Consider the following 55,285-nt stretch of genomic DNA (forward strand, 5'->3'; position numbering starts at 1 on the left):
CCCGGACCGGAGGGACGCATGATCGGCCGCCTCAACCATATCGCCATCGCCGTGCCCGACCTCGCCGCCGCCGCTGCCCGCTATGCCGGGCCGCTCGGGGCCCGGGTCGGCGTGCCGCAGGACCTGCCGGAGCACGGCGTCACCGTGATCTTCGTCGATCTGCCGAACACCAGGGTCGAGCTGCTGCACCCCCTGGGCGCGGGCTCCCCGATCGCCGGTTTCCTGCAGAGGAACCCCAACGGCGGGATCCACCATGTCTGCTACGAGGTGGACGACATCCATGCCGCGCGCGACCGTCTCGCGGGGGAGGGGGCGCGGATCCTCGGCGACGGAACCCCCCGGATCGGGGCCCATGGCAAGCCGGTGCTGTTCCTCCACCCCGGGGATTTCGACGGCACCCTCATCGAACTGGAGCAGGCATGACCATCACCGCCGCCGCCGTCCTCTACGCCGTGTGCTGGTGGATGACCTTCCTCGTCGTGCTGCCCCTGCGGCTCGAGACGCAGGGCGACCGGGGCGAGATCGTCCCCGGCACCCACGCCTCGGCGCCCGAGAACGCGAATATCGGCCGCAAGGCGAAGGTGACGACGCTCTGGGCCACGGGGATCTGGGTCGTGCTGGCCGGGATCATCCTGTCGGGCTGGATCGGGGTGCGCGACATCGACTGGTTCGGCATCATGGACCCGCCCCGGGCGGAGCTCGCTCCGGCGGGCTAGCGGCCCGCCACCCGGTGGTAGAGATGGGTGAAGGTCGCCGCGCCCAGCACCGGCACCAGCAGGTTGACCAGCGGGATCGACAGCGGCACGCACATCAGGATGCCGGCCGCCCAGATCCGTCCCATATGCCGCCGCCGCAGGGCCGCGGCGCCGTCCCGTCCCTCGCGGCGCATCGCGGCGACCTGGAAGTATTCCCGCCCCAGCAGGAACCCGTTCAGCCCGTAGAAGATCGGCAAGGCGGCGATGGGGAAGAACAGGTACAGCGCCAGCGCCACGATGTTCGCCACGATCAGCAGGCCGAGGAAGCTGAGCGTGTCCTGCAGCCCCTGTACGAAGCCCACGCGCGGCGGGACCGGCAGATGCGGGTAATGCACGTCCTCCACCGCCTGCGCCACGTCGTCGAGGAACAGCGAGGTGATGGCCGAGGCGACGGGCACCATCAGGAACATCGACAGGACCAGCATCAGGAAGAGCGATCCCCAGGAGAGCAGGTCGCCCAGCCAGGTGACCTGCCCGACGCCCGGCAGCTCCACCCCCTCGGGGTCGAGCCAGTCGATCAGCCAGAGCAGGCCCGCATAGGCCCCGACGAGCAGCGCAACCGACAGGCCGATCCCGATCCACAGGACCCGGCGGAAGCGCGGATCCCCGATCTGGGCCAGCGCCCGCGCGAAATCGACAAGGATCACGCCAGCCACGTCACCTTGTCGGACAGGTCGGGGCGCGGCCGGTCCGGCGGGGCGGAGGATTCCGTGCCGATATGGATCACGCCCGCGACGCGCTCGCCGGGGCCGCAGCCCAGATGCTCCGCCGCGAAATCCGCGTCGTGGACCGCCCAGCCGGTCAGCCATTGAGCGCCCCAGCCCGCGGCGAGCGCGGCGTTGACGAGGCTCAGGCAGACCGCGCCCGCCGAATAGAGCTGCTCGTCCAGCGGCACGTCGGGCGACTCGACCGGGGCGGCGATCACGGCCACGGCGAGGGGCGAATCGGCGTATTGGCTCTGCACCTTCTCGACTTTGCCCTGCTCGATCCCCAGCGCCGCGCCCCGCTCGCCCGCGCCGGAGGCGAGCCGGGCCCGCGCCTCGGGGCCGAGGACGACCAGCCGCCACGGCTCCAGCTTCTTGTGGTCGGGCACGCGCAGGCCGGCGGTCAGGATAGTCTCGAGCGCCGCCCGGTCCGGAACCGGGGCCGAGAGGATCTTGGACGGGCGCGAGCGCCGGGTCAGCAGGAAGTCGAGGGCGGCATCGTTGCGGGGCATGGGGCGTCCTTCGCTCTGGTCGGCCCCGTCATAGGAGAGCGGGACGCCGCTGCCAATGTGCGCCTGCGCAGGGCGGGCCGGCTTGACCCCGGCGCGGGGCGGTCCCATCTGGCCGGGCAGAGGGGACGACCTCTCGCGACCGCATCCCGCCGGGACGACCCGGCCAAGACGCAAGCGAGGCATGCCCCATGCGTTCCTTCACCGACCGACTGCGCCACGCGCTCCTCTTCGAGGCGATCGCCCTCGTCCTCGTCGTCCCGGCCTCGTCGCTGCTGTTCCATCAGCCCGTCCATTCGATGGGCGTGATCGTCGTCGTCAGCGCCGCCGTCGCGGCCTTGTGGAACATGGTCTACAACTGGCTCTTCGACCGGGCGACGCTGCGCCTGCGCGGCCGCACGGCCAAGACGCTGCCGCTGCGCGTGCTGCACGCGGTGCTGTTCGAGGGCGGCCTGCTGGTGCTGCTCCTGCCGTTCATCGCCTGGTACCTGGGCGTGACGCTCTGGCAGGCGCTGGCGATGGATGTCGCGCTGGCGCTGTTCTACGTGGTCTACGCCTTCGTCTACAACTGGGTCTACGACCGGGTCTTCCCGGTGCCGGACGTCCCCGCGCGGGCGGGCTGAGGCCCCCGGCACCGTCCTGCGGCGGGCCCGGGGGAAGCCGGCGTCAGACGGACCCTTCCGGCCTGGCCCGCACGATGCCGTAGCCGAGGGGTCGGATCGCCGCGCGGATCTCGTCGAGGATGGCGGGATCGTCGATCGTGGCGGGGATCCTCACCTCGCCCCCCTCGGCCACCTCGATCATCGTGCGCCGCAGGATCTTGCCCGATCGGGTCTTGGGCAGCCGCTCGACCACCGCGGCGAGCCGGAAGGCCGCGACGGGGCCGATCCGGTCGCGGACCCGGGCGATCACCTCCGAGACGATCTCGGGCGCGGGGCGCGTGCAGCCCCGGTTGAGACAGAGGAACCCCATCGGCAGCTGGCCCTTCAGCTCGTCCGCGACCCCGATCACGGCACATTCGGCCACGTCGGGATGCCCGGCCAGCACCTCCTCCATCAGCCCCGTCGACAGCCGGTGGCCGGCGACGTTGATGACGTCGTCCGTGCGCGCCATGATCCAGAGGTAGCCGTCCTCGTCCTTCATCCCGGCATCCCCGCTCTCGTACCAGCCGGGAAATCGCGACAGGTAGGACGAAGCGAACCGCTCCTCGGCGTTCCACAGCGTCGGCAGCGTGCCGGGCGGCAGCGGCAGGCGGATCGCGATCGCGCCGAGCTGGCCGGGCGGCAGGGGCGCGCCGTCCTCGCCCAGGATCTGCACGTCGTAGCCGGGCATCGGCACGGAGGGAGAGCCGATCCGGACCGGCAGCGCCTCCATCCCCGCGGGATTGGCGACCATCGGCCAACCGCTCTCGGTCTGCCACCAATGGTCGTAGACCGGCTTGCCGGTGACGCGCTGGAGCCATTCGATCGTGTCGGGATCGGCCCGTTCGCCCGCAAGATAGATCGCGCGAAGCCGGGACAGGTCGTATCCGGCGAGCAGCTTTCCCTCCGGATCCTCGCGCTTCACCGCGCGGAAGGCGGTCGGCGCGGTGAAGAAGCTGCGGACCCCGTGATCCTGGATCACCCGCCAGAAGGTGCCGGCATCGGGGGTGCCGACGGGCTTGCCCTCGAAGACGACGCTGGTGTTGCCGTGGATCAGCGGCGCGTAGCAGATGTAGCTGTGGCCCACGACCCAGCCCACATCCGAGGCGGCCCAGAAGACCTCGCCCGGGTCGACGCCGTAGACCAGCTTCATGCTCAGGTTCAGCGCGACGAGATGACCGCCCGTGGGGCGCACCACGCCCTTGGGCTTGCCCGTCGTCCCCGAGGTGTAGAGGATGTAGGCCGGGTGGCTGCCTTCGACCGGAACGCAGTCCGCCGGCTCCGCCCCCTTCTGGAAGGCGTGCCAGTCGTGGTCGCGGCCCGGCTGCAGCGCCGCGAGCTGCTGCGGGCGCTGAAGGATCACGCAGAAGTCCGGCGCGTGCGCCGCCTCGTCCAGCGCGGCGTCCAGCAGCGGCTTGTAGGCGACGACGCGTGTCGGCTCGATCCCGCAGGAGCCGGCGATGACCGCCTTCGGCCGCGCGTCGTCGATGCGGACCGCCAGCTCGTGCGCGGCGAAGCCGCCGAAGACCACAGAGTGGATCGCCCCGATCCGTGCGCAGGCGAGCATCGCGACGACGGCCTCGGGCACCATCGGCATGTAGACGACGACGCGGTCGCCCTTGGTCACGCCGCGCGCCGCCAGCGCCCCGGCGAGGCGGGCCACCTGCTGCTGCAGTTCGGCATAGGTCAGGCGGGACAGGGTGCCGGTCACGGGGCTGTCGTGGATCAGCGCGTCCTGATCGCCGCGCCCGGCCGCGACATGGCGGTCGACCGCGTTCCAGCAGGTGTTCACCAGTCCGTCCGAGAACCATTCGTAGAGCGGCGCCCGCTGGTCGAAGAGCGCCTTCGAGGGAAAGCGCTCCCACGCGATCCGCCGCGCCGCCTCCATCCAGAATCCCTCGGGATCGCTCAGCGACCCGGCGTGATAGGCGGCATATGACATCGCGAACCTCCCTCTCTCCTCCACCTGCCAGCTAGAAGGAGAGCGGACGTGGCGGCAAGTCCGGTCGAGAGAACGGGGGTGCGACCGATCGCGGCGCACCCCCCGCGGCCGATGCCGTTGACCGCCGCGGTCGGGTCGTCTTGAAGGGGGAAAACGACCCGGACCGACCATGCCAGACCCGACGCCGAGAGCCCTCTGCATCAACCTCGCCCGCCGGGACGACCGCCGGACCCGGATGCTGCGCGTCGCGGCGGGGGCGGGGCTCGCCCTCGACTGGATCGACGCGCTCGACGCGACCGATCCCGCCGCCGCGCCGGCCCTCGCCGCGCTGCCCCCGGACGGGCCGACCGGGCGGCTGGGGGATGGCGCGCGGGCCTGCACGCTGTCGCATGCGCGGGCCTGGCGCGCGGCGGCCGAGAGCGGGGCGGACTGGACGATCGTGCTTGAGGACGACGTGATCCTCGCCCCCGACAGCGGGGCGGTGCTCGCCGCGCTGCTGCGCGATCCGCCGCAGGCGGTCGACATCGTGAAGCTCGAGGCCGGGGGGACGGTCCCGCTCGGGATCGTGGTCGGGGCCGAGCTGGCCCGCCCGGGCGGGCGGGCGATCCGGCGCTGCCACCAGCTCGCCACCGACTCGGCCGCCTACGCGATCTCGGCCGCCGGGGCGCGGCAGGCGCTGGCCCGCGTGTCGGCCTGCAATACCGGGGTCGATCACTTCCTGTTCTATCCCCGCCCGCGCCGCGGCGGGGCGGGGCTGCGGCAGGCCCTGATGGTGCCGCCGCTCGCGGTGCAGGACCGGGCCCTCGCATCCGACATCAAGGGGCGCCGCTATGGCGCGCGGGACCGCCTGCAGCGCCTGCGCCGCGGCCTCTACGAGGGGGCGCAGGCCGGCGGCCTCCTGCGGGCCCTCGCCTCCGGCGCGCGGGTGGTGAAGGCGCCCTACGCGGCCGATCCTCGGGCGCAAGCGCCCATCGGCCCCGATCAGCCGTAATGGGTGACGGGCGTGCCGGCGAGCGCGCTCATGTTCAGCAGGCCGCGCGCGGTGATCGAGGGCGTCACGATATGCGCCTTGTTGCCCATCCCCATCAGGATCGGCCCGACCTCCAGCCCGCCGCCCCGCGCCTTGAGGATGTTGCGCACGCCCGAGGCGGCGTCGGTATTGGCGAAGATCAGCGTGTTCGCCGCCCCCGCGAGGCGGCTGCCGGGAAAGATCCGCTCGCGCAGTTCGGCGTCGAAGGCGGCGTCCACATGCATCTCGCCCTCGTAGGTGAAGTCGCGCGGCACGCTGTCGAGGATCTCGAGCGCGCCCCGCATCCGCCGGCCGGTCGCGATGTCGAGATTGCCGAACTGCGAATGCGAGCAGAGCGCGATGTTCGGCTCCAGCCCGAAGCGGCGGACGTGCCGCGCGGCCCCGATCGTCGCCTCGGCGATCTGCTCGGGCGTCGGCTCGGGGTGGACCTGGGTGTCGGCGACGAAGATCGGTCCCGCCTCCTGGATGATCAGCGACAGCGCCCCGACCGGGTGCAGGCTGCCATGACCGAGGATGTCCGTGACGTAGCGCAGGTGCCACAGATACTGGCCGAAGGCGCCGCAGATCATCGAATCGGCCTCGTCCCGGTGGACCATGACCGCGGCGATGGCGGTCGTGTTGGTCCGCATCACGGCGCGGGCGATGTCGGGGCTGACGCCCTTGCGCGCCATGATCTGGTGGTAGGTCCCCCAGTAGTCGCGGTAGCGCGGATCGTCCTCGGGGTTCACCACCTCGAAATCCCGCACCGGCCGGATGTCGAGGCCGGCACGCTCGCAGCGCCGCTCGATCACCTCGGGGCGGCCGATCAGGATCGGGGTGTCGGTCGTCTCCTCCATGATCGCCTGCGCGGCGCGCAGCACCCGCTCGTCCTCGCCCTCGGCGAAGGCGATGCGCCGGTTCGCGCCGCGCGCCGCCTCGAAGACCGGCCGCATGATGAAGGCCGAGCGGAAGACCGAGCTGTCGAGCCGCTGCTTGTAGGCCGCGACGTCCTCGATCGGGCGCCGGGCGACGCCCGTCTCGACCGCCGCGCGGGCCACCGCGCTCGCCACCACGCCCATCAGGCGGGGGTCGAAGGGCTTGGGGATGAGGTAGTCGGCCCCGAAGGTCAGCTGCTCGCCCGCATAGGCCGCCGCCGCCTCGGCGCTGGTCGTCGCGCGGGCGAGGGCGGCGATCCCCTCGACGCAGGCGATCTTCATCTCGTCGTTGATCGTCGTCGCGCCCACGTCCAGCGCGCCGCGGAAGATGAAGGGGAAGCACAGGACGTTGTTGACCTGGTTGGGGTAGTCGCTGCGCCCCGTCGCGATGATCGCGCCCGGCGCGGCGGCCCGGGCGTCGTCGGGCATGATCTCGGGATTGGGATTGGCGAGGGCGAAGATGATCGGCCGCGGCGCCATCCGGCCCACCATGTCCGCATTCAGCACGCCGGGTCCGGACAGGCCGAGGAAGAGATCCGCCCCGTCGATCACGTCGCCAAGCGTCCGCGGCCCGCCCGGCTGGGCATAGGCCGCCTTCTGCGGCGTCATCTGCTCCTCCCGCCCCTCGTGGACGAGGCCGGCGAGGTCGCAGAGCCAGACGTTCTCGCGCCGGACCCCCAGCTTCAGCAGCATGTCGAGGCAGGCGATCCCCGCCGCGCCCCCGCCGGTGGAGACGACCTTGATGTCGGCCCAGTCCTTGCCCGCGACCCTCAGCGCATTGGTCGCGGCGGCGCCGACGACGATGGCGGTCCCGTGCTGGTCGTCGTGGAAGACGGGGATGTTCATCCGCTCGCGGCAGAGCCTCTCGACCACGAAACAGTCGGGCGCCTTGATGTCCTCGAGGTTGATCGCCCCGAAGGTCGGCTCCAGCGCGCAGACGATGTCAGCCAGCCGCTCGGGGTCCGCCTCGTCCAGCTCGATATCGAAGCAGTCGATGCCGGCGAACTTCTTGAAGAGGACCGCCTTGCCCTCCATCACCGGCTTGGAGGCGAGCGCGCCGATATTGCCGAGGCCCAGCACCGCCGTGCCGTTGCTGACGACGGCCACCAGATTGCCGCGCGCCGTGTAGTCGCGGGCCGTGTCGGGGTCGGCCCTGATCTCGAGACAGGCCTCGGCCACGCCGGGCGAATAGGCCCGCGACAGGTCGCGGCCATTGGCCAGCGGCTTGGTCGGAACGACCTCCAGCTTCCCGGGCCTGGGCAGCCGGTGATAGTCGAGCGCCGCCTGCCGCGCCGCCTCGCGCCCGGTCTCCGCGCCCGGCTTCTCGCTCTCGGCCATGCCGTCCTCCCCGTTTCGGTCGGAGGCTTATCGCGTGGCGGGGGCGGCGAGAGCAAGGCCGGCGGCCGGACCCCGTGGCCGCCGGCCGGCTCAGGGGAGGGACGGTCCGTGGAGGCGGGGCGGCGGGGCGTCCACGCCCCAGCCGCCCGTCGGCGTGCCGAAGAAGCCGGCGAGGGCGCTCGTCGCGATGAGCAGGAGCGCGATGGTCAGGATCGGGCGCATGGGCGTCTCCATGGTGGCGATGCGCCCAGTCTCGCGCGTATCGCCGGGCCCGTCATACCCCGAACGGGGGAACGGGCCCGGGCGATGCGGCGGGGCCGGCAGGCGAGACGGCCCCGCCGGCCCTCTCCCCCCGGGCCCCTCCCTTCGGTCCCCGTTCAGGTCCCCCGGCCGGTCTTGCCCTGCAGCGCGTCGATCCGGGTCGATGCCTCGGCCTTGGTCAGGTCCGGATCGAACGCCTCTCCCGCCTCCTGGCAGAGCGTCTTGAGATAGGAGGCCTGCGCCCCGGTCATCGGCTCGTCGCCGGTCGTCCAGTCCTCGACCGGCTTGTCGGCATTGCCTGGGGCGTCGGTCTTGGGATGTTCGGTGATCTTGTCGGCCATGATTGCTCTCCTGCGAAAGGCTCGTTCGCAGAATGTTCCGCGCGCCGTCCCGGTTCCCGCCCCTGCCGGGCCCGTGATCGCGCCATCCTTCGCGCCTCGCGGACCTGCCCGGCATCCGACCCGGGATCCGGTCGCAGCCATCACGATGCGCGAGGACCCGGCCTCCGTCGGCGGGGCGCCCGGGTTGCGGCCGGACCTGGTTCCCACCGCCGATGGTCGGGCGCTGCCGATCCGTTCCGGTCCCGACCGGCGGGTCCCGGCTGGGCCCGGGCGCCCGGGGCATGGCCCCGCAATCGGACGGGCGCCTGCCCCGCCGCGTCCGAGGCGGTGCCGGCGATACGCTGCCCGCCGGCCGAGACGCCCCCGCCGGTCCGGCATCCCGTGGGGCGGGCCGGTCGCCGCGGTATTTCGGAACCCTGCGAAGGGGAAAGCGCGGCGCCCCCGCCCGGCCGGCGGCCTCGCGGCGGGGCGATTAACCCGCCGTTAAGGTTAATGCGCGAGAACGGGCCTCGCGGTACAGGCTGCGGAGCCGATGACCGCACCCTGCGAAGCCCCGGCCGGTCGTGCAGCGCTTCCGGGCGGCGCCGCCCGCGACAGAACACTCGGCCGGCCGGGGTGGAGCGCCGCGCTCCCTCCTTCGCAGGGTCTTCAAATACCGCGGCCGCCGGTTGACGCCCGCGCCCCGCCGGCTCATGGGACGGGCCTGTCAGCCGCGAGGATCCCATGACCAGCTGGACCGCCACCACCACCCTGACCGGCCTCGCCGCGGCAGAGGCGCTCGTCGCGGCGATCGAGGAGCGGCTCGCCCCGTTCGGCGTCGGCTATTTCGAGATCGAGGACGGCTCCGGCCTGTTCGAGGTCGGCGTCCACGACGAGGAGCGGCCCGACGCGCTCGCGCTCGACCTGCTGGCCGCGTCCCACGGGGCAAAGCCCTTCGTCGTCTCCGAAGTGCCGGAGACCGACTGGGTCGCCCATGTCCGGCGCGAGCTGGCCCCGGTCGAGGCGGGGCGGTTCTTCGTCTACGGCGCGCATGACGCGCAGAAGGTGCCGGAGGGGCGGATCGCCCTGCTGATCGAGGCGTCGATGGCCTTCGGCACCGGCCATCACGGCACGACGCTGGGCTGCCTGCGCGCGCTCGACCGCCTGGCGGAGGGCGGGGCGGCGCCCGGGCGGATCGCGGATGTCGGCGCCGGGACCGCGGTTCTGGCCATGGCCGCCGCGCGGGCCTTCGCGCCCGAACGGGCGGTGCTCGCCGGGGATATCGACGAGGTCGCCGTCGAGGTGGGGCGCACCAACGTCGCCGCCAACGGTCTGGAGGGCCGGGTCCATTGCGAGGAAGCGGCTGGCTTCGACGGGCCGCGCCTCGGCGCGGAAGGCCCCTACGATCTCGTGCTCGCCAACATCCTCAAGGGTCCGCTGATCGACCTCGCCCCCGCGATGGGGGCGAACACCGCTCCGGGCGGCCACGTGATTCTCTCCGGCCTGCTCAACGAGCAGGCGGGCGAGATCGTGGCGCACTATCTCCGGAACGGGTTCGATCACCTCTCGAGCGAGGAGATTGGTGAGTGGACGACCCTGGTTCTGCGTCGAATTGCGGTCTGATTGCGCGATTTCTGCGCCGGAACGGCGGCATGCCCAAGTTCTGCCATAATCTCCGCGGAAAACGGCCGATGTGAGGTGGGGGCCTCGCGATACGGAGCTGCCATGAGCCCGTCCATCACGTTCGATGCCCGGCTGAAGCGTATCGGCCGCAAGCACGACCGCATCCGTCGCAACGGCTATGTCGGCCGGCTCGACAAGAACGGCCTGCTGACCATGCAGCCGCGCCGCAAGGGACCGGCATTGCCCGCCCGCGGCTTCGCCATCGTCCTGCTCACCGCGCTGGCCTTCAAGGCCGTGCTGCTGGCGGTGCTCGGTCCCGCGCAATACGACGAGCGTCTCGCCACGCTGGCGTCCGGATCGCCGGTCGAGCGGGCCGGTGCCTTCGTGATGCTGCCCGACCCGGCGACCCGTCTCGTGGCCGATCTGGTCGCCCCGCTGCTCTGACCTAGCTCTCTCTCATCGTTTCACTCCGGCGCTCTCTCACCCGCCCAGACGCGATCGGCCGCCCCGGGATCCCGGGGCGGCCGATCGTCGTTCTGGCGGGTCGATGCGCCCGGATGCCGCGCGTCGACGCGGCGGCGGGGCGGGATCGGGCTAACCCGGGATCAGAAGCGGCGGCCGCCCCGGCGGACCACGGCCTCGATGTCGCCGCGGCTGAGGCCGAGATCGTCGAGCTGCGAATCGGTCAGGCCGTGCAGCGCGCGGCTGGTGCGGCGCGCCTCGGTCCAGGCAGTGACGGTCTCGAGCACGTCGTAGGCGCGGCGCACGAGACGCCCGTAGAAGATGGCGGAATCGAGGGAGCGGGCGGTATCGATATGGGACATGGCGGTCATCCGTGGTCTGCCCGCAAATCGGGCGTCAATGGGTCATGGGCGCCGCTTAACCGGGCGGATCGAGGACGAGAAGAATGTTCTGGGCATGGGTGTCATGCCGGGCGGGCATAACTCCCTCCGCGGGACGGAACCCGGGGGCCGGAGCTGCGGGCTTGGCCCCTGTTCGCGCTTTGTGCTAGCCTTGCCCCAAGAGCGGCCGCGACGCCGCCGGCGAGGAAAGGGCAGGCGATGCGCGTCATCGGGATCGACCCGGGGCTTCGATGCCTCGGCTGGGGGGTGATCGACGTGGAGGGGTCGCGGATCGTCCATGTCGCCAACGGAACCTGCACCTCGGAGGGAAGCGCGCCGCTGGCCGAGCGGCTGCTCTCGCTCTACCGCCAGCTGACGCAGGTCGTCGCGGCCCACGCGCCCGATGCCGCCGCGGTCGAGCAGACCTTCGTCAACAAGGACGCGGTCGGCACGCTCAAGCTCGGGCAGGCGCGGGGGATCGCGATGCTGGTCCCGGCCGAGGCGGGCCTGCCGATCGGGGAATACCTGCCGAACGCGGTCAAGAAGGCGGTGGTCGGGGTCGGCCATGCCGACAAGCGGCAGATCCAGCACATGGTGAAACTGCAGATGCCGGGCGTGCAGCTTGCCGGGCCGGACGCGGCCGACGCGCTGGCCATCGCGCTGTGCCACGCCCATCACCTGCAATCGGCCAACCGCCTGACCGACGCGCTGGCCCGGGCGGGCGGGCGATGATCGGGCGGCTCTCCGGCCGGCTGGACTGGCGCGCCGCCGACCATGTCGGCATCGACGTGCGCGGCGTGTCCTACGTCGTCTTCGTCTCGGAGCGGACCCTCGCGTCCCTTCCGGGCGAGGGCGAGGCGGTGAGCCTCTGGACCGAGCTGATGGTGCGCGAGGACCTGCTGCAGCTCTTCGGCTTCGTCACCCTGGTCGAGAAGGAATGGCACCGGCTGCTGCTGGGCGTGCAGGGGATCGGGGCCAAGGCCTCGCTCGCCATCCTGGGGGCGCTGGGTCCCGAGGGCGTGGGGCGCGCGATCGCGATCGGCGACTGGTCCGCCATCGCCAAGGCGAAGGGGGTCGGGCCGAAGACGGCGCAGCGCGTCGTGAACGAGCTGAAGGACAAGGCGCCGGCCGTCATGGCGATGGGCGCCCGCGCCCCCGCATCGGCCGGGCCGCCGGTCGAGGAGGAGGGCGCGCCCGCCCGCCGCCCCGCGGCGCCTGTCCCGGCCCGCGGCGCCGGGGGCAGCGGCGCGGCGCAGGCCGAGGCGCTGTCGGCGCTGGGCAATCTCGGCTACGCCCCGGGAGAGGCGGCCGGCGCGGTGGCGCAGGCGGCCGGAGAGTCGCCGGAGGCGGACACGCCCGCCCTGATCCGCGCCGCGCTCAAGCTGCTGGCGCCGAAAGGGTAGGACATGTCGACGGATCCCAATCCCGACCTGCGCGGCGAGGCGCGGCCCGAGGACGGCGACCGCGCGCTGCGCCCCCAGGTGCTGGGCGAGTTCATCGGCCAGGCGGAGGCGCGGGCGAACCTCTCGGTCTTCATCGAGAGCGCGCGCCGCCGGGGCGAGGCGATGGACCATACGCTGTTCTTCGGGCCCCCCGGTCTCGGCAAGACGACGCTGGCGCAGATCGTCGCGCGCGAGCTGGGCGTGAACTTCCGGATGACGTCCGGTCCGGTCCTGGCCAAAGCGGGCGATCTCGCCGCGATCCTCACCAACCTCGAGCGCAACGACGTCCTCTTCATCGACGAGATCCACCGGCTGAACCCGGCGGTGGAGGAGGTGCTGTACCCGGCGCTCGAGGATTTCGAGCTGGACCTCGTCATCGGCGAGGGGCCGGCGGCGCGCACCGTGCGGATCGAGCTGCAGCCCTTCACGCTGGTGGGGGCGACGACGCGGCTGGGCCTGCTGACCACGCCGCTGCGCGACCGCTTCGGCATCCCGACGCGGCTGCAGTTCTATACCGTGGACGAGCTGCACGAGATCGTCACGCGGGCGGCGAAGCTGCTGGGCGCGCCCGCCTCGCCGGACGGGGCGCGCGAGATCGCCGCGCGGGCGCGGGGCACGCCGCGGATCGCGGGGCGGCTGCTGCGCCGGGTGGTGGACTTCGCCATCGTCGAGGGTGACGGGACGGTCACGCAGGCCATCGCCGACCGGGCGCTGACGCGGCTGGGGGTGGATGCGATCGGCCTCGACGGCGCGGACCGGCGCTACCTGGCGCTGATCGCCGAGAATTACGGCGGTGGCCCGGTCGGGATCGAGACGCTGTCGGCCGCGCTCTCCGAGGCGCGGGACGCGCTGGAGGAGGTGATCGAGCCCTACCTGCTGCAGCAGGGACTGATCCAGCGCACGCCGCGCGGCCGGATGCTGACGCAGGGCGCGTGGCGGCATCTGGGGCTGGAGGCACCGCGGCCGCCGGGGCAGGGTGCGCTGTTCGACTGAGCGCGGGCGAGCGCACCGGGGGAAGGGGGCTCCGCCCCCGCTCGCTGCGCGAGCCCCCCGGAGTATTTCGGGCAAGATAAGGGGCGGGAGGCGCGCGGATGCGGGGCGGTTCGCATCGCGGGCGCGCCGTGATAGGCGGGCGGCATGGACCACGACACGATCGCCGCGATGTTCACCGCGCCGGACGGCGCCTTCCGTTTCGCCCGCTGGCGGCGGCCGCTCGCCCCCGTCGTCTTCGGCGTGGACGAGGCCACGCTTGCCGCCTTTCACGGCGCGTTCCGGGCGCTCTGCACCCTTGCGGGGCGCGACATGGCCGAGACCGATCCCGAGCTCGGCTCGAACGTGATGGTCTTCTGCTGCCGCGACTGGGCGGAGCTCGACGCGGTGCCCGATCTCGACCGGCTGGTCGGCACGCCGGAACTCGGCGCGCGGCTGGAGGCGGCGGGGGCGGACCGGTTCCGCGCCTTCCGCTTCGAGGCGGACGGGGCGATCCGGGCCTGCTTCGTCTTCCTGCGGATCGACGAGGCGGCGGGGATGGAAGCGGCGACGCTGGCGCTGGGCGAGACGGCGCAGATCATGCTCGCCTTCGCCGAGGGCGCCTTCGCGGGGGCCTCGCCGCTGGCGCTGCTGCCGGACGGGCGCGCGGTGCTGCGCCCCGAGATCGGCGCGCTGATCGCGGCGGCCTACGATCCCGTCCTTCCCGATGCCTCGGAGGCGACGGAGACGGCGTTGCGGCTGGCGGCCCGGATCGCGGCCGGGCCGGGGGGCGCAGGCGGGTGACGGGCCCCGCGCCGCATCGCTTCGAGACGCGGGTCTGGTACGAGGACACGGATCTCGGCGGGATCGTCTACCACGCCAATTACCTCAAGTTCATCGAGCGCGCCCGCTCCACCTGGGTGCGCGAGCTCGGCATCGACCAGAACGCGCTGCGGGCGTCGGGCCGGGCCTTCGCGGTGGCGGAGCTCGCGGCCCGCTTCCTCGCCCCCGCGCGGCTGGACGACGTGCTCGTCGTCACCACGCGGGCGATCGAGGTTCGTCCGGCGCGGATGGTCCTCGACCAGCGCATCGCGCGGGGGGAGGTGCCGCTCTTCTCGGCGGAGGTCACGCTGGTCTGCCTTGGCCCCGGCGGCCGGCCCGTGCGGCTGCCGGGGACGCTGCGCGCGCTCGGCCCTGTCGCGGGCGGGGGAGGCCCGCCCGCGACAGGGGCGGCGCAAACGCGCTCGTGATCGCGCACCGCATTGGATTTCGCGCCGTCGATGCGGTATGAGCGCACGGAACGGGCCCGTCAGAGGCCCAGCGGTACGGCGGGCAGAGATGGAAACGGCAGCAGACTACACGATGTGGGCGCTCTTCGCCCGCGCGACGATCATCGTGAAGATCGTCATGCTTCTCCTCATCGCGGCCAGCATCTGGTGCTGGGCGGTGATCGTGGACAAGTGGATCCAGTATCGCAGGGCGCGGGCCGAGGCGGCGCGGTTCGACCGGGCCTTCTGGTCGGGCGAGCCGCTGGACGAGCTCTTCGAGGAGATCGGGACCACGCCCACCGGGTCGAGCGAGAAGATCTTCGCCGCCGGGATGATGGAATGGCGCCGCTCGCACCGGCAGGATGGCGGGCTGATCGCCGGGGCGCAGGCGCGGATCGACCGGAGCATGGACGTCGCCATCGCCAAGGAGACCGAGCGGCTGCAGAAGGGCCTGCCGGTCCTCGCCACCGTGGGCTCGACCGCGCCGTTCGTCGGCCTCTTCGGCACGGTCTGGGGCATCATGAACGCCTTCATCGAGATCGCCGAGGCGCAGAACACCAACCTCGCCGTCGTCGCGCCCGGCATCGCCGAGGCGCTGCTCGCCACCGGCCTGGGCCTGATCGCGGCCATCCCGGCGGTCATCTTCTACAACAAGCTCTCGGCCGACGCGGATCGGATCGCCTCCGGCTACGAGGCCTTCGCCGACGAGTTCTCGACCATCCTTTCCCGCCAGCTGGACAGCTGAGCCATGGGCGCGGGGGTCATGAAATCGGGCGATGGGGGGGGCGGCAACCGCCGCCGGCGCCGGGCGCGCCGCACCCAGCCCATGGCGGAGATCAACGTCACGCCCTTCGTCGACGTGATGCTGGTGCTGCTCATCATCTTCATGGTGGCGGCGCCGCTGCTGACGGTGGGCGTGCCGGTCGACCTGCCGCAGACCGAGGCGAACGCCCTGCCGATGGACCAGGAGGAGCCGCTGACCGTGACCGTCACGAATGACGGCGGCATCCAGATCCAGACCACCGAGGTCAGCGAGGACGAGCTGGTCGAGCGTCTGACGGCGATCGCGGCCGAGCGGACCAGCGACCGCGTCTTCCTGCGGGCCGACGGGGCAAATTCCTGGGACACCGTGGCGCGGGTGATGGGGCTGCTCAACGGCGGCGGCTTCTCGAATATCGGGCTGGTGACGGACCTCGCGACGACCCCGCGGGCGGAGTAGGGCGGCCATGGCATCGGCGGGCACCATTGTCTCGGCCAGCGGGCACACGGTCCTGATCGGCTGGCTGCTGGTCGGCTGGGGCCTGCAGCACGAGCCGCTGGACTTCGAGGTGACCGAGGTGTCGGTCGTGTCGGGCGCGGAATACGACGCGCTGGTCGCCGCCACGGCGCCGCAGCCCTCGCCCGAGCCGAGCGTGGTCCAGCCCGAGGCGGAGCCGGCCCCCGAACCCGCCCCCGAACCCGCCCCGGTCGCCGAACCGGAGCCCGAGCCCGAACCGGCGCCGCCGGAACCCGAGCCCGAGCCGGCCCCGCCCGAGCCCGAGCCCCCCGCGCCCGAGCCGCCGACCCCCGAGCCCCCCGTTCCGGCGCCGCCGCAGGATCCCCTGCCCGAAGCGGTGCCCGATCCGCTGCCCCCGGCCGAAGTGACGGATGTCGCCCCCGAGATCGCGCCGCCCGCGCCCGAGACGCCCCCCGCCGGCGCGCCGGACCTGACGGCCGCGCTGCGCCCGATCCCGCGGCCCGCGCCGCGCGTCGCGCCCGAGGCGGCGCCGGCCCCGCCCCCCGACGCGGCGCCGGACCAGGCCGTCTCGCAGGAGGCGACCCCGACCCCCGAGCCGGAGGCCGAGATCGTCGAGGACGAGCCGGAGGAGACGGCGCCGGAGGAGGCGACGACCGAGATCGTGACCGAGGCCGAGACGCCCGCGGGCGGCGCCCCGACCACGGCCCCGCGCCCCCCGGTCCGGCCCGCGCGGCCGGCCCCGCAGGTGGCCGAGACGCCGGCAGAGACGCCCGCCGAGACCCCGGCAGAGACCACGGCCGCCTCGTCCGAGAACGTGCGGGTCGAGGACGCGACGATCGACGACCTGATCGGCTCTCTCGCCGGCGATCCGGCACCGTCCGAGACCGCGTCCTCCGCCGCGCCGGCCAACCAGGGGCCGCCGATGACGGGGGCGGAGCGCGATGCCTTCCGCCTCGCCGTGCAGGCCTGCTGGAACGTCGATGTCGGCTCCGAGGCGGCGAGCGTGACCGTGACCGTCGCCTTCGAGCTGACGCCCGACGGGCGCGTCGTCGGCAACGCGGTGGAGCGGATGGGCGCGAATGGCGGGTCCGGCGCCGCGGCCGACGCCGCCTACGAGGCGGCGCGGAGGGCGGTGCTGCGCTGCCAGGGCGACGGGTTCGACCTGCCGGCCGACAAGTATGCCCAGTGGCGGCTGGTCGAGATGACGTTCAATCCCAGCCAGATGCGCATCCAGTGACGTTTGCCGCTGCCCCCGCCGGCCGCATCGCGGCGCCGATGGCCCCCCGCCGGGGACCGGCCGCCGCCGCCGATCGCTGGCCCGGACAGCCCCGGCCCCAGGCGGCCCCGGGCCGCACCCCGGCCGAGGCGGCCCCGGGCGGGCCGCCGCCCAAGTCGGCCCCGGGCGGGCCGCCGCCCAAGTCGGCCCCGGGCGGGCCGCCGCCCAAGGCGGCTTCGGGCGGGCCGCCGCCCAAGTCGGCCCAGTGTCGCAGCCCCCGCTTTCCCGCGCGGTCCGCAGGGTCTATGCCCGCGTCGCCCGCCCTTTCCCCGAGGACACCATGCTCCGACCGATCCTGACCGCCGCCGCCGGCGCCGCGCTGAGCCTCCTGGCCGCGCTCGCCCTGTCGCTGATGTTCTATGCCGCGCCGGCCGCCGCCCAGGACGGGCCGCTGCGGATCGAGATCACGGAAGGCGTGATCGAGCCGCTGCCCTTCGCGGTCCCGACCTTCGAGGTCGAGACGCCGGGGGCCGAGCAGGTGGCCGCCGACATCAGCCAGCTCGTCGCGCAGGACCTGACGAATACCGGCCTGTTCCGGCAGATCCCGCAGGCCTCGTTCATCTCGACCCCGTCCGGCTTCGCCGCGCCGGTCCAATATGCCGACTGGCGCGCGATCAACGCGCAGGCGCTGATCACCGGGGCGGTGTCGGTGCAGGGCGACCAGCTGACGGTGAAGTTCCGCCTCTACGACGTCTTCTCGGGGGCCGAGCTCGGCGCCGGGCAGCAGCTTGCCGGCACGGTGGGCGGCTGGCGCCGGATCGCGCACAAGGTCGCGGACCAGGTCTACAGCCGGATCACGGGCGAGGGCGGCTATTTCGACAGCCGCGTCGTCTTCGTGGCCGAGACCGGGCCGAAGGGCGCCCGCCAGCAACGTCTCGCGGTGATGGATTACGACGGGGCGAACCTGCAATACCTGACCGGGTCGGGCGCCATCGTGCTCGCCCCGCGCTTCTCGCCCTCGGGCGACCGGGTGCTCTATACCGACTACACCGGCGGCAGCCCGTCGATCTCGCTCCTGCAGGTTTCGGCTCCCGGCGCGCGGCCGGTGCCGACCGCGCCGGGCGAGATGGCCTTCTCGCCCCGCTTCTCGCGCGACGGGCAGCGGATGATCTACTCGGTCGCGACGGGCGGCAATACCGACCTGTGGATGACCGACCTCGCCTCGGGCGCGAATACCCGCCTGACCGAGGCCCCCTCGATCGAGACCTCGCCCAGCTTCAGCCCCGACGGCACCCAGATCGTGTTCGAGAGCGACCGCTCGGGCACGCAGCAGCTCTACATCATGCCGATGGGCGGCGGCGAGCCGCGTCGGATCAGCTTCGGCGAGGGGCGCTACGGCTCGCCGGTCTGGAGCCCGCGCGGCGACCTCATCGCCTTCACCAAGCAGAATGCGGGCCGCTTCCATATCGGCGTCATGCGCACTGACGGCTCGGAGGAGCGGCTGCTGACCGCCTCGTTCCTGGACGAGAGCCCGACCTGGGCCCCGAACGGCCGCGTGCTGATGTTCACGCGCGAGACCCAGGGCGAGACCGGCGGGCCGTCGCTCTACACCGTCGACATCTCGGGTCGGAACCTGCGGCAGGTGACGACGGGCACGCAATTCGCCTCCGACGCCAGCTGGGGGCCGCTCCAGCCCTGACGGCGCTTCCCCCGCGGAGGCCCCCCGTGTTAACCGTTCGGCATCGATGCCGCGCCCCCATCTGCGAGACCTGACATGAAATCGACCCTCCTCGTCGCCGTTCTCGGCCTCACGGTCGCCCTCTCGGCCTGCACCCGGCCCGACCGCTTCGGCGGGGCGGGCGCGAACGGGCCGCTCGACCCGAACGCGGCGGCCGGCCTCAACGGCGCGGGCGGCATCGACACCGGCGCGCTCGGGGCCAACAATCCGGCCAGCCCGGAATACTTCAACCAGACCGTCGGCGACCGCGTCTTCTTCCAGGTCGATCAGTCGACCCTGACGGCGCAGGCGATGCAGACGCTGGACGGGCAGGCGCAATGGCTGCTGTCGAACGCGAACTACACCGCGATCATCGAGGGCCATGCCGACGAGCAGGGCACGCGCGAGTACAACGTCGCCCTGGGCGCGCGCCGCGCCAACGCCGTGCGGGAATACCTGATCTCGCGCGGGGTGCCGGGAACCCGCCTGCGCACCGTGTCGTATGGCAAGGAACGCCCCGTGGCCGTCTGCTCGGACGAGAGCTGCTACAACCAGAACCGCCGGGCCGTCACGGTGATCTCGATCGCCACAATCGGCTGATCGCGCCGGGCGGGCGCGCAGCCCCGATCCGAGGAGTTTCCGCATGAGGTTCGTCCGCAGGTCCATCGTCGCCCTCGCCCTTGCCTGGCCGGGGCTCGCCCCGGCGCAGGATGCCCAGACCCTGGCCGACATCCGGGGCGAGCTGACCGGGCTCCTCGGCCAGCTCGACGGGCTGCGCTCCGAGTTGCAGGCGACCGGGGCCACGACGCCGAGCGCCGGCGGCAACACCGCGCTCCAGCGGCTCGACGCGCTCGAGGCGCAGGTGCAGCGCCTGACCTCCAAGGCCGAGGAACTGGAGTTCCGGATCAACCGGGTCGTCACCGACGGCACGAACCGGATCGGCGACCTCGAATTCCGGATCTGCGAGATCGAGCCCGGCTGCGACATCGGCGCGCTGGGCGACACCCCTCCGCTCGGCGGTGTCGATGTCGAGGCCCAGGTGCCGACGCCCGCGCCCAGCCAGGAGACGGGCGGCCCGGCGCTGGCCATGTCCGAGCAGACCGATTTCGACGCGGCGCAGGCGCTGTTCGACAGCGGCGACGGCGTCGGCGCCGTGGCGGCGCTGGACCGGTTCCTCGCCACCTATCCCGGCAGCCCGCTGACGGCGCGGGCGCAGCTGCTCCGCGGCCGCGCGCTGGAGCAGTCGGGCGAGCTCTCCACCGCCGCCCGCGCCTATCTCGAGGCCTTCTCCGGCGCGCCGGACGGCGGGACCGCGCCCGAGGCGCTGTTCCGGCTCGGCGCGACGCTGGGCGCGCTCGGCCAGGTGCAGGATGCCTGCGTGACGCTGGGCGAGGTGGGCAACCGCTTCCCGGGGTCCGAATACGAGGGGCAGGCCCGCGCCACCATGACCCAGCTTGCCTGCGGCTGAGCCGCTGCCCCGGCGTTTCGCCGGGGCAATGGGCGATCTCACCGGGCCGGACTTCCCCGCCGGCCTCTGCCTCGCCGTGTCGGGCGGCGGCGATTCCATGGCGATGCTCCATCTGGCGGCGGGCTGGGCCCGGCCGATGGGAATCGGCCTGCGCGTCGCGACCGTGGATCACGGCCTGCGGCCAGAGGCCGCGGCCGAGGCGGCGCTGGTGGCGGACGAGGCGCGCGGCCTAGGCCTGCCGCACGAGACCCTGCACTGGAACTGGGACGGGCAGGGCAACCTGCAGGACGCCGCCCGCCGCGGCCGCCACGCCCTGCTGGGGGCGTGGGCGGGGGGCGCCGGAGTCCTATATGCCCATACGCAGGACGACCAGGCCGAGACGCTGCTCCTGCGTCTCGCGCGCGGGTCGGGGGTCGACGGTCTGTCGGGCATGGCGCCACGGACGCACCTCGCCGGCCTGACGGTCCTGCGCCCGCTGCTGGATGCGACGCGGGCCGAACTGCGCCACTACCTGGCGACGCTGCGTATTCCCTTCGTCGACGATCCGTCCAACGACGATCCTGCTTATGACCGGGTCCGCGCCCGCGCCGCGCTCGAGGCGCTGGCCCCGCTCGGCCTGTCGCGCGCGCGGCTGGCCGCGACGGCGGGACGGATGGCCCGCGCCCGTCGCGCGCTCGAGGCCCGCGCGCACGAGGCGGCGCGGGCCCTGCTGCGCCCGGCGCGGCCGGGCCTGCTGCGACTGGACCGCGACGGGCTCGCAGCGCTGGATCCCGAGACCAGGCTGCGGCTGCTGGCCGGGGCGCTGCGCCACGTCGCCTCCGCCCCCTACCGCCCGCGGGAGGAGGCGCTGGCCTCTGCCGTCGACCGCGCCCTGTCCGGCGGTACGGCGACCCTGCACGGCGCGATGCTGGTCCCGCGGGAAGCCGATCTCTGGATCGGGCGCGAGGCGCGGGCGGTGGCGGATCTCTCCGTCCCGGCGGAGGCGGGCGCGCGATGGGACGGCCGGTGGGCCCTGGCCGCGCCGCATCCGGGCGCCGCCATCGCCGCCTGGGGCGCGGACGCGGCCCCGGACGAGGCGCCCCGCCGCCTCTGCGCCGCGCTGCCCTGCCTGCGCGTGGACGGGCAGGTCGTCCACCCGCCGCCGGGGGCGGACGGTCCGGTCTGGATCGCCGAACGCTCTCCCCACGGGGACTTTCCGGCGATCCTGACCGGCAATTGAACGCCGGACGGCAATCCCTACATTGTGCCGAAGCCGCCGCCCCCTTAGACGGGGCCAACACCCCATGTGGAGGAGCCTGTCTTGGGCAACGCGCGCAACATCGCCTTCTGGGTCGTCCTGTTCCTGCTGATCCTGGCGCTCTTCAACCTGTTCTCGGGCGGGCAGTCGACGCTGGCCAGCAACGCGCGGAACTATTCCGACTTCGTCACCGCGGTCGAGGCGGGCAACGTCAGCCAGGTGACGCTCGACGGCGAGGAGGTGCGCTACACCGGCACCGACGGTCGGCAATACGTCACGATCAAGCCCGAGGACGCGCAGATCACCGACCTGCTGATCGCGGAAGGCATCCCGGTGCAGGCGCGCAGCCAGGAGCAGTCGACCTTCACGACCTTCATCCTGTCCCTGCTGCCCTTCCTGCTGCTGATCGGCGTCTGGATCTACTTCATGAACCGGATGCAGGGCGGCGGGCGCGGCGGCGCCATGGGCTTCGGCAAGTCCCGTGCCAAGCTGCTGACCGAGAAGCATGGCCGCGTGACCTTCGACGACGTCGCCGGCATCGACGAGGCCAAGGACGAGCTGGAGGAGATCGTCGAGTTCCTCCGCAACCCGCAGAAGTTCAGCCGCCTCGGCGGGAAGATCCCCAAGGGCGCGCTGCTGGTCGGCCCGCCCGGGACCGGCAAGACGCTGCTCGCCCGCGCCATCGCGGGCGAGGCGGGCGTGCCCTTCTTCACCATCTCGGGCTCGGACTTCGTCGAGATGTTCGTGGGTGTCGGCGCCAGCCGTGTGCGCGACATGTTCGAGCAGGCGAAGAAGAACGCGCCCTGCATCGTCTTCATCGACGAGATCGACGCAGTCGGCCGCTCGCGCGGCGTCGGCTACGGCGGGGGCAACGACGAACGCGAGCAGACGCTGAACCAGCTGCTGGTCGAGATGGACGGCTTCGAGGCGAACGAGGGCATCATCATCGTCGCGGCGACCAACCGCCCCGACGTGCTCGACCCCGCGCTGCTGCGCCCCGGCCGGTTCGACCGGCAGGTGCAGGTGCCCAATCCCGACATCAAGGGCCGCGAGAAGATCCTCGGCGTGCATGCCCGCAAGGTGCCGCTCGGCCCCGACGTGGACCTGCGCATCATCGCGCGCGGCACGCCCGGCTTCTCGGGCGCGGACCTCGCCAACCTGGTGAACGAGGCGGCGCTCATGGCGGCCCGCGTCGGCCGGCGCTTCGTCACGATGGTCGATTTCGAGAACGCCAAGGACAAGGTCATGATGGGCTCCGAGCGGCGCTCGATGGTCATGACCGAGGACGAGAAGAAGCTGACCGCCTATCACGAGGCCGGTCATGCCGTCGTCGGTCTGAACGTCCCGCAGCACGACCCGATCCACAAGGCGACGATCATCCCGCGCGGCCGTGCGCTCGGCCTCGTCCTGTCGCTGCCCGAGCGGGACCAGCTGTCGGTCAGCCTGACGAAGTACAAGTCCAAGATCGCGATGGCGATGGGCGGGCGCGTCGCGGAAGAGCTGATCTTCGGGCCCGAGAACGTGACCTCGGGCGCCGCGTCGGACATCCAGCAGGTGTCGAAGATCGCCCGCGCGATGGTGACGCAGTTCGGCTTCGAGCCCGACCTCGGCTATGTCGACTACGCCAACGAGCAGCAGAGCTATCTCGGCGGCTATTCGGGCGGCACCAACCATTCCGCCGCGACGCAGAAGATGATCGACGACAAGGTCAAGGAGATCATCGACGAGGGCTACCACACCGCCAAGCGCATCCTGACCGAGCGGGCGGACGACCTCGAGCGGCTGGCCCAGGGCCTGCTGGAATACGAGACGCTGACCGGCAACGAGATCACCCGCGTCATCGCGGGCGAGCCGCTGAACCGTGGCGACGACGATCCCGATCCGACGCCGCCCTCCGGCGGGGCCAGCGTCACCGCGATCCCCAAGACCGGCGGGCGGCGCAAGCCGGGGCTGGAGCCCGAACCCTCCGCCTGACCGGCCCGGTCCGCGATCGAGGCCCCGCCCGAGGCGGGGCCTTTCTCGTTCCGGGGCCATGCCCTATACGGGCACTCCCCCGCAGGAGGTGCCCCCGATGCCCGCCCTCGTCCCGACCGACCATGCCGCCCGGATCACCTGGCTCGGCGTGTCGCCCAACCCGGAGGGGGAGGGAGACATCCGATCGGTCCACCGGCAGAGCCTGCGCCTGACCTTCGCCGGCCCGGAGGGGGAGGTGCGGCATGGCGGCCTGACCCGGCCCTCCTGCAGCCGCGTGACTGCCCAGCACCCGAAGGGGACGACCATCGCCAATGTGCGCCAGCTCTCTCTCATGAGCGGAGAGGAGATCGCGGCCATCGCGGCCGGGATCGGACTGGACGCTCTCGATCCCGCCCTCCTCGGCGCGACGCTGGTGCTGGAGGGGCTGCCCGATTTCAGCCACCTGCCGCCCTCCGCGCGTCTTCAGGGGCCCGACGGCGCGACACTGGTCGTCGACATGCAGAACCGCCCCTGCAACCTGCCCGCCCGCGAGATCGAGCGCGCCGCCCCGGGCCACGGCAAGGCCTTCAAGGCTGCGGCGAAGGGCCGGCGCGGCGTCACCGCCTGGGTGGAGCGCGAAGGGGTTCTGTCCCTCGGAGACACGCTCCGCCTGCATCTGCCGGACCAGCGCGCCTGGCGGCCGGTTTGAGGGCGGCGATCCTCGTCACCTCCGCGGTCGCCCTCTGGGTCGCCATCGCCATCGGCCTGCAGGGCACGAGCGCGATCGCGCGCGAGGGCGGTGCGGTCGAGCTGGCCTCGGCCCTCGTCCTGCTCGCCGCGCTGCTGCTGTGGCTGGCGCGGGGGGGCGGATCGGCGGCGGCCATCCTGATCGCCGCGTTGGCGGCGCGGGAATTCGATCTCGACAAGGCGCCGTTCGAGCGCGGGATCCTCGGAACCGGCCTCTATATCGGGGCGGCGCCCTTCTGGCAGAAGGCGATCGGTCTCGCCGTGATCGGCCTGCTCGTCTGGGCGCTGACCCGTTGGGCGCAAGCGGGGATGCGCCCCTTCGTGACCGCGCTCCGCCGCGGCCGGATCTGGGCGCTTCTGCTGGCCGGGGGCGTGGCCCTCGCCGCGCTCGCCAAGTCGCTGGACGGCATCGCCCGCAAGGTCGCGCCCCTCGGGGTGGATCTCGGCTCCCGGACGGTCGAGATCGCGCGCCTGGCCGAGGAATCGCTGGAGCTGGTCTTCGCCCTGTCGGTGCTGTGGACCGTCGCCCTGGTGCAGCGGGGGTGGCGCCGCGACGGGTCCGCCCCGGCCTGACGATCCCGGGCGATTCGGCGGGGATACCCGGCGAGGGTCGCCCGCGGACGGCGAATGCCGGAAATGGGGTCGACAGGGGCGGGGCCTGCCGCCAGAAGCGGCGCGGGGCGGCCAGCGGAAAGGAAAGCCCATGAGCGCGACGATCATCGACGGCAAGGCGCATGCCGCCGGCCTTCGGGCCCGCATCGCGGACGAGGTGCAGCGGCTGAAGGCGGCCCACGGAATCACCCCTGGCCTCGCGGTCGTGCTGGTGGGCGAGGATCCGGCCAGCCAGGTCTATGTCCGCTCGAAGGGGCGGATGACGGTCGAGGTGGGCATGGCCTCGTTCGAGCATCGGCTGGACGCGGACACGCCGCAGGCCGAGCTGCTCGATCTGGTGGCCCGGCTGAACGCCGACCCGGCGGTCCACGGCATCCTCGTGCAATTGCCGCTGCCGGCGCACATGGACGAATCCGCCGTCATCACCGCCATCGACCCGGCAAAGGACGTCGACGGCTTTCACATCTCCAACGTGGGGCGTCTGGCGACCGGGCAGGACGCGATGGTGCCCTGCACCCCGCTGGGCTGCCTGATGCTGCTGCGCGACACGCTGGGATCCCTGTCGGGCAAGTCCGCGGTGGTGATCGGCCGGTCGAACATCGTCGGCAAGCCGATGGCCCAGTTGCTGCTGCGCGACAGCTGCACGGTGACGATCGCCCATTCGCGCACCGCCGATCTGGCCGAAATCGTCCGCCGCGCCGAGATCGTCGTCGCGGCCGTCGGCCGCCCCGGCATGGTCACCGGCGACTGGATCCGGCCCGGCGCGACGGTGATCGACGTGGGCATCAACCGCGTGGACGCCCCCGAGAAGGGCGAGGGCGGCACGCGGCTTGTCGGGGATGTCGATTTCGACAGTGCCGTCCGGGTGGCCGGGGCGATCACGCCGGTTCCGGGCGGGGTCGGGCCGATGACCATCGCCTGCCTTCTGGCGAACACCCTGACCGCCTGCTGCCGCGCGAGCGGCCTGCCCGCCCCCGAAGGGCTGACGGCCTGACCCCTCTCAGCCGACCCGTCGCATCGGCCGCCCGCGCGGCGCGGCGGTGACCGGCGTCAGGACCGGGGCGCGCCCGGTCAGCACCGCGAAGCTGCGGCCCGGGAACAGGGCGGAGAGCGTCGCGCCGCGGGCGGGCATCCCGCCGGTATAGGTCCCGTAGGCCGGCAGGATCATCCGCGCCGCGTCGAACAGGACGCAGGGGCGGGCGCCGCCGCCGATCCCGTGCTTGGGGTGGTAATGGCCCGACAGTTCGGGCCCGGTGTCCCGCGGGTCCGCGATATGGCGGAAGGTCAGGCCGTCCGCCCGCCACTCTGCCACATGTTCCCCCGCGAGCCCGCAGGGACCGGGATCGTGGTTGCCCTCGATCCAGATCCAGCGGCGCCCCACCTGGAGCGCGGCGAGACGGTGCAGGGCCGCCTCCTCCAGCGCGGCGCTCGCCGCGAGGTCGTCGAAGGAATCGCCGAGGCAGATCACCACCGCCGCCCCGGTCGCGGCGATGTCGGCCGAGAGCCGGTCCAGGGTCTCGGCCACCTCGTAGGGCGGCAGCATCAGGCCGAGCCTTCGGGCCACCCGGTCGGACTTGCCCAGATGCAGGTCCGAGACGCAGAGCCAGCCCGCCGCCCGGTCCCAGACCGCGCCGGAGGGCAGGATCGTCAGCGTCCGGCCGCCGAAGGGAATGTCGAGCGTGTTCATGCTGCGTTCGCTCTAGCGCGGGGCCCGGGACCGGTGCAAGAGGTCCGGCCGCGCGGCGGGCGGAGACCGGCCGTCGCCGATCTTCGCCCGGTCGGGCGCCGGCGGGGCCGGGCGAGCGGCCCGGAGTCAGAGCGCGCCCAGCCCCGATTCCCTCAGCAGGCGGGCCGCCTCCTCCTCCTCGATCCGCTGGCGCCCCGCCCCCTCGACCGGGACGCGCCCCCGCTCCAGCAGCATCGGCGCCGCGAGGGGGGAGGGGCGGTCGAGGACGACGTGATCCACCCGCCCCTCTGTCCGGGCCAGCATCTCGTCGATCCGCCCGAACGAGACGAGGCCGCGCAGCGCCTCGTCCCGCGTGATCCGCAGCAGGAGGTGGTCGGGGTCGTATTTGTGCAAGGTGTCGTACAGGATATCCGAGGAGAACGTCGCCTGTCGGCCGGATTTCTTCAACTGCGGCAGGTTCCGCTCGATCAGGCCGGAGATGATGCCCACGTTGCGGAAGGTGCGCTTCATCACCGCGTTGCCGCTGAGCCAGGTCTCCAGCCCGTCCTCGAGTTCCCCGCGCGACACCAGCGGCGCGGGATCGGTCACCTCGTCCAGACCCCAGACCAGCGTGGCGTAATCCGTCGCGACGAAGCCGAGCGGATGCAGCCCCGCCTCCTCCATCCTGTGGGTCAGCAGAAGGCCCAGCGTCTGCTGCGCGTTGCGCCCGGCGAAGGCGTGGACGCAGGTATGGGCGCGGTTCTCGAAGGGGAAGCTCTCGATCAGCAGCCGGTCCGCCCGCGGCATGAGCGAGCGGTCCCGCTGCAGGGCCAGCCAGTCGCGCGTATGGCCGGGCAGGGCGTCCCACTCGCCGGAGTTCAGCAGATCGAGGATGCGGTGCTGCAGCTCGGTCGTGGTGGAGAACTTCGTACCGCCATAGGTCGCGACCCGCGGCTCCTTGTCGGACCGGCGCGACACCTCGACGACCATCTCCTTCAGCCCCTCGTAGCGGACGACCTGCCCGCCGATGAGGAAGGTCTCGCCGGGATGGAGCGTGGCGGCGAAGCCCTCCTCGATCTCGCCCAGCAGCTGGTGCGAGCGGCGCATCCGCACGTCGACATTGTCGTAGTCGATGATCGTGCCGAGATTCATCCGGATCCGCGTCGTCGCGCGCGGATCGCGCAGCGCCCACATCCCGTCCGGACCCTGCTTCAGCCGCTGCCACCGGTCGTAGGCGCGCAGGGCGTAACCGCCCGTCGCCACGAAGTTCAGGCAAGCGTCGAATTCGGCCCGCGCGAGGTCGGCATAGGCCCCGGCGGCGCGCACCTCTTCGAACAGGTCGTCCGCGTCGAAGGGGCCGGCGCAGGCGCGGATCAGGATGTGCTGGCAGAGCACGTCCTGCGGCCCCCGGCCGCGCGGCTCGCCGTCCAGTTCGCCGGCCCGCGCCGCCTCGAGCGCGGCGACGCATTCGACCACCTCGAAGCGGTTGGCGGGCACGACGATCGCCTTGGACGGGGCGTTGTAGCGGTGATTGGCGCGGCCGATCCGCTGGACCAGCTTCTTGACGTTCTTGGGCGCGCCGATCTGGATCACCAGGTCCACGTCGCCCCAGTCGATGCCGAGATCGAGCGTGCCGGTGCAGACGATGGCGGAAAGTTCGCCCGCCACCATCGCGCCTTCGACCTTCTCGCGCGCGGCGCGGCTGAGCGAGCCGTGGTGGATGCCGATCGGCAGCGCCTCCTCGTTCGCGAGCCAGAGATGGTGGAAGAAGATCTCGGCCTGGGCCCGCGTGTTGTGGAAGATCAGCGTCGTGCGGTGGCGCCTCACGAGATCCAGCACCTGCGGGATCGCGTAATGCGCGCCGCCCCCCGCCCAGGGCGGCGGGGTGTCGGTGACCAGCATCTCGATATCGGGGGGCGGGCCGGGATCGGCGAGGAGGATCGGGCAGGGATCGGGCGCCCGCGCCAGCTGCGCGGCGAGGGCGGGCGGGTCCTCGACCGTGGCCGACAGACCCACCCGGCGCATCGCGGGCGCCATCGCCTGCAGCCGCGACAGGGCGAGCATCAGCTGGTCCCCCCGCTTGCTCTCGGCGAGGGCGTGGATCTCGTCCACGATCACCCGGCGGAGCGAGCCGAACATCCGCGGCGCGTCCTCGTAGGAGATCAGCAGGGCGAGGCTCTCGGGGGTGGTCAGCAGGATATGCGGTGGGTCCGCCCGTTGCCGTCTGCGCTGCGAGGCCGGGGTGTCGCCCGTCCGGTCCTCGATCCGGATCGGCAGCGCCATCTCGTTCACCGGCCGGGTGAGGTTGCGGCGGATATCCGCGGCCAGCGCCTTGAGTGGCGAGACATAGAGCGTGTGCAGCCCCTCGAAGCCCCCCTCCGCCAGCTCGGCCAGGGTGGGCAGGAAGCCGGCCAGGGTCTTGCCGCCCCCGGTCGGGGCGATGAGCAGGAGGGCCGGCTCCTCCGCCCGGTCCAGCATCGCCTTCTGGTGCGGATGGATCTCCCAGCCCTGCCGGTGGAACCAGTCGGCGATGTTCGGGGGCAGGGCGGTCATGCGGTGCGAGGTGGGGGCGGGGGCGGTCCGGTCAAGGCCAGGCGCGGCGGCGTCGCGGCCCCCGCGGCCGGTCGCCGCGGTATTTGCGACCCTGCGAAGGAGGGGGCGGGCGCGCCCGGCGGCCCGGCTCGGGACGCGGGGCGGAGCCGGCCATCGCGCCGGGAGGCGGGCGGGGGGGCCGGGCCGGCGTAGGCCCGGGGTAGGAAGGACCCTCTTGTCAGGCCCGCAGGTAGGGCGACAGCCAGCCGGTCCGCCGCGCGGCATCGCCCGAGACGACGACCCAGCCAGGCCAGTCCATCGCCGCGAGGCGATGGACGAGGTCGGTCGGTCGCATCGTCCGGATCTTGGCGAACCCGGCGAGCGTCCCCTCCGGCAGGTTCTCCAGGTCCTCCGCCCGGCCGGTCAGCTTCATCCGGGCGGTCGCGGCGAGGTCCCGGGCCCGGTCCAGGGGCAGGTGGCCGGCCTCGCTCGGCAGCAGGAAGGCCTGCTCCGGCGCGGCCTCGCGCGCGGCCCGCAGGGCCGCCGCGAGGGCGCCGGCATCTATGTCGGGGCCCGGGCGGAGGACGATGAGCTCCGGCCGCAGGATGGCGGCCAGCCGAAGCACCCGCCTCAGGTCCGAGGCGAAGCGCGCCCCGCCCCCCGCCCGTCCGGCCCATCCGGGCGGGCCGCCCGCGTAGTTCGGCGGCGGCGCGGCGATCGCGGCGAGCGGCAGGCGCGCCCGGACGAGGCTCTGGCGCAGATCCTGCGCGGGCAGGTTCCAGGGATCGGCGAAGGCGATCCCCGCGAAGCCGTGCCCGGCCGCCCTTTCCGGTCCGACCAGCGGCGGCGCGATGCCGGTGGCCGGATCGATGTCGAGGGCAATCCTCATTCCAGTTCGGCCGCCGGCGCGATGGGGAAGAAGACGCCGCCGGAGCGGATCCCGAACCAGTCGGTGCCGTCGACGGCCTCGATCCGGCCCAGCTCGACGAGCCTGTAGAACGACTTGCGGTCGATCAGTGCCTCGAGATTGCGGCGGATGTGGATGTAGGGGGAGGGCTCGCCGCTCGCCGGGTCGCGCGCCACGCGGATCGGGTGGTCCGGCCCCGCGGCGGCCCGGTCGCCGACATTGGTGACGAAGACCAGCGCATCGCCCTCCCGCACGAAATCCACTGCGACGAAGGGCGCGTCCTCGACCTCGATCCGCACCTTCTCCACCGGGGTCACGAGGACGTAATCCGCGCCGTCCCTGCGCAGGATGGTGGAGAAGAGACGCACCAGCGCGGGCCGGCCGATCGGCGTGCCCTCGTGGAACCAGGTGCCGTCGCGGGCGATCCGCATGTCGATCGCGCCGCAATCGGGCGGATCCCAGCGCTCCACGGGGGGCAGCCCCTCGGTGCCCGCCGCCCGCGCGGCCTCGGCCAGGCCCTCGGCGCTGGGCCCGTCCCCGCCGGTGCCGGGGGTCTCACGGTTCCTTGTCTTTGCCATCGAAACCGCCTCGCGTATCTGTTTGAGTGCTCTCGAAGACGGGGGCGCCGCGCATCCCCGACCCCCCGCGTGACCTAGACGGCAGGAGAGCATTGTCATGGCCGATACCGACCTCGTCCAGCGGATCGAGACGCTGGGCGACACGCTCGACCGCGCCCGCGCCTCGATCTCCCGCCGCTTCATCGGGCAGGAGCGGGTGGTGGAGCTCGTGCTCTCGGCCCTGGTCTGCGGCGGCCACGCGCTGCTGATGGGCGTGCCGGGCCTCGGCAAGACGCGACTGGTCGAGACGGTCGGCACGGTCATGGGCCTCGACATGAATCGGATCCAGTTCACGCCGGACCTCATGCCCTCCGACATCCTCGGCTCGGAAGTGCTCGAGACGGCGGCGGACGGGGCGCGCGCCTTCCGCTTCATCGAGGGGCCGGTCTTCTGCCAGCTCCTCATGGCGGACGAGATCAACCGCGCCTCGCCCCGCACGCAATCGGCGCTGCTCCAGGCCATGCAGGAGCGCGAGGTCGCGGTCGGCGGGCGGTCCCGCCCGCTCGGGGTGCCGTTCCACGTCCTCGCCACGCAGAACCCGCTGGAGCAGGAGGGGACCTACCCGCTGCCCGAGGCGCAGCTCGACCGGTTCCTGACCCGGATCGACCTCGGCTACCCGGCCCGGGACACCGAGCGGTCGATCCTGATGGCAACGACGGGGGTGGAGGACGCGATCGCCGAACCCGTCCTCACCACGCAGGAACTGCTGGACGCGCAGACGACGCTGCGCCGGATGCCGGTGGGCGAGGGGATCGTCGAGATGATCCTCGACCTCGTCCGCGCCTGCCGGCCGGACGATCCCACGGCCCCGCAGCACATCCGCGAGGCGGTCAGCTGGGGTCCCGGCCCCCGCGCCGCGCAGGCGCTGATGCTGGGCGTGCGGGCCGAGGCGCTGCTCTCCGGCCGGCTCGCCCCCTCGGCCGAGGATGTGCGCCGCCTCGCCGCGCCCGTGCTGGTCCACCGCATGGCCCTCTCCTTCGCCGCCCGCGCGCGGGGTGAGGATCTGGCCGCGCTGATCGACCGCACCTCCGCCGCCGTGACGAAGGTCGAGGCCGCCGCGTGAGCGAGGCCGCCGCCCTCTCCCTGCGGGCCGGCGCCGAGGCGCTGGCCGCGCCGCTGCCGCCCCTGATGGCCGAGGCGAGCGAGCTTGCCGCGACCGTCCTCCTCGGCGAGCATGGGCGGCGTCGGCCCGGGACGGGCGACGATTTCTGGCAGTACCGTCCCGCCGGCCCCGGCGACCCGGCGCGGCGGATCGACTGGCGCCGCTCCGCTCGGGGCGACACCCCCTTCGTGCAGGACAAGGAATGGCAGACCGCGCAGAGCGTCATGCTCTGGGTCGATGCCGCCGCCTCGATGGGCTTCGCCAGCGCCGGCCAGCCGGCCAAGGCGGACCGCGCCCGCCTCCTCGGCCTCGCCGCCGCCATCCTCCTCGTCCGCGCGGGCGAGCGCGTCGGCCTCGCCTCGGCCGAACTGCCCCCGGGTGCGGGCCGCCCCGCGCTCGAACGGATCGCCGCCCGGCTGGGCGAGAGCCACGAGGGCGAGCACGGCGCTCCCGACCTCTCGCTGGCCCCGCCCTACGGGCGGGCGCTGCTGATCTCGGATTTCCTCGGCCCGCTCGATGCGGTCGAGGCCGCCCTCGCGCAGGCTACCGACCGCCATGTCCGCGGCGTCCTCCTGATGGTGCTCGACCCCGAGGAGGAGGCCTTCCCCTTCTCGGGGCGGACGATCTTCGAATCCATGGCCGGCACCCAGCGGCACGAGACGCTGCAGGCGGGCGATCTGCGCGGTCGCTACCTGGCCCGCCTGGCCGAGCGGAAGGCGCGGCTGCAGGATCTCGCCGCCCTGTCCGGCTGGCAGGTCTCGATCCACCACACCGATCGCAGCGCGGCGCAGGCGCTCCTCTGGATCCATCAGGCGCTGGGTCGGCGCGCATGACCCATGTCCCGACCTTCCCCTTCGGCTCTTATCTTGCCCCAAATACCTCTCGGGGGGTGAATTGGCCGCAGGCCAAGAGGGGGGCAGACAGCCCCCCTTCGCCGCTCGCCGCCCCGCGTGACGGGAGGGACCGGCCATGCTGACCCTCGGCCCCCTCGGCTTCACCGCGCCCTGGCTGCTGCTCGGCCTCGCGGCGCTGCCGGTCCTCTGGCTGATCCTGCGCGCGGTGCCGCCCGCGCCGATCCGCCGCCGCTTTCCGGGCGTGGCGCTGCTGCTCGGCCTGACCGACGACGAGGCGCAGACCGACCGGACGCCCTGGTGGCTGCTCCTGCTGCGGATGGCGGCCGTGGCCGCGGTGATCCTCGCCTTCGCCGGGCCGATCCTGAACCCGCGCGCCGAGGAGGGCGGGAGCGGACCGCTCCTGGTCGCGCTCGACGCGTCGTGGGCCGATGCCCGCGACTGGGCCCAGCGGATCGACCGGGTCGAGGCGCTGCTCGACGAGGCGGCGACGGACGGGCGCCCGGTCTTCGTGGCCGCGCTCACCGATCCGCCGGCCGGCGGCGCCGTCTTCTCCGACCCGGCGGCCGCCCGCTCCGCCCTGCCGGCGCTCGAGCCGAAGCCCTGGGCGCCGGGCACCGCCGCGCAGGACTGGGCGGAGGCGCTTGAGGGCGGGTTCGACACGATCTGGCTGTCCGACGGGCTGGACCGGCCGGGCCGCGCGGAGCTGCTCGCCGCCTTCGAGGCGCGGGGATCGGTGCGCGTCTACCAGTCGCCCCGCCAGGTGCTGGCCCTGCGGCCCGCCACGACCGAGGACGGTCAGGTCGCGGTCCAGGCGATCCGCACGCCGACCGGGCCCGAGACCGAGGCACGCGTGGCCGCGATCGGCCTCGATCCCGCGGGAATCGAGCGCCAGCTCGCCGCCGCCCCCGCGACCTTCGCCGCGGGCGAGGGGGTCGCGACCGCCGCCTTTGACCTGCCGCCCGAGCTGCGCAACCGCGTGACGCGCTTCGAGGTGGTCGGCCAGCGCAGCGCCGGGGCGGTGACGCTTGCCGATGACAGCCTGCGCCGGCGCGAGATCGCGCTCGTCGCAGGCGGCTCGGACGAGGAGGGGCTGGAGCTGCTCGCGCCGCTCTACTACCTGCGCAACGCGCTGGAGCCGAATGCCGACCTGTTGGAGGGACCCCTCTCGGACCTCGTGCCCGCCAATCCCGACGTGATCGTCCTCGCCGATGTCGCGACCCTGTCCGAGACGGAGCGGGCCGAGGTCGAGGACTGGGTGCGCGGCGGCGGGCTGCTGCTGCGCTTCGCCGGGCCGCGCCTCGCCGCGTCCGATGTCGGGCGCACGACCGAGGACGTGCTGATGCCGGTACGGCTGCGCGCGGGCGGGCGGAACGTCGGCGGCGCGATGTCCTGGGGCGAGCCCAAGACGCTCGCCCCCTTCGCCGAGGATTCGCCCTTCTACGGTCTCGCGGTGCCCGAGGACGTGACGGTGGGCGCGCAGGTCATGGCCCAGCCCGACCCCTCGCTCGCCGCCTCGGTCATCGCGCAGCTCTCGGACGGAACGCCGCTGGTGACGCGCAGCGCGCTGGGGCAGGGGCAGGTCGTGCTCTTCCACGTCACCGCCAACGCCGAATGGTCGACCCTGCCGCTCTCCGGTCTCTTCGTGCGGATGCTCGAGCGTCTCTCCGTCTCCACCCGGCCCGGCGCGGCCGAGATCGAGGAGATGGAAGGCACCGTCTGGACGCCGGAGGAGGTGCTGGACGCCGCGGGCCGGCTGGAGCGGGTGGACACGATGCCCGGCGTGCCGGGCGAGCGGCTGGTGGCGCCCGAGCCCGGCCCCGACCTGCCGCCCGGCCTCTATGCCGGCGAGGACAGGCGACTCGCGGTCAACGTGATCGGGGCCGAGGACACGCTCGCCCCCGCCGCCTGGCCGTCCCGCATCCCGATCGAAGGTCTCGCCGTGCTCCGCGAACTCCCGCTGAAGGGCTGGCTGCTGGCCGCCGCCGCCGCCGCGCTGATGATCGACGTGATCGCCGCGCTGGCGCTGTCGGGCAAGCTGGGCCGACCTGCCGCCCGGTCCGCTTCCCGGGCGGCCGCCCTGGTGCTGGCGGTTCTCGCGGGCGGCCTGTCGCAGCCCCGGGAGGCGCGCGCGCAGGAGAGCGGACCGGAGGATGCCTTCGCGGTCGAGGCGACCGAGAGCGTCGTCCTCGCCCATGTCCTGACCGGCGATCCGCAGGTCGACGAGACCGCCGCCGCCGGGCTGCTCGGCCTGTCCCGCGTCCTGGCGGCGCGCACCTCGGTCGAACCCGCGACCCCGATGGGCGTCGACCTGGAAAGGGACGAGCTCGCCTTCTTTCCGGTGCTCTACTGGCCCGTCACGGCGGACCAGCCGATCCCCTCGGACGCCGCCTACGAGAAGCTGAACACCTATCTGCGCTCCGGCGGCATGATCCTGTTCGACACGCGGGACGCCGATCTGGGCGGCTTCGGCTCGCAGACGCCGGAGGGGCGCAAGCTTCAGGCCCTCGCCCTGCCGCTCGACATCCCCCCGCTGGAGCCGGTCCCCGAGGACCACGTCCTCACCCGCACCTTCTACCTGCTGCAGGACTTCCCCGGCCGCTACAATTCGCGCGACATCTGGGTCGAGGCCTCGCCCCCCGATGCGCAGGCGGTGGAGGGGATGCCCTTCCGCAACCTCAACGACGGCGTGACGCCGGTCGTGGTCGGCGGCAACGACTGGGCCGCGGCCTGGGCGGTGGGCGAGAACGGCAGCTATCTCTACCCGGTCGGGCGCGGCATGGCGGGCGAGCGGCAGCGCGAGATCGCCTTCCGCTTCGGCGTCAACCTCGTGATGCACGTGCTGACCGGCAATTACAAATCCGACCAGGTCCACGTCCCCGCCCTGCTGGAGCGGCTGGGCCAGTGAGGTCGCAAGAGTGCAAGTCAATGGCCCGTTTCCGGGCCGGACCCGCGCGCGATGCGCGGAAACGTCCTAGCCCCGCGAGGCCGGCATGACCTCCATCACCTTCGACCCGCTGCTCGCCTGGCCGGTGATCGCCGGCCTCGGCGCGCTGGCAATCGTCTTCGTGATCCTCGCCGCATGGCGCCGTCTGGCCGGCTGGTGGCTGCGGCTGATCGGTCTGGCCGCCCTCGTCCTGGCCGTGGCGAACCCCGCCCTCCGCGAGGAGGAGGCGGACCCGCTCTCCGACATCGTGATCGCCGTGGTGGACGAGAGCGCGAGCCAGCGCATCGCCACCCGCCCGGACCAGACGGAGGCGGCGCTGCAGAGCCTGGAATCGCAGGTCGCCGCGCGGGGCAATACCGAGCTGCGCGTGATCCGCGTCGGCGACGGCGAGGGGGACGAGGGCACGCGCCTCATGACCGCCCTCGCCGAGGCCCTGGCCGAGGAGCCTCAGGGCCGGATCGCCGGCGCGGTGCTCGTCACCGACGGGCGCATCCATGACGCCGACATCGCCGCCCCGGTCCCCGCCCCGATGAACGTTCTCCTCACGGGAGAGGAGGGCGACTGGGACCGCCGCCTGATCGTCCGCAACGCCCCCGCCTTCGCCATCCTGGGCGAGGAGGTGCAGCTGACGATCCGGGTCGAGGATCAGGGCGCGGGGCCCGGCGACACCTTCGTCCCCCTGTCGATCGCCGTCGACGGCGGCGCCCCGATGCAGTTCCAGGTGCCGGTCGGCGAGGACATGGAGCTGCCGATCACCCTGCCGCATGGCGGGATGAACGTGCTGCAATTCGCCACGCCCGTGGCGGAGGGCGAGCTGACCGACCGCAACAACGAGGCGGTGGTCCAGATCAACGGCGTGCGCGACCGGCTGCGGGTGCTGCTGGTGTCGGGAGAGCCCTATCCGGGCGAGCGGACCTGGCGGAACCTGCTGAAATCGGACGCCTCGGTCGACCTCGTCCACTTCACCATCCTGCGCCCGCCCGAGAAGCAGGACGGGGTGCCGGTGGACGAGCTGTCGCTCATCGCCTTCCCGACGCGCGAGCTCTTCGTCGAGAAGATCGACGAGTTCGACCTCATTATCTTCGACCGCTATTCCCGGCGCGGCATCCTGCCGACGCTCTATCTCGAGAACATCGCCAATTACGTGCGCGGCGGCGGGGCGGTGCTGGTGGCCGCGGGGCCGGAATTCGCGAGCGCGGAATCGATCTACCGCTCCCCCCTCGCCACGATCCTGCCCGCCATGCCGACGGCCGAAGTCAGCGAGACGGGCTTCCTGCCCCGCCTGACCGATCTGGGCGAGCGTCACCCGGTGACCGAGGGGCTGACGGACTACGCCGCGACGCCGCCGGACGAAGAGGGCAATCCCGGCTGGGGGCGGTGGTTCCGGCAGGTCCAGCTGGAGCTGCTGCCCGAGACCGAGGTGCTGATGTCGGGCGACGGCGACGCGCCGCTTCTGGTTCTCGACCGCGTGGGCGAGGGGCGCGTCGCGCTGCTCGGCTCGGACCAGTCGTGGCTGTGGGATCGCGGCTACGAGGGGGGCGGGCCGCAGCTGGAGCTGCTGCGCCGGCTCGCCCACTGGATGATGAAGGAGCCCGAACTCGAGGAGGAGGCGCTCTGGGTCGAGCCGCAGGGCCAGACCATGCGCATCGTCCGCCGCACCCTCTCCGAGGAGGTGCCCGACGTGACCGTCACGGCGCCGGACGGGACCGAGACGGTGCTTTCGCTCGACCAGGTCTCTCCCGGCCGGTGGGAACGGGTCTGGGAGGCGCCGGAGATCGGCCTCTATCGCCTGACCGACGGGATCGAGGAGGCGGTGATCGCCCTCGGCCCCGCCGCGCCGCGCGAATTCGAGCAGACGATCGCCTCGGGCGAGGTGCTCGGGCCGCTGGCCGAGGCGACGAATGGCGGCGTCACCGAGCTCTCGGACGGGATGCCCCGCCTGCGGGACGTCCGGCCCGGCCGCGTCGCGGTGGGCAACGGCTGGATCGGCCTCACCCCGCGCGAGGCGTCGCTCACCTCGGGCCTGAACGTGACACCGATCCTGCCGGCCTGGGCCTGGCTGATCCTCGCCGCGGCGCTCATCCTCGCCGCCTGGATCCGCGAGGGGCGGCGGTAGCGACGCGGCGGTCGCCTCGCGGCGACGGCCCGGCGCGCCCCCGGTCTAGGGTACCCGCAGCCGCAGGGAGGCGAGGATCAGCGCCACCCCGCAGGCGGCGAAGAGGGCCGAAAAGCCGTAGGCGCCCACCCCGTAGGCGTCGACGATCGCGCCGAAGGACAGCAGGGCGACGATCGACATCACCTCCTGCATCATCACGAAGACCGCCTGCGCCTGCGCCGCGATCTGTTCGGTCACATGCGAACTGACATAGGCGAGGCTCGCCATCAGCGTCAGCGCGAAGGTGATCGCGTGCAGCGCCTGGAGCGGCCAGAGCAGCGCCACCGGCGGCGCGAAGGCGAAGGCGGTCCAGCGCAGCACCGCCACCGCCCCGGCGAAGGCGAGCAGGGCCCGCAGGCTGGCCAGATGGCGTATCCGGGGCCAGAACCAGAACAACGCCGTCTCGCAGACCGCGCCGAAGGCGATCAGCAGCGAGATCGTCCCGACGCCGATCCCCTGCCGCTGCCAGAGCAGCGCCTGGAAGGCGTTGAGGATGAAATGCGAGCCGAAGATGACGCAGGCCCCGCCGAGCGGCAGCAGGAACCACGGCCGCAGCACCTGGCCGAGGGCGGTCGCGCCCGGGCGGGCCTCCCCCTCCTCTCCCGGCGGGGCGCGGAAGCGGGGCAGGGCGGTCGCGGCCAGCGCCCGCAGCAGGGCGAACCCGATGAAGAGCGGCAGGAACACCCCCGGCCCGAACGCCCCGGCCATCAGGCCGACCAGCACCAGCGCGCAGAGATAGCCCACCGTGGCGAGCGCCCGGATCGGCCCGTATTCGCTGCCCCGCCGCTCGGTCAGCTTCAGCGTCGCGGCGTCGGCGACCGGCAGTCCGGCGCCCAGCGCGGTATGCGCCGCGCCCCAGACGAGCAGGATCCCGACGAAGCCGGCCGCCAGCGACAGGCCCGCGCTCAGCACCGCCGCCAGCGCCATCAGGGCGACGATCACGCTGCGCCAGTCATCCGCCCGGTCGGCGACGCGCCCGACGAAGAGATTGAGGCAGAGCAGGCCGAAGATGGGCGCGGCGTTGATCCAGCCGATCTGCGCGCCGCTCAGACCCTGGTCCGCGAACCAGATGCCGGCATAGCCGTTGGCCGCGCCCATCGTCGTCATCTGGCTGAGGTAGAACAGCCCGCACCTTGCTTCGGGACTGGCGAGACGGGCGGGCAGGGGCATGCGGGGGAGGATCCTCTTTCAGCCCAGATAGACCTGTCCGCGCGGATAGGCGACCCGCGGCGTCGCCCGGGTGGCGAGGAAGAAGCCCAGCGTCAGCGGGCCGACCCGGCCCATGAACATCACGAAGCAGATCACGCATTGCCCGAAGGCGTCGAGATCGCCGGTCGCGCCCCGCGACAGGCCGACCGTGCCGAAGGCCGAGATCGTCTCGAAGGTCAGGTCGAAGATGTCGCCCTCGTGCCGGACCGACAGTAGGAACAGCGCCAGCGCGATCAGGGCCAGCGAGACGGTGGTCAGCGCCATCACCTTCATCACCTCCTCCAGCCCCAGCGACCGGCCGAAGACCGACAGCTCCTGCCGGCGCCGGAAGAAGGCGCGCGTGGCGAGGATCAGCACGATGGCGGTCGTGACCTTGATCCCCCCGGCGGTGGAGGTCGATCCGCCCCCCACGAACATCAGCGCCATCACGAGGATCGTCGTGGCATCCTCCAGCCCCGCCGTGTCGAGCGAGTTGAACCCCGCCGTCCGCGTCGTGGCCGACTGGAAGAAGGCGGCGAGCAGGCGGTCCCCGGTCGAGGCGAGCCCGCCGAGCGTGCGCGGATTGGTCCATTCCAGCACCGCGACGAGGACCCAGCCGAGCAGCAGCAGCAGGACCGAGCCCACGATCATCAGCTTGGAATGGAGCGACAGCTCGCGCCAGCTCCGCGCCTGGAAGAGATCGCCGAGCACGATGAACCCCAGCCCGCCGAGGATGAACATCGCCGCGATGGGCAGGCTGACCAGCGGATCGCCGACATAGCCCATCAGGCTGTCCGCCTGCAGCGCGAATCCGGCATTGTTGAAGGCCGAGACGGTGTGGAACAGCGCCGACCAGAGGCCCGGCCAGAGCCCCTGCTCGGGCACGAAGGTCAGCGCCAGGATCCCGGTGCCCGCGATCTCGGCGACCAGGGCGATCAAGAGGATCAGCTTGGCCAGCCGGGCCAGCCCCTCCATCGTGGTGTCGCCCAGCTCCTCGCCGATCACCACGCGCTGCGGCATCCCGATCGAGATGCCGAGCGTGAGCAGCAGGAAGGCGGCGAAGGTCATCAGGCCGAGCCCGCCGACCTGGATCAGCCCCATGATCACCGCCTCGCCGAACCAGGTGAAATGGCTGGCCGGATCGACCGTGACGAGGCCGGTCACCGTGACGGCGGAGGTCGAGGTGAAGAAGGCGTCGAGTAGCCCGACCGGCCGCGCCTGCGCGATCGGCATCGACAGCAGGATCGTCCCCGCGACGATCACGGCGAGGTAGAGCGCCGCCAGGAGGGCGGGCGGCGGCAGGCCCCGCCGCGCCCGGTGCCGGACGATGACCGGCCGGGCCACGTCAGATCGTTTCGGCGAAGGCGCGCAGGTTCGCGCGGGTGCCGAGCAGGATCAGGCGGTCGTCCACCTGCAGGGGCGCGTCGCATTCGGACGCGCCCAGCCAGTCGGTGCCCCGCATCACCCCGATCGGCCGCACCTCGAACCGGGCGAGCACGTCCATGTCGCGCGGCCGGCGCCCTTCCAGGCTTTCCGGCACGGTGAAGTTGACCACGTGGAAGCCGTTTCCCAGCGCCGCGTAGTCGCGGATGTAGGGGTTGTGCAGGATCTGCGCGATCGACCGGCCGATCTCCTCTTCGGCGTGGATCACCCGGTCGACGCCCAGCTTGGCCAGGATGCGGTGATGGGTGCGGTTCAGCGCCTTGGCCCAGACCTTCGGCACGCCGACCAGCTTGAGGTTCATCGCCGTCAGGATCGACGCCTCCAGGTCGCTTGCCATCGCCACGATGGCGGCGTCGCAATCGCCGATCCCCGCCTCGCGCAGGGCGGCCTCGTCCTTGCTGTCGAGAATGAGCGACTGGCTCAGATCCTCGGCATGGTCCGAGGCGATCTTGCGGTCGATGTCGACGCCGATCACGTGGTTGCCGAAGCGCATCAGCTCGGTGGCGATGATCGACCCGAAGGTCCCGAGGCCGATCACGGCGAATGTCTGCGGTCTGTGACCCATGCTGTCGCGTCTCCGGGTTGCCGGCAGGAATGAGCGCGGGGCGCGGGGAAGTCCAGTGCAGCGGAAGGCGCGGCGAGGTCCAGTGCCGCAGGAGGCGCGGCGAAGTCCAGCGCCATGGGGCGCGGCGAAGTCCAGTGCCGTGGGAGGTACGGTGGAGGCCCGCGCCGCGGGGGCGCGGCGAAGGTCGGGGTCGCCCGTGTCCGGGGCCGCGGGAGGCGCGGCGGCGCCCGGCTCCGGTCTCGCCACTGCCGCGGGTCTACCCGATTTCGCGATGGGCCCCGGCCCCCGCGCGCGGGCCCCTTTTCGCGGGGCCGGTCGCCGCCGGGTCCGTCAGCCCCGCTCCCGGGCGCCGAACCTTTCCTGCCAGCAGGGCAGGGGATCGCCCGGCGCGGGGGCGGCGTGGAACACGCCCCGCGCCACGGCCCGCGCGAGCACGACGGACGCGGCATGCCCGATCTGCCAGAGGTCCTCTTCCGGCACGGATCTCGCGCCGGTCGCCGCCGCGAAGACGAGATCCCCGTCCATCGGCGTATGCGCCGGCAGCAGCGCCCGGCCGAGCCCGTCATGCGCGGCGACAGCCGCGCGCTGCGCCTGGGCCCTGGTCAGCGCCGCGTCGGTCGCCACGATGGCGATGGTCGTGTTTGCACCCTCCGCCCGCCCCAGCTTCGTCGCCGGCAGGCGGGGCGCCGCCGCCGGGCCGATCCCGCGGCCGCCGAACTCGCCCTCCTGCTCGAACGGGGCCGCCCAGAAGCAGGGCCCGCCCTCGACCAGGGCCGAGCCGACCGCGTTCACCGCCACCAGCGCCCCCACCGTCACGCCCGAGGGGAGCACGGCCGAGGCGGTGCCGAGCCCGCCCTTGAGATCCGCCGTCGTGCAGCCCGTCCCGGCGCCGACGCTGCCCAGCGCGACCTCCGGCCCCGCCGCGTCGAAGGCCGTCCGGCCGAGGGCGGGATAGGGGCTCTCGTCCCAGTCCTTGCGCCCGCCGTTCAGCAGGTCGAACAGGATCGCGCCCGGCACGATCGGCACCCGCGCCGGCCCGACGGCGAATCCGCGGCCCGCCGCCCGCAGCCCCGCGGCCACCCCGTCGCAGGCGGCGAGGCCGAAGGCCGACCCGCCCGACAGGACCAGCGCGTCGACCCCGCCGACCGACCGGTCCGGCGCCAGCAGGTCGGTCTCGCGCGTGCCGGGGGCGCCGCCCATCACATGCACCGCCGCGACGAAGGGCACCGCCGCGGTCAGCACCGTCACCCCCGATTTCAACGCCCCGTCGGCGGCATGCCCGACCAGCAGCCCCTCGACATCCGTGATCGCGTTGCGTCGTCCAGCCCGCATGCCGCCCTCTCCGACCGGAGCGGCTCCGCCCGCCCCCTTATCTTGCCGCAAGTACTCCCGGGGGACCGGGGGCGGCGCCCCCGGCGCTCCGCCGCCGCGCGGCGCCCCTGCGGACTGTGCCCCTCCGCACAGGGTCCTGTCACCCCTTGCGCTGCCCCCGGCCCGCCATACCTCGCCCCCCAACCACGACGAGGAGACGGATATGGCCGACGAGTACACCCCGCCGAAGGTCTGGACCTGGAACAAGGGCGGTGGCGGCCAGTTCGCCTCGATCAACCGCCCCGTCGCCGGTCAGACCCATGACAAGGACCTGCCCGAGGGCGAGCATCCCTTCCAGCTCTATTCTCTGGCCACGCCGAACGGGCAGAAGGCGGGCATCCTGCTCGAGGAGCTGCTCGAGGCCGGATACGAGGCCGAGTACGACGCCTGGCTGATCAATATCGGCGAGGGGGACCAGTTCGGCTCCGGTTTCGTCGGGATCAACCCGAACTCCAAGATCCCCGCCCTCGTCGACCGCACCGGCGCCGCGCCGCTGCACGTGTTCGAGAGCGGGTCGATCCTCGTCCACCTGGCCGAGAAGTTCGGCGCGTTCCTCGCACCCGAGGGGCCGGCACGGACCGAGACCTTCAACTGGCTGATGTGGCAGATGGGCTCCGCGCCGTTTCTCGGCGGCGGTTTCGGCCACTTCTACAAATACGCCCCGGTGAAGCTCGAATATCCGATCGACCGCTACACGATGGAGGCCAAGCGCCAGCTCGACGTGCTGGACCGGCGACTGGCCGAGAGCCGCTTCGTCGCGGGCGAGGACTACACCATCGCCGACATGGCGATCTGGCCCTGGTATGGCGGAGTGGCGAAGGGCGACGTCTACGACGCGGTCGAGTTCCTCAGCGCGAACGACTACACCAACGTGCTGCGCTGGGCCGACGAGATCGGCGCGCGCCCGGCGGTGAAGCGGGGCCGCAAGGTCAACAGCCAGGACATGAAGGAACGCCATTCCGCCGCCGATTTCGACGGAATCGATCTGGGCTGACCCGCAGGGAGGGGGACGGTCGCCGCCGGTCCCGTCCCTATCCCGCCCGCCCGTCCGGCCCGCGCCGGGCGGGCGCGTCGTGTTTCCCCCTGTTGCAATCCCGGCGCCGCGCCGCCGGATTCTTCGCCCCCCGATTTGCAACCGGGGGAGCCCCCGCTAGGTTAGGCACCAAAGCGCTCCCGGGGGGGAGCGGCCACAAGTTTGCAAGGCTGCCGCCATGATATCCCTGATCGACGCGGCCCGGTCCCGGGCCCGACTCATCGCCGCTTTCGCTGCCACCGCGATCCTCGCGGCCTGCGCCTCCTCGGCGCCGGTCTCGAACGCCCCGCAGGTGGAGCAGATGGTCGACGGCATCCCCTTCAGCCAGATCGTCGACGGCTACGGCGTGCTGCAGGACCACGAATTCCGCCTGCCGCCGGTGCCGCCCGAATATCTCGAAGGGGTGAACCGCCGCGCGGTCGTGACCTATCGCGGCGACGAGGCGCCCGGCACGATCGAGATCGATCCGCACGCCAAGTTCCTCTACTGGGTGATGGATGGCGGGCAGGCGATCCGCTACCCGATCGCCGTCGGCCGGCAGGGCCGCGGCATGTCCGGCACCACCGTGATCCGCCGCAAGGTCGAATGGCCGTCCTGGACCCCGACCGCGAACATGCTGCGCCGCGAGCCCGACGTCTACGGCCCCTTCGCCGGGGGCGTTCCCGGCGGCCTTGCCTCGCCGCTCGGCGCGCGCGCGCTCTACCTCTACCGCGGCGGGCGCGACACCTATTACCGGATCCACGGCACCAACGACATGAGCTCGATCGGCAATTCGGGGTCGGCCGGCTGCATCCGGATGTTCAATCACGACGTGATCGACCTGTTCGACCGCGTTCCGCTCGACACCCGCGTCGTCGTCCGCACCTATGCCGACAGCGTCCGGATCGAGGGCGAGGCGCTGGCCAATCGCGGCGTCGAGCTGCCGCCGGTCTATTCCGATCCCGATCGCGTCTACGCGGCGGTGGCCGAGCAGCGCGAGCGCCACGGCAACGACATCTTCGACGGCGTCGTGAACGGCGAGCCGATCGAGGCCGAGACCGGCGAGACCGCGTCCGGCCAGACGGCCCCGATGGTGCAGAGCCCCTTCGCGGCCCCCTAGACCCGCGGAACCGACCAGACGCGCCCGTCCCCGAAGGAAGGGGGCGGGCGTCCGTCGTTCAGGGACGGCCCGGAACGGTCAGAGCCGGATCACGTAATCCTTCACCGTCGTCTCGACGACCTCCCAGGTGCCGCGGAAACCGGGGCGGATCACAACGCTGTCGCCGGGGCGCAGCTCGCGTCGGGCGCCGCCCTCCTCGGTCAGGACGGACAGCCCCTCCAGGATGTGGCAGTATTCCCACTCGTCGTAGACGACGCGCCAGGCCCCCGGCGTTGCCCGCCAGCGCCCGGCATGCAGCCCCTCCGCCTCCTCGCTGTCCCAGGTGGTGCAGACCGGATCGCCCGAGATCACGCGGGCCGGGTCGGGCCGCCCCTCCTCGCCCGGGCCGGTGCCGTCGATATGCGCCAGCGATGTCATCGCGATCCCTCCCGCAGTCGAAAACGGGCCCGATGCCCGCTTTTAGCGTTTGTCCTGCCGCGCGAGGACAGCCTATCCTGCCGCGCATAGTCAAAGGCATTTGCAAGGCGGGCACGACATGGCCGATCTCGACACCCAGGTAGCGGAAAGCCAGGCACAGGTAGCCGAGGCGCAGTCGCGGATCGCCGAGCTGACCAGCCGGATCGAGATCGCCCGGCAGAAGATGGCCTCGGGGCAGGACGCCTCCATCGACATCGAGAATGCCTCGCTCGAAGAGGTCCATGCCCATACCGACCTGATGAACGCCAACATCGCCGAGCTCATCATGGGCCTCGACGACGTGACCGCGGCCTTCAGCCGCGATTTCGACGAGATGCGCAGCAAGACGGGGTGGGAGAGCTTCGTCGGGATCTTCTCCTCGGCAAGGTCCGATTCGATGCGCGAGGAGAGGATCCGCGCCGCCTCGATCGACGACAAGCTGCAGGACCTGATCGCGAAGTCCGACGTGATCGTCCGCCTGCTCGAGGGCCAGCTCGCCATGCTGGAGGAGCAGAAGGACAAGGTGGAGACGAACCTTTCGTCCACCCTGTCCGAGCGCGAGGCCGTCGTGGCCGAGCTGGAGGGCGTGCGGGCCGAGATCACGGCGATGGATCCGCGCATCATCGAGCTCGAGAACCGGATCGGCGTCGAGCAGGACGCCGCCGCCCGGACCAGGCTGGAAAGCGAGCTGGCCGGGATCAACGCCCGCCACAACGAGCTTGTCCGGCAGGAGCAGGTGAAGCTGGCGAAGTCGCAGACGCTGGAACGCTACATCGAGAAGGGCAAGACCTGGATCGACAGCCTGCAGAACCAGGCGGCGACGCAGATGGTGCTGATCAACAAGCTGCAGACCGACACCAAGCAGCGGGTCGTGCTCTACGACGCGCTGTCCAAATCGCTCAAGACCGCGCAGCAGCAGGACGTGGCGCACCGGATCAACGAGATCGGGGTCAAGACCGACCAGGAGGCGCAGACGGCCATGGCCGCGATCGGCTCGGCCACCAACACCCGCATGGCCGAGATGCTCGAGGCGCACGAGGATCACATGGTCTTCGCCCGCGACGTCCTCGAGGCGAAGGCGCGGGCCGACGAGCGGTTCGCCCGCCGCTTCGCGGCCATCGTCGAGAAGCACGACAGGAACCTCTACGGGGCCGGCGAGCGCTAGGTGGCACGGATCCCGTCGGACCTGGGCGGCCGCGGGGCGGTGACGGCCGCACGTCGCCCGGCCGCCCCGGGGGCCGGACCTGCGCGGCCGGCCCGCGAGGTGTCGGCCCGCGAGGTGTCGGCCCGCCCTGCCGGTGCGGCGCCGGCCTCGTGGCCCGCGCGTCCGCTCGGGTCCCGCCGCGCGCGGGAGGATGGCGATGGCTGACCCCGCCCTCGACCATTACGAGCTGGCCGACCTGGCGGCGACGCGCCGCTACTTCCGCAAGTTCGGCGCGATCACCGGGCATCTCGGCCGGGTGGCGGGACTGATGGAGGCGGAGGGGCGCTTCACCCGCGACGAGATCGACGGCATCGCGCGCTACCTCGTCGCGCTGACCAACACGTTCCGGGCGCTCGGCCACAAGTACCACCTCTCCGGCCGGTTTCCGCGCGCCAGCAAGGTGACGCTCGACCGGGTGGAGAGCGGTTTTCCGGTGCTGGCCGAGCTGCTGCTGATGGCCAACGACATGGCCCAAGCCGAGCTTCACCTGCGGCAGAGTCCGGGGGTGGAGGAGCTGAAGGACCAGATGGTCCGGCAGATCGTCGGCGAGCGGCAGATCCCGACCCGGCTGCAATTCACCCTCTCCCAGCGCCTCTACCACGAGGAGCTGGCGAAGGGCGCGCTCTTCCTCGCTCGCAACGATCCCGAGCCGGCCTGGCTGGGGGCCGACAGCGTGGACGGGCGCGAGCGACGGCGTTTCCTGCTGCGCTGGGCGGTCTATGACGGGCAGGTGAACCTGCCGGCGATCTACCTGATGGAGGTGGAGGATACCGGCTGGCACAGCCTGCCCCGCGACCAGTCGCGCTGGCCCGCCGTCCAGGCGCATCTGATGGCGCAATCGCTCGACGGGCTAAAGCTGCTGACCATCGCGCGCGGCTTCGACGAGGATTTCGCGGACCTGCACCCGACCCGGCTGCGCCGCATCCATGTCGGGCCGATGTATTCGCGCAGCTTCACCGCGCAGACGGGGCCGATCCATGACGTGCTCGACCAGGCCCGCGCGCCGGAGGGCGACGACTGGGCCCTGGCCTGGACGGAAGAGGACCTGCGCGCGGCAGGTGCCGAGCGCGTCCGCTCGGGCTGGTTCGGCAGCGTGGAGCGGCAGGTCTACACGCTGGACCCGTTCTCGGCCCGGGGGGCCGAGACGGGGGCGAGCGCGACCACCCGATCGGTCGTGATGCCGCAGCGGATCTACCAGGCGCTCGCCGCGCTCGACCCGCCGGGCTTCCGGGACGTGGCGAAGTTCGCCGTCGCGCCCTCGGGCGCCGTGGCGCGGTACAGGTGACGGCAGCGAGGGGGGCGCGATGAGCCTGACATCCGACACGATGGAATTGCGGGAGGAGGAGATCCGCGCGCAGTATCCCGCCGCCCTGGCCCTGCTGGAGGGGTTCGACCACGCGCCCCGGATCGCCGCCGCCGGTCCGGCCGCCGCGCCGCAGGAGCGCTCGCCCGGCATCGGCACGCGGCGGGCCTTCCGCTCGACCACGCCGGGCCTCGTCACCCGGCGGATCGCGCGGGCCGGCGGCGTGCACCTGCTCGACCGGATCGAGGGTGTGGGGGAGGAGGGTCTCGTCACGCCCGCCCTCGCCACCGTGCAGACGGCGCTGCGCCGCGCGATCGCCATCGCCCTGGCGCTGGGCGAGACGCTGTCCGAGCGCACCGGCCTATCCGATCTGAAGCGCGCGAACCTGGAAGGGCGGCTTCCGGCGGACCGCAGGACCGAATTCGCGGAGCTGCTGACGGCCGAGGCTTTGGCCGTCCTGCACAGCTTCGCCAATGCGAGCGCCTTCCTGCTGGCCGCCGTCGCCGGCGGCGGCGAGGTGGAGATCGGCGAGGTCGAGGAGGTGTTGACGGACAATCCCCAGCTCGCCCTGCACGGCGCGCTGTGGGAACTGGATCAGGATCTCGAACGGTTCGGCAGCGACGAGGGCAGGACCACAGCCACCGTTCGCGCCTTCGCCGAGGCGCTGATGGCGAAGGTGGCGGCCCGCGCCGCGAACGCCCCCCGCCTCGCCCCGTTCACCGGCGCCTCCTGGCGGGTGGAGGCGGACGGGCTGACGATCCGCGGCTTCGCGCCGGCGGTGGCGGCCAAGGGCCAGCCGCTGACGATGACCTTCAAGAAGCCGCACGAGGTCGTCGGCAACCACATCGCGAAATACCAGGCTCTGCGGCTCGCCAAGATGCTGATGGCCTACGATTTCGAGCGGCGCCTCAACCCCTTCGCCGAGCTGGGCGGCTTCATCTTCACCTTCATGGGCGACGGGGCGCCGGGCACCGGCAAGACGACGCTGATCCAGATGATGGCCGGCCTGATCGCGGGCTATTGCGAGACGGCCGGTTACCCGTTCCGCTACGCGAACCTCTCGACCGACAACATCGACAGCTACCAGGGCAAGTCGGCGCAGAATGCCCGCGCCTTCATCGACCGGATCGTCGATCCGGGCGTGATCGGCTTCGGCACGATCGACGACATCGACATGCTGGCGGGCAAGCGCGGCGACCGCCAGTCGAGCGCCGGCCAGCTGGAGATCACGAGCATCCTGATGGAGGCCTTCGCCGGGGCCAACACCGTGGTGCGGGGGAACTGCACCTTCGGCATGTTCTCGAACTACCCCGAGAACGTGGACGACGCGCTGCGCCAGCGGGCCGGGGGGCGGTTCCTGGTGGACGGGCCGCAGACGCGGGCCGACTACATCGACATCTTCGCCCTGCTGCTGGGCCGGAACCACGACATCCCGCTGGGCGAGCACGACCTCTATGCCGCGCAGGCCATCCAGCGGGCCGTGGCCGAGAGCTATGCCAGCCACGACCGGCCGAAGGAGGCGGGGCTGGCCCGGGTCTACGAGGACGTGACGGGGCGGCTCGGCCCGCTCGACACGCTGGCGAGGATCGGCACCTATCTCAAGGGCATACAGGAGGCCGATCCCCGCTTCACCGGGCGGGCGATCAAGAACATCACCGACGCGATCAAGGTCCGCGCGATGGATTTCGAACTGCCCGACGAATGGATGGACCGGCCGGACCTGTTCCTGCGCCGGGACTACGACACCAAGAAGGCGATGATCGAGGAACTGCGCCGTCCGATCACCACCGAGATGGTCCTGCAGGAGATCAACCGCTACGCGGACAGCGAATTCCGATATGCCGACAAGTCCGACGAGGAAGCGGTGTCGAAGATGGTGCGGGAGATGGGCCTGACCGAGGAGGCGCGTCGCCGCTACCTGGAGGGGAAGGGGGCCGGCAATGGCGGAGCCTGAGACCGCACCGGCCGGCGGAGTGAATCCGCCGGTCCTCACCGTCATCTGCGGCCTGCCGGGCACCGGCAAGTCCACGCTCGCGCGCGCCCTCGCCGCGCGGAGCGGCGCGGCCTGGCTGCGGGTCGACACGGTCGAGGCCGCGCTGGGCGGCGTCGACGGACCCGAGGGCTATCACGTCATCGCCGCGCAGGCGCGGGACTTCCTGGCGACGGGTCTGCCGGTGGTGATCGACGCGGTCCACGGCGCCGGCTTCGGACTGGACTGGCCGGGCCTGGCCGCGGGATCCGGCGCGGGCATCGACACGGTCGAACTGATCTGCAGCGACCGCGCCGAACACCGGGCGCGGATCGAGGCCCGCCATGCCGCCGATCCCGGGACGCCGGACTGGCCCGCCGTGGCGGGGCGGGAGTATCGCGCGCCGTCCCCGCCCGCGCGCCGCATCGACACGGCCGGCCGGGTTCCGGCCGACGTGCTGGCGCGCGTCCTTGCCGGGGCGGAGGGGCGGTCCGCTCCGGGGACGGCCGGGCCGGACGGTGCCCCGGGCGGTGCCCCGGGTGGGCAGGGTGCGGCGGCGGGGCCGGGGGCCGCAGCCGGGTCGGCGATCGGGGACGGGTCCGCCAGCACCGGCCCGGCCGGGCGGGTGGCGCGATGATCGACGCCTTCGCCTCCGGACTGATCTGGCCCGCCGCGACGCTCGGCCTGCTGGGCTGGGTCGTGCCGCGCCTGCTCAGCCTCGTCTTCCCCGAAGGGGTGCGCCCGCTTCTTGCGCTGGCCGCGCTGTCGATCCTCATCATGCTGGGCCTCGGCATGGCGACCTTCGCCGGGATCTATCTCTGGCGGGGCGTGCCGCTGGGCGCATTGGCCGAGGGCGGGATCGGCCCGGCGCTCGGGCATTTCCTGCGGCTCGGCGCGGTGTCGGCGATGTTCTGGGGTCCGGTCCTGCTCCTTTCGGTGGCGGGCCTGCCGCGCGGCTGGGTGAACGAGACATGGTGAACCTGTTCCTGACGCTGATCTTCGGCCCCGGGCTGGTGCTGGGCCTCTGGCTGGGCCTGCGCGCCCCGCAGGGCGCCGCCCGCCGCGCCGCGCTGACGGCCTGGGCGCTGACCGCGCTCTGGGGAGTGGGGGTCTGGACCTTCCTCTTCGTGCAGGTCCCGCAGGAGGGGGTCGGCCCCTACCTCTCCGAACTGATCGAGGCCGTGCCGCGCCTCGTCGCGGTGGCCGCGGTCAATGCGCTGATGCCCTTCGCCGCCGGATATCTCTGGGCCCGCCGGGGGCGCCGGACATGAGGCGCCTCATCGAGAGGGGGCTGATGTTCGGAAATCTCGTCCCGGTCGACAGCCCCGTCCTGGTCGAACGCTACATGCGGGCGCTCGATCACCTCACGGGGCGGCGCGCGGATCTGGACGAGTTCCACGTCGACATCTCGGGCTATTCGCCGGAGGTGGGCGACGCGCTGGACGATCCGCTCTACCTCAATCCCGACGGCGTGAACCGGTCCTTCATCCTGCTCACGACCGAGCAGAAGCGCGCGCCGCTGCTGGGCGCGCGCTTCTCGACCTCGCGCGGGATCCTGCGCCAGTTCGTCGAGGCGAACGAGACCGCCCTGCTGGCGCTGACCGCGCGCGACGCGGTCGCGGGGGAGCTGGCGGATACCGTCTTCCGCTGCGCCGTGCCGGCCGACCTGTTCAAGATCGGACGGGTCACGGTCGAGGCGGATACCACCGCCGGCACCGTCGTCAGCGCCCGCAGGCTCGAGGAGCTGATCGCCCGGTTCCGGACCGAGCCGGACGGCTGGTGGGACGACGTGCTGATCGCCCGGATGATCGAGCTGGCGGGCGAGACGGGGGATCTGACGCGCAATCCCGTCGCGCTGCCGCGCATGACCTTCGCACAGGACAATTACTGGACGGCCCTGTTCGGCGGGGTCTACCTGCTGCGGGACGCGCCGCATCCGGTGCTGATCCATATGGCGGAGGGCGCGTTCGGCGGGCTGCCGGTCCCGGCGGTCGCGGCCTCCGACCGCACGGCGCTGGCGCAGGCGCTGACCCGCAACGGGCTGGTCGAGGGGATCGTCGAGGCGCGCGGGGCCGATGCCGCCGCGATCCTGCGGCAGAAGATGGACTACATCGTCGCCTTCGCCGTGGCGGAGCAGGGCGAGAGCCTCGCCGGGGCCGGCCGGCGCGACCTGCGCCGGCTCGCCCGGCGGCACGCGGGCGCGCTGCCCCCCGAATGGCATGCCCTCGCCGCGCTGGTCCGCTGGGCCGAGAATGCGGGCGACTGGCCGCGCATCACCTCGGACGATCCGGCCTATTTCTACACGCTGCGCGCCGCGCCGGGCCCGGACCGCGACCTCGTGAACCGGCTTCTGGCCGAGCTGACCCCGATGGATGCCCGCCAGCTCTTCATCTGCCACAAGGAGGCGTTCTACGCCGCCTGGCGGACCTGGCCAGAGGGGCAGCGCGCCTTCGTCGCGGACCTGCTGGCCGAGGAATACCTGCTGGACAAGGCCGGCACCCGCGCCGCCCTGTTCGGCCCCGAGCCGGGAATGGAGGAGCCGCCCGCCCCGCCGCCGCCGACGCCCGGGCCCCGCGCGGCGCAGGACCGCATCGCGGCGGTTGGCCCCTGGGGCGCTCTGAGGAGATAGACGGGATGCCGCTGATCACCCTCTTCGTCGTGGTCTTCGTGGCGCTCGCGGCGATCCACGCGCTGCTGTCCTGGTCGCGCGGTCGGGCCGAGCGTGCCCGCCTCGTCGCGCGCTGGGAGGAAGCGGGCCGGCCGGGGGACCGCGAGAGCTTCGTCGCCGAGGGGCTGGCCCTCTACGAGCGGTCGTTCCGCAAGCGGGTGCTGGTGCTGGTCTACCTGGTGCCGCTGGCGGCGCTGGGCCTGATCGTCTACCTCGTGAACTACGCCTGAACGCGGGCCCGGAGCTGGGGGAGACGACGTGCTGAGATACATCTGGTGGGCGATCAAGATCGCCGCGGCGATCTGCGTGGCGGCGCTCCTGCACTACACGCTGCCGCAGCGGGACGTGGTCTACATCACCTCGACCTACAACCGGGTGGTGCAGTTCGGGTCGAACTCGATCTTCTGGTCCTCTCCCGACAGCGGGTCGAACGTCGCGGCCGGCGAGGTCAGCCGCGACGTGCTCTTCATCGAGAGCGTGCAGCGCAGCGGCCGCGTCATGGTCTACCGCAACGAGGATACCGGCTTCTGGCCGCCCTACCTGAAGTTCGACAGCTCGAACCTGCAGGCGGAAGCGACGGACCTGGTGTCGAACCGCGCGGATCCGCAATGGGTCGTGCTGACCCATTACGGCTGGCGCATCCCCTTCCTGACCGCCTTCCCGAACGCCATCGCGGTGCGCCCGACGGACGATCCCGACGCGACGCTGATCCCGTGGTTCAACATCGCCCTCCTGGTGGTGCTTTTCGCGATCTGGTGGGCGATCCGGGTGCGGTGGAAGCGGTTCCGCCGGGCACGGGTCGACCCGGCGCTGCTGAATGCCGGCGCCGCCTATGACGAGCGCAGCGCCGCGGCGGGACGCTGGCTGCGGAGCTGGCGGCGGTAGCGCGCCGGACCCGAACGCCGCGCCGGGCGGAGAGGCCGGGGGCGCTTCGCCCCCCGGACCCCCCGAGAGTATTTCCGGCAAGATAAGAGCCGGGGAGGGCTCGACCGGCGGGGGCGGCCCTAGCCCTCGCCGTAGGGGACCCAGACGGTCTTCACCTCGGTCGCGGCCTCGATGAAGGCGCGGCCCTCGCCCTCGGGGCCGTGCCAGTCGCGGGCGCGGGTGTCGTTGACCCAGCTGCGCTTGAGGTTGCCGGCGCTGCGTCGCTCGATCCCGGCCGACAGGTCGGTCGAGGAGAAGGACCAGACCGCGTCTACGTCCAGGTGGTCCGCAAGGACCGGGGCGAGCTCGGCATGGGAGCCGGTCAGGATGTTGACCACTCCGCCCGGCACGTCGGACGTGTCGAGCACCTGGTAGAGATCCGTCCCGGCGAGGGGGAAGGCCTCGGAGGCGACGGCCACCACGCGGTTGCCCATCGCGATGGCGGGCGCGATCGTGGAGATCAGGCCGAGCAGCGGCGCCTCGTCCGGGCACAGCATCCCGATCACGCCGACCGGCTCGCGCAGGGCGAGGGCGAGGCCGCGCAGCGGCACGCCCTTGGCCTGCCCGTCGACCTTGTCCGCCCAGGCGGCCCAGGTGAAGAGGCGGCGGATCGAGGCCTCGACCTCCACCGCGCCGCCCGCGCCCGTGAGCGCGTCGATGCGCGCGGCGAATTCCCCGACCCGCGCCGACAGGTTCTCGGCCAGGTAGTAGAGGATCTGCGCGCGCAGGTGGCCGGTCGTCCGCGACCATCCCTTCGCCGCGTGGGCCGCCTCGACCGCGTTCCGCACGTCCTTGCGGTTGGCGAGGGAGGCATGGCCGAGGAGCGCGCCCTTCGGTCCGTGCACGGGGCGGGAATAGCCGCCATCGGGCCGGGCCTGCTTGCCCCCGATATAGAGCTTCGCCGTCCGGTCGAGCGGGCCCGCGGGGGCGCCGTCGCCGGTGAAGGCCGCGACCGGCGTCAGCTTCGCCGCCCCGCGCACGGGCCGGAGATAGGCGCCGAGCCCCTCCCAGCCGCCCTCGCGGCCGAACCCGCTCTCGCGCACGCCGCCGAACGGGGCGGCGGCGTCGAACATGTTGGTGCCGTTGACCCAGACGACGCCGGCCTTCAGCTTGGGCGCCACGTCGAGCGCGAGGTTGACGTTCTCGCTCCACAAGGTCGCGGCGAGGCCGTAGCGCGTGTTGTTCGCCAGCTCGACCGCCTCGGACGGCGTGCGGAAGGTTGTGGAGACGAGGACGGGGCCGAAGATCTCCTCCTGCATGAGTGGTGCGGCGGGGGAGAGGCCGGTGATCAGCGTGGGCGGGTAGAAGCAGCCCGTGGCGGGGAGCGGGACGTTCGCGCGGTAGGTCTCGCCTTCCATATTGCCGTCCACGAGGCGGGTGATCGTCTCGAGCTGCACCGGGTCCACGATCGCGCCCACGTCGACGCACTTGTCGAGCGGGTCGCCGATCCTGAGGCCGTCCATCCGCCGCTTGAGCCGGGCGTGGAACTCCTCGGCGATGCCCTCCTGCACGAGCAGGCGCGAGCCCGCGCAGCAGACCTGGCCCTGGTTGAACCATATCGCGTCGACCAGCCCCTCGACGGCGCTGTCGATGTCGGCATCCTCGAAGACGATGTAGGGGGACTTGCCCCCCAGCTCGAGTGTCAGGGGGATGCCCCGCCCGGCGGTCGCTTGCCGGATGCGGCGGCCGACCTCCGTCGAGCCGGTGAAGGCGATCTTGTCGACCTCCGCCGCCACCAGGGCCTGCCCGGTCTCGCCGTCGCCGGTGACGATGTTGACCACGCCCGGCGGCACGCCGGCCTGCCTGCAGAGCTCGGCAAAGACCTGCGCCGAGAGCGTGGTGTATTCGGCCGGCTTCAGCACGACGGTGTTCCCGGCCGCCAGTGCCGGGGCGATCTTCCAGGCCAGCATCAGGAGGGGGAAGTTCCAGGGGATGATCTGGCCCGCGACGCCGTGCGGCTCCATCCCCGGCTGCTCGCTCTCGAGAAGCTGGGCGAGGCCGGCATGGTGGTAGAAGTGCCGGATGGCGAGGGGGACGTCGATGTCCCGGCTCTCGCGGATCGGCTTGCCGTTGTCGAGGCTCTCGATCACGGCGAGCAGGCGCGACTGCTTCTGCATCATCCGGGCGATGGCGTAGAGGATCCGGGCGCGGCCATGGCCGCCGAGGGCCCACCAGCCGGGCTGGGCCTTGCGGGCGGCCTTCACCGCCGCGTCCACCTCGTCCGGCGTGCATTTCGTCAGGCCGGCGAGACGCTCGCCCGTGGCGGGGTTGCGGATGTCGATGTCGGCGCGGGCGGCGCCCCATTGCCCGTCGACGAAGGGGCCGGCGAGACCGCCCCGGCCTTCGATCCAGGCAAGGGCCTCCTTCGCGCTCTCGGGGGCGGGGCCGTATTCCATGGTGTCGAAGATGTCCTTGATGGTCATGGCTGGAGCCTCGAGGGAAGGGCGGCCCCGGGCCGCGGGCGGGAGAGAGGCCCCCGCCCGGGGGGGCGGCCGGGGGCTGCCCGGCCAGCGGCCGGGCGGGACGTCGATCCGATGCGC

General features: G+C 72.6%; 54 protein-coding genes. 37 read left to right on the forward strand and 17 right to left on the reverse strand.

Going from position 1 to position 55,285, the window contains the following annotated elements; all coding sequences use genetic code 11:
• Positions 1-18 precede the first annotated feature (18 nt).
• Both mce and BUE30_RS04315 read left to right on the forward strand, forming a co-directional pair.
• Positions 19-423 carry a methylmalonyl-CoA epimerase gene (gene mce, locus BUE30_RS04310; protein WP_073326643.1) on the forward strand — a complete coding sequence of 135 codons (405 nt, stop codon included), beginning with the start codon at positions 19-21 and terminating at the stop codon, positions 421-423.
• Entirely contained in the window at positions 420-716 is a 297-nt protein-coding gene (locus tag BUE30_RS04315) for a DUF1467 family protein (RefSeq protein WP_073326644.1), read from the forward strand. Before mce ends, BUE30_RS04315 begins: the two co-directional genes overlap by 4 nt.
• Here the strand turns inward: BUE30_RS04315 and BUE30_RS04320 are convergent.
• Together BUE30_RS04320 and BUE30_RS04325 are read right to left on the reverse strand one after the other, a co-directional pair.
• The gene (locus tag BUE30_RS04320; protein WP_073327634.1) at positions 713-1,402 is read right to left on the reverse strand and encodes an EI24 domain-containing protein; all 690 of its coding nucleotides are present in this window, start codon (positions 1,400-1,402) and stop codon (positions 713-715) included. The genes BUE30_RS04315 and BUE30_RS04320 overlap by 4 nt on opposite strands.
• The gene (locus BUE30_RS04325) at positions 1,399-1,971 is read right to left on the reverse strand and encodes a nitroreductase family protein (RefSeq protein WP_073326645.1); all 573 of its coding nucleotides are present in this window, start codon (positions 1,969-1,971) and stop codon (positions 1,399-1,401) included. Before BUE30_RS04325 ends, BUE30_RS04320 begins: the two co-directional genes overlap by 4 nt.
• A 188-nt stretch (positions 1,972-2,159) precedes the next feature.
• On the opposite strand from BUE30_RS04325, the gene BUE30_RS04330 reads away from it, so the two are divergent.
• Positions 2,160-2,591: a PACE efflux transporter gene (locus BUE30_RS04330; protein WP_073326646.1), complete on the forward strand. Its 432-nt coding sequence runs from the start codon at positions 2,160-2,162 to the stop codon at positions 2,589-2,591.
• Between the two features lie 43 nt (positions 2,592-2,634).
• Here BUE30_RS04330 and BUE30_RS04335 read toward each other — a convergent pair whose 3' ends face one another.
• Complete coding sequence (locus tag BUE30_RS04335) at positions 2,635-4,551, reverse strand: AMP-binding protein (protein WP_073326647.1); 1,917 nt, start codon at positions 4,549-4,551, stop codon at positions 2,635-2,637.
• A 169-nt stretch (positions 4,552-4,720) separates the two neighbouring features.
• Here BUE30_RS04335 and BUE30_RS04340 point away from each other — a divergent pair, with 169 nt between their 5' ends.
• Positions 4,721-5,542, forward strand: coding sequence for a glycosyltransferase family 25 protein (locus BUE30_RS04340; RefSeq protein ID WP_073326648.1), 822 nt, complete (start codon positions 4,721-4,723; stop codon positions 5,540-5,542).
• On the opposite strand, the gene BUE30_RS04345 is transcribed toward BUE30_RS04340, so the two are convergent.
• The 3 genes from BUE30_RS04345 to BUE30_RS04350 form a co-directional block, all read right to left on the reverse strand.
• Entirely contained in the window at positions 5,533-7,833 is a 2,301-nt protein-coding gene (locus BUE30_RS04345) for an NADP-dependent malic enzyme (protein ID WP_073326649.1), read from the reverse strand. The genes BUE30_RS04340 and BUE30_RS04345 overlap by 10 nt on opposite strands.
• 90 nt (positions 7,834-7,923) lie before the next feature.
• Complete coding sequence (locus BUE30_RS18155; protein WP_280157190.1) at positions 7,924-8,055, reverse strand: hypothetical protein; 132 nt, start codon at positions 8,053-8,055, stop codon at positions 7,924-7,926.
• Positions 8,056-8,210: 155 nt separating this feature from the next.
• Positions 8,211-8,435 (reverse strand): DUF3072 domain-containing protein, encoded by a 225-nt coding sequence (locus tag BUE30_RS04350; RefSeq protein ID WP_073326650.1) that lies wholly within the window; start codon positions 8,433-8,435, stop codon positions 8,211-8,213.
• Positions 8,436-9,158: 723 nt separating this feature from the next.
• Between BUE30_RS04350 and BUE30_RS04355 the strand changes: the two genes are divergently transcribed.
• Positions 9,159-10,037: a 50S ribosomal protein L11 methyltransferase gene (locus tag BUE30_RS04355; protein ID WP_073326651.1), complete on the forward strand. Its 879-nt coding sequence runs from the start codon at positions 9,159-9,161 to the stop codon at positions 10,035-10,037.
• 102 nt (positions 10,038-10,139) lie between these two features.
• Positions 10,140-10,481 (forward strand): hypothetical protein, encoded by a 342-nt coding sequence (locus BUE30_RS04360; RefSeq protein WP_073326652.1) that lies wholly within the window; start codon positions 10,140-10,142, stop codon positions 10,479-10,481.
• 161 nt (positions 10,482-10,642) lie between these two features.
• Here BUE30_RS04360 and BUE30_RS04365 read toward each other — a convergent pair whose 3' ends face one another.
• A complete protein-coding gene (locus BUE30_RS04365; RefSeq protein ID WP_073327637.1) occupies positions 10,643-10,861 on the reverse strand; it encodes a DUF1127 domain-containing protein in 219 nt (72 codons plus the stop codon).
• A gap of 237 nt (positions 10,862-11,098) precedes the next feature.
• Here BUE30_RS04365 and ruvC point away from each other — a divergent pair, with 237 nt between their 5' ends.
• From ruvC to folD, 16 genes are all read left to right on the forward strand, one after another.
• On the forward strand, positions 11,099-11,611 hold the full coding sequence (ruvC, locus tag BUE30_RS04370) for a crossover junction endodeoxyribonuclease RuvC (protein ID WP_073326653.1): 513 nt from the start codon (positions 11,099-11,101) through the stop codon (positions 11,609-11,611).
• Complete coding sequence (gene ruvA / locus BUE30_RS04375) at positions 11,608-12,282, forward strand: Holliday junction branch migration protein RuvA (RefSeq protein ID WP_073326654.1); 675 nt, start codon at positions 11,608-11,610, stop codon at positions 12,280-12,282. Before ruvC ends, ruvA begins: the two co-directional genes overlap by 4 nt.
• Before the next feature lie 3 nt (positions 12,283-12,285).
• Positions 12,286-13,314 carry a Holliday junction branch migration DNA helicase RuvB gene (gene ruvB / locus BUE30_RS04380; protein ID WP_073326655.1) on the forward strand — a complete coding sequence of 343 codons (1,029 nt, stop codon included), beginning with the start codon at positions 12,286-12,288 and terminating at the stop codon, positions 13,312-13,314.
• A gap of 144 nt (positions 13,315-13,458) precedes the next feature.
• Positions 13,459-14,094 (forward strand): hypothetical protein, encoded by a 636-nt coding sequence (locus BUE30_RS04385; protein ID WP_073326656.1) that lies wholly within the window; start codon positions 13,459-13,461, stop codon positions 14,092-14,094.
• Complete coding sequence (gene ybgC / locus BUE30_RS04390; RefSeq protein ID WP_073326657.1) at positions 14,091-14,540, forward strand: tol-pal system-associated acyl-CoA thioesterase; 450 nt, start codon at positions 14,091-14,093, stop codon at positions 14,538-14,540. The genes BUE30_RS04385 and ybgC overlap by 4 nt, the downstream gene beginning before the upstream one ends.
• An 88-nt stretch (positions 14,541-14,628) precedes the next feature.
• Positions 14,629-15,303 carry a protein TolQ gene (gene tolQ / locus BUE30_RS04395; protein ID WP_170865610.1) on the forward strand — a complete coding sequence of 225 codons (675 nt, stop codon included), beginning with the start codon at positions 14,629-14,631 and terminating at the stop codon, positions 15,301-15,303.
• 3 nt (positions 15,304-15,306) lie between these two features.
• Positions 15,307-15,777: a protein TolR gene (tolR, locus tag BUE30_RS04400; RefSeq protein ID WP_073326659.1), complete on the forward strand. Its 471-nt coding sequence runs from the start codon at positions 15,307-15,309 to the stop codon at positions 15,775-15,777.
• Between the two features lie 7 nt (positions 15,778-15,784).
• Complete coding sequence (locus BUE30_RS17730; RefSeq protein ID WP_073326660.1) at positions 15,785-17,032, forward strand: hypothetical protein; 1,248 nt, start codon at positions 15,785-15,787, stop codon at positions 17,030-17,032.
• A gap of 391 nt (positions 17,033-17,423) precedes the next feature.
• Positions 17,424-18,710 (forward strand): Tol-Pal system beta propeller repeat protein TolB, encoded by a 1,287-nt coding sequence (gene tolB, locus BUE30_RS04410; protein WP_425303919.1) that lies wholly within the window; start codon positions 17,424-17,426, stop codon positions 18,708-18,710.
• A 75-nt stretch (positions 18,711-18,785) separates the two neighbouring features.
• The gene (gene pal / locus BUE30_RS04415) at positions 18,786-19,328 is read left to right on the forward strand and encodes a peptidoglycan-associated lipoprotein Pal (RefSeq protein WP_073326662.1); all 543 of its coding nucleotides are present in this window, start codon (positions 18,786-18,788) and stop codon (positions 19,326-19,328) included.
• 43 nt (positions 19,329-19,371) lie between these two features.
• Complete coding sequence (locus tag BUE30_RS04420) at positions 19,372-20,196, forward strand: tetratricopeptide repeat protein (RefSeq protein ID WP_073326663.1); 825 nt, start codon at positions 19,372-19,374, stop codon at positions 20,194-20,196.
• Positions 20,197-20,224: 28 nt separating this feature from the next.
• Positions 20,225-21,415: a tRNA lysidine(34) synthetase TilS gene (gene tilS, locus BUE30_RS04425; RefSeq protein WP_073326664.1), complete on the forward strand. Its 1,191-nt coding sequence runs from the start codon at positions 20,225-20,227 to the stop codon at positions 21,413-21,415.
• Positions 21,416-21,496: 81 nt separating this feature from the next.
• Positions 21,497-23,407, forward strand: a complete 1,911-nt coding sequence (gene ftsH, locus BUE30_RS04430; RefSeq protein ID WP_073326665.1) for an ATP-dependent zinc metalloprotease FtsH — start codon at positions 21,497-21,499, stop codon at positions 23,405-23,407.
• A gap of 97 nt (positions 23,408-23,504) precedes the next feature.
• The gene (locus BUE30_RS04435; RefSeq protein ID WP_073326666.1) at positions 23,505-24,095 is read left to right on the forward strand and encodes an MOSC domain-containing protein; all 591 of its coding nucleotides are present in this window, start codon (positions 23,505-23,507) and stop codon (positions 24,093-24,095) included.
• Complete coding sequence (locus BUE30_RS04440) at positions 24,092-24,706, forward strand: hypothetical protein (RefSeq protein WP_073326667.1); 615 nt, start codon at positions 24,092-24,094, stop codon at positions 24,704-24,706. The genes BUE30_RS04435 and BUE30_RS04440 overlap by 4 nt, the downstream gene beginning before the upstream one ends.
• A gap of 130 nt (positions 24,707-24,836) precedes the next feature.
• Entirely contained in the window at positions 24,837-25,739 is a 903-nt protein-coding gene (gene folD, locus BUE30_RS04445) for a bifunctional methylenetetrahydrofolate dehydrogenase/methenyltetrahydrofolate cyclohydrolase FolD (RefSeq protein WP_073326668.1), read from the forward strand.
• 6 nt (positions 25,740-25,745) lie between these two features.
• Here folD and pdeM read toward each other — a convergent pair whose 3' ends face one another.
• From pdeM to BUE30_RS04465, 4 genes are all read right to left on the reverse strand, one after another.
• Complete coding sequence (gene pdeM / locus BUE30_RS04450; protein WP_073326669.1) at positions 25,746-26,432, reverse strand: ligase-associated DNA damage response endonuclease PdeM; 687 nt, start codon at positions 26,430-26,432, stop codon at positions 25,746-25,748.
• A gap of 126 nt (positions 26,433-26,558) precedes the next feature.
• A complete protein-coding gene (locus BUE30_RS04455) occupies positions 26,559-28,964 on the reverse strand; it encodes a ligase-associated DNA damage response DEXH box helicase (protein ID WP_073326670.1) in 2,406 nt (801 codons plus the stop codon).
• 217 nt (positions 28,965-29,181) lie between these two features.
• Positions 29,182-29,832 carry a hypothetical protein gene (locus BUE30_RS04460; protein WP_073326671.1) on the reverse strand — a complete coding sequence of 217 codons (651 nt, stop codon included), beginning with the start codon at positions 29,830-29,832 and terminating at the stop codon, positions 29,182-29,184.
• Positions 29,829-30,428, reverse strand: coding sequence for a DUF1285 domain-containing protein (locus tag BUE30_RS04465; protein WP_073326672.1), 600 nt, complete (start codon positions 30,426-30,428; stop codon positions 29,829-29,831). Before BUE30_RS04465 ends, BUE30_RS04460 begins: the two co-directional genes overlap by 4 nt.
• A gap of 97 nt (positions 30,429-30,525) precedes the next feature.
• Between BUE30_RS04465 and BUE30_RS04470 the strand changes: the two genes are divergently transcribed.
• From BUE30_RS04470 to BUE30_RS04485, 4 genes are all read left to right on the forward strand, one after another.
• Entirely contained in the window at positions 30,526-31,530 is a 1,005-nt protein-coding gene (locus BUE30_RS04470; protein ID WP_073326673.1) for an AAA family ATPase, read from the forward strand.
• On the forward strand, positions 31,527-32,402 hold the full coding sequence (locus BUE30_RS04475) for a DUF58 domain-containing protein (protein ID WP_073326674.1): 876 nt from the start codon (positions 31,527-31,529) through the stop codon (positions 32,400-32,402). The genes BUE30_RS04470 and BUE30_RS04475 overlap by 4 nt, the downstream gene beginning before the upstream one ends.
• A gap of 136 nt (positions 32,403-32,538) precedes the next feature.
• Positions 32,539-35,328 (forward strand): DUF4159 domain-containing protein, encoded by a 2,790-nt coding sequence (locus BUE30_RS04480; RefSeq protein ID WP_073326675.1) that lies wholly within the window; start codon positions 32,539-32,541, stop codon positions 35,326-35,328.
• An 85-nt stretch (positions 35,329-35,413) separates the two neighbouring features.
• Positions 35,414-37,483: a hypothetical protein gene (locus tag BUE30_RS04485; protein ID WP_073326676.1), complete on the forward strand. Its 2,070-nt coding sequence runs from the start codon at positions 35,414-35,416 to the stop codon at positions 37,481-37,483.
• Positions 37,484-37,528: 45 nt separating this feature from the next.
• On the opposite strand, the gene BUE30_RS04490 is transcribed toward BUE30_RS04485, so the two are convergent.
• From BUE30_RS04490 to BUE30_RS04505, 4 genes are all read right to left on the reverse strand, one after another.
• Positions 37,529-38,692: an MFS transporter gene (locus BUE30_RS04490; RefSeq protein ID WP_073326677.1), complete on the reverse strand. Its 1,164-nt coding sequence runs from the start codon at positions 38,690-38,692 to the stop codon at positions 37,529-37,531.
• An 18-nt stretch (positions 38,693-38,710) separates the two neighbouring features.
• Positions 38,711-40,054, reverse strand: a complete 1,344-nt coding sequence (locus BUE30_RS04495) for a TrkH family potassium uptake protein (protein ID WP_073326678.1) — start codon at positions 40,052-40,054, stop codon at positions 38,711-38,713.
• A gap of 1 nt (position 40,055) precedes the next feature.
• On the reverse strand, positions 40,056-40,718 hold the full coding sequence (locus BUE30_RS04500; protein ID WP_073326679.1) for a potassium channel family protein: 663 nt from the start codon (positions 40,716-40,718) through the stop codon (positions 40,056-40,058).
• Positions 40,719-41,048: 330 nt separating this feature from the next.
• Positions 41,049-42,050 (reverse strand): P1 family peptidase, encoded by a 1,002-nt coding sequence (locus BUE30_RS04505; RefSeq protein WP_073326680.1) that lies wholly within the window; start codon positions 42,048-42,050, stop codon positions 41,049-41,051.
• A 202-nt stretch (positions 42,051-42,252) separates the two neighbouring features.
• Here BUE30_RS04505 and yghU point away from each other — a divergent pair, with 202 nt between their 5' ends.
• Positions 42,253-43,083 carry a glutathione-dependent disulfide-bond oxidoreductase gene (gene yghU, locus BUE30_RS04510; protein WP_073326681.1) on the forward strand — a complete coding sequence of 277 codons (831 nt, stop codon included), beginning with the start codon at positions 42,253-42,255 and terminating at the stop codon, positions 43,081-43,083.
• 217 nt (positions 43,084-43,300) lie between these two features.
• A complete protein-coding gene (locus tag BUE30_RS04515) occupies positions 43,301-44,221 on the forward strand; it encodes a L,D-transpeptidase (RefSeq protein ID WP_083601126.1) in 921 nt (306 codons plus the stop codon).
• Positions 44,222-44,299: 78 nt separating this feature from the next.
• Here the strand turns inward: BUE30_RS04515 and BUE30_RS04520 are convergent, their stop codons facing one another.
• The gene (locus BUE30_RS04520) at positions 44,300-44,638 is read right to left on the reverse strand and encodes a cupin domain-containing protein (protein WP_073326682.1); all 339 of its coding nucleotides are present in this window, start codon (positions 44,636-44,638) and stop codon (positions 44,300-44,302) included.
• A gap of 118 nt (positions 44,639-44,756) precedes the next feature.
• On the opposite strand from BUE30_RS04520, the gene BUE30_RS04525 reads away from it, so the two are divergent.
• From BUE30_RS04525 to BUE30_RS04565, 9 genes are all read left to right on the forward strand, one after another.
• Positions 44,757-45,842: a coiled-coil domain-containing protein gene (locus BUE30_RS04525; RefSeq protein WP_073326683.1), complete on the forward strand. Its 1,086-nt coding sequence runs from the start codon at positions 44,757-44,759 to the stop codon at positions 45,840-45,842.
• A 196-nt stretch (positions 45,843-46,038) separates the two neighbouring features.
• Entirely contained in the window at positions 46,039-47,166 is a 1,128-nt protein-coding gene (locus BUE30_RS04530) for a hypothetical protein (RefSeq protein WP_073326684.1), read from the forward strand.
• Between the two features lie 19 nt (positions 47,167-47,185).
• Positions 47,186-49,138 (forward strand): AAA family ATPase, encoded by a 1,953-nt coding sequence (locus tag BUE30_RS04535; RefSeq protein ID WP_073326685.1) that lies wholly within the window; start codon positions 47,186-47,188, stop codon positions 49,136-49,138.
• Entirely contained in the window at positions 49,125-49,790 is a 666-nt protein-coding gene (locus BUE30_RS04540; RefSeq protein WP_073326686.1) for a P-loop nucleotide/nucleoside kinase family protein, read from the forward strand. The genes BUE30_RS04535 and BUE30_RS04540 overlap by 14 nt, the downstream gene beginning before the upstream one ends.
• Complete coding sequence (locus BUE30_RS04545; RefSeq protein WP_073326687.1) at positions 49,787-50,131, forward strand: hypothetical protein; 345 nt, start codon at positions 49,787-49,789, stop codon at positions 50,129-50,131. The genes BUE30_RS04540 and BUE30_RS04545 overlap by 4 nt, the downstream gene beginning before the upstream one ends.
• Positions 50,125-50,424, forward strand: coding sequence for a hypothetical protein (locus BUE30_RS04550; RefSeq protein WP_073326688.1), 300 nt, complete (start codon positions 50,125-50,127; stop codon positions 50,422-50,424). Before BUE30_RS04545 ends, BUE30_RS04550 begins: the two co-directional genes overlap by 7 nt.
• Positions 50,421-51,782 (forward strand): DUF6638 family protein, encoded by a 1,362-nt coding sequence (locus BUE30_RS04555; protein ID WP_073326689.1) that lies wholly within the window; start codon positions 50,421-50,423, stop codon positions 51,780-51,782. Before BUE30_RS04550 ends, BUE30_RS04555 begins: the two co-directional genes overlap by 4 nt.
• A gap of 5 nt (positions 51,783-51,787) precedes the next feature.
• Positions 51,788-52,051 (forward strand): hypothetical protein, encoded by a 264-nt coding sequence (locus BUE30_RS04560; RefSeq protein ID WP_073326690.1) that lies wholly within the window; start codon positions 51,788-51,790, stop codon positions 52,049-52,051.
• 28 nt (positions 52,052-52,079) lie between these two features.
• Positions 52,080-52,706 (forward strand): DUF1523 family protein, encoded by a 627-nt coding sequence (locus BUE30_RS04565; RefSeq protein ID WP_139300484.1) that lies wholly within the window; start codon positions 52,080-52,082, stop codon positions 52,704-52,706.
• Between the two features lie 119 nt (positions 52,707-52,825).
• Here BUE30_RS04565 and BUE30_RS04570 read toward each other — a convergent pair whose 3' ends face one another.
• Entirely contained in the window at positions 52,826-55,168 is a 2,343-nt protein-coding gene (locus tag BUE30_RS04570; protein ID WP_073326691.1) for an aldehyde dehydrogenase family protein, read from the reverse strand.
• Positions 55,169-55,285: the final 117 nt, after the last annotated feature.

Origin of the sequence: Wenxinia saemankumensis (assembly GCF_900141735.1) — a bacterium.
Classification (GTDB): Bacteria; Pseudomonadota; Alphaproteobacteria; order Rhodobacterales; family Rhodobacteraceae; genus Wenxinia; species Wenxinia saemankumensis.

Bases quoted from the DNA above. Each gene is read 5' to 3' on its own strand.
- BUE30_RS04470 (WP_073326673.1), top strand. From the start codon at position 30,526: ATGGCCGATACCGACCTCGTCCAGCGGATCGAGACGCTGGGCGACACG.
- BUE30_RS04360 (WP_073326652.1), top strand. From the start codon at position 10,140: ATGAGCCCGTCCATCACGTTCGATGCCCGGCTGAAGCGTATCGGCCGC.
- BUE30_RS04330 (WP_073326646.1), top strand. From the start codon at position 2,160: ATGCGTTCCTTCACCGACCGACTGCGCCACGCGCTCCTCTTCGAGGCG.
- BUE30_RS04540 (WP_073326686.1), top strand. From the start codon at position 49,125: ATGGCGGAGCCTGAGACCGCACCGGCCGGCGGAGTGAATCCGCCGGTC.
- ruvC (WP_073326653.1), top strand. From the start codon at position 11,099: ATGCGCGTCATCGGGATCGACCCGGGGCTTCGATGCCTCGGCTGGGGG.
- BUE30_RS04500 (WP_073326679.1), bottom strand. From the start codon at position 40,718: ATGGGTCACAGACCGCAGACATTCGCCGTGATCGGCCTCGGGACCTTC.
- BUE30_RS04490 (WP_073326677.1), bottom strand. From the start codon at position 38,692: ATGCCCCTGCCCGCCCGTCTCGCCAGTCCCGAAGCAAGGTGCGGGCTG.
- BUE30_RS04345 (WP_073326649.1), bottom strand. From the start codon at position 7,833: ATGGCCGAGAGCGAGAAGCCGGGCGCGGAGACCGGGCGCGAGGCGGCG.
- BUE30_RS04455 (WP_073326670.1), bottom strand. From the start codon at position 28,964: ATGACCGCCCTGCCCCCGAACATCGCCGACTGGTTCCACCGGCAGGGC.
- BUE30_RS04460 (WP_073326671.1), bottom strand. From the start codon at position 29,832: ATGAGGATTGCCCTCGACATCGATCCGGCCACCGGCATCGCGCCGCCG.
- tolR (WP_073326659.1), top strand. From the start codon at position 15,307: ATGGGCGCGGGGGTCATGAAATCGGGCGATGGGGGGGGCGGCAACCGC.
- BUE30_RS04550 (WP_073326688.1), top strand. From the start codon at position 50,125: ATGGTGAACCTGTTCCTGACGCTGATCTTCGGCCCCGGGCTGGTGCTG.
- BUE30_RS04435 (WP_073326666.1), top strand. From the start codon at position 23,505: ATGCCCGCCCTCGTCCCGACCGACCATGCCGCCCGGATCACCTGGCTC.
- BUE30_RS04520 (WP_073326682.1), bottom strand. From the start codon at position 44,638: ATGACATCGCTGGCGCATATCGACGGCACCGGCCCGGGCGAGGAGGGG.
- BUE30_RS18155 (WP_280157190.1), bottom strand. From the start codon at position 8,055: ATGCGCCCGATCCTGACCATCGCGCTCCTGCTCATCGCGACGAGCGCC.
- BUE30_RS04315 (WP_073326644.1), top strand. From the start codon at position 420: ATGACCATCACCGCCGCCGCCGTCCTCTACGCCGTGTGCTGGTGGATG.
- ruvB (WP_073326655.1), top strand. From the start codon at position 12,286: ATGTCGACGGATCCCAATCCCGACCTGCGCGGCGAGGCGCGGCCCGAG.
- BUE30_RS04335 (WP_073326647.1), bottom strand. From the start codon at position 4,551: ATGTCATATGCCGCCTATCACGCCGGGTCGCTGAGCGATCCCGAGGGA.
- BUE30_RS04545 (WP_073326687.1), top strand. From the start codon at position 49,787: ATGATCGACGCCTTCGCCTCCGGACTGATCTGGCCCGCCGCGACGCTC.
- BUE30_RS04560 (WP_073326690.1), top strand. From the start codon at position 51,788: ATGCCGCTGATCACCCTCTTCGTCGTGGTCTTCGTGGCGCTCGCGGCG.
- BUE30_RS04465 (WP_073326672.1), bottom strand. From the start codon at position 30,428: ATGGCAAAGACAAGGAACCGTGAGACCCCCGGCACCGGCGGGGACGGG.
- BUE30_RS04385 (WP_073326656.1), top strand. From the start codon at position 13,459: ATGGACCACGACACGATCGCCGCGATGTTCACCGCGCCGGACGGCGCC.
- tilS (WP_073326664.1), top strand. From the start codon at position 20,225: ATGGGCGATCTCACCGGGCCGGACTTCCCCGCCGGCCTCTGCCTCGCC.
- pdeM (WP_073326669.1), bottom strand. From the start codon at position 26,432: ATGAACACGCTCGACATTCCCTTCGGCGGCCGGACGCTGACGATCCTG.
- BUE30_RS04420 (WP_073326663.1), top strand. From the start codon at position 19,372: ATGAGGTTCGTCCGCAGGTCCATCGTCGCCCTCGCCCTTGCCTGGCCG.
- BUE30_RS04480 (WP_073326675.1), top strand. From the start codon at position 32,539: ATGCTGACCCTCGGCCCCCTCGGCTTCACCGCGCCCTGGCTGCTGCTC.
- mce (WP_073326643.1), top strand. From the start codon at position 19: ATGATCGGCCGCCTCAACCATATCGCCATCGCCGTGCCCGACCTCGCC.
- BUE30_RS04515 (WP_083601126.1), top strand. From the start codon at position 43,301: ATGATATCCCTGATCGACGCGGCCCGGTCCCGGGCCCGACTCATCGCC.
- ruvA (WP_073326654.1), top strand. From the start codon at position 11,608: ATGATCGGGCGGCTCTCCGGCCGGCTGGACTGGCGCGCCGCCGACCAT.
- BUE30_RS04525 (WP_073326683.1), top strand. From the start codon at position 44,757: ATGGCCGATCTCGACACCCAGGTAGCGGAAAGCCAGGCACAGGTAGCC.
- tolB (WP_425303919.1), top strand. From the start codon at position 17,424: ATGTTCTATGCCGCGCCGGCCGCCGCCCAGGACGGGCCGCTGCGGATC.
- BUE30_RS04340 (WP_073326648.1), top strand. From the start codon at position 4,721: ATGCCAGACCCGACGCCGAGAGCCCTCTGCATCAACCTCGCCCGCCGG.
- BUE30_RS04505 (WP_073326680.1), bottom strand. From the start codon at position 42,050: ATGCGGGCTGGACGACGCAACGCGATCACGGATGTCGAGGGGCTGCTG.
- BUE30_RS04325 (WP_073326645.1), bottom strand. From the start codon at position 1,971: ATGCCCCGCAACGATGCCGCCCTCGACTTCCTGCTGACCCGGCGCTCG.
- pal (WP_073326662.1), top strand. From the start codon at position 18,786: ATGAAATCGACCCTCCTCGTCGCCGTTCTCGGCCTCACGGTCGCCCTC.
- yghU (WP_073326681.1), top strand. From the start codon at position 42,253: ATGGCCGACGAGTACACCCCGCCGAAGGTCTGGACCTGGAACAAGGGC.
- BUE30_RS04530 (WP_073326684.1), top strand. From the start codon at position 46,039: ATGGCTGACCCCGCCCTCGACCATTACGAGCTGGCCGACCTGGCGGCG.
- BUE30_RS04485 (WP_073326676.1), top strand. From the start codon at position 35,414: ATGACCTCCATCACCTTCGACCCGCTGCTCGCCTGGCCGGTGATCGCC.
- tolQ (WP_170865610.1), top strand. From the start codon at position 14,629: ATGGAAACGGCAGCAGACTACACGATGTGGGCGCTCTTCGCCCGCGCG.
- BUE30_RS04555 (WP_073326689.1), top strand. From the start codon at position 50,421: ATGAGGCGCCTCATCGAGAGGGGGCTGATGTTCGGAAATCTCGTCCCG.
- BUE30_RS04350 (WP_073326650.1), bottom strand. From the start codon at position 8,435: ATGGCCGACAAGATCACCGAACATCCCAAGACCGACGCCCCAGGCAAT.
- BUE30_RS04365 (WP_073327637.1), bottom strand. From the start codon at position 10,861: ATGTCCCATATCGATACCGCCCGCTCCCTCGATTCCGCCATCTTCTAC.
- BUE30_RS17730 (WP_073326660.1), top strand. From the start codon at position 15,785: ATGGCATCGGCGGGCACCATTGTCTCGGCCAGCGGGCACACGGTCCTG.
- folD (WP_073326668.1), top strand. From the start codon at position 24,837: ATGAGCGCGACGATCATCGACGGCAAGGCGCATGCCGCCGGCCTTCGG.
- BUE30_RS04355 (WP_073326651.1), top strand. From the start codon at position 9,159: ATGACCAGCTGGACCGCCACCACCACCCTGACCGGCCTCGCCGCGGCA.
- BUE30_RS04535 (WP_073326685.1), top strand. From the start codon at position 47,186: ATGAGCCTGACATCCGACACGATGGAATTGCGGGAGGAGGAGATCCGC.
- BUE30_RS04570 (WP_073326691.1), bottom strand. From the start codon at position 55,168: ATGACCATCAAGGACATCTTCGACACCATGGAATACGGCCCCGCCCCC.